56 protein-coding genes, 4 tRNA genes and 1 pseudogene (1 of these 61 cut by a window edge) are annotated in these 55,675 nt (G+C 68.6%); 42 read left to right on the forward strand and 19 right to left on the reverse strand.

All coding sequences use genetic code 11. The features are described 5' to 3' along the window. The 4 genes from J7E96_RS28740 to J7E96_RS28755 form a co-directional block, all read right to left on the reverse strand. Window positions 1-477 (reverse strand): 2-oxoacid:acceptor oxidoreductase family protein (locus J7E96_RS28740; RefSeq protein WP_215135408.1); only part of this gene is annotated, 477 nt, incomplete at its 3' end. Window positions 478-692: 215 nt separating this feature from the next. Further along, window positions 693-1,352, reverse strand: a complete 660-nt coding sequence (locus J7E96_RS28745; RefSeq protein ID WP_215135618.1) for a response regulator transcription factor — start codon at window positions 1,350-1,352, stop codon at window positions 693-695. Window positions 1,353-1,514: 162 nt separating this feature from the next. Continuing rightward, complete coding sequence (locus J7E96_RS28750) at window positions 1,515-2,867, reverse strand: sensor histidine kinase (protein WP_215135411.1); 1,353 nt, start codon at window positions 2,865-2,867, stop codon at window positions 1,515-1,517. Between the two features lie 105 nt (window positions 2,868-2,972). Beyond that, the gene (locus tag J7E96_RS28755) at window positions 2,973-4,253 is read right to left on the reverse strand and encodes a sensor histidine kinase (RefSeq protein WP_215135414.1); all 1,281 of its coding nucleotides are present in this window, start codon (window positions 4,251-4,253) and stop codon (window positions 2,973-2,975) included. Between the two features lie 179 nt (window positions 4,254-4,432). Here J7E96_RS28755 and J7E96_RS28760 point away from each other — a divergent pair, with 179 nt between their 5' ends. From J7E96_RS28760 to J7E96_RS28815, 12 genes are all read left to right on the forward strand, one after another. Continuing rightward, entirely contained in the window at window positions 4,433-4,825 is a 393-nt protein-coding gene (locus J7E96_RS28760; RefSeq protein WP_215135416.1) for an NADH-quinone oxidoreductase subunit A, read from the forward strand. Then, window positions 4,816-5,430, forward strand: coding sequence for an NADH-quinone oxidoreductase subunit B (locus J7E96_RS28765; RefSeq protein WP_215135418.1), 615 nt, complete (start codon window positions 4,816-4,818; stop codon window positions 5,428-5,430). The genes J7E96_RS28760 and J7E96_RS28765 overlap by 10 nt, the downstream gene beginning before the upstream one ends. Further along, complete coding sequence (locus tag J7E96_RS28770; protein WP_215135421.1) at window positions 5,427-6,524, forward strand: NADH-quinone oxidoreductase subunit C; 1,098 nt, start codon at window positions 5,427-5,429, stop codon at window positions 6,522-6,524. The genes J7E96_RS28765 and J7E96_RS28770 overlap by 4 nt, the downstream gene beginning before the upstream one ends. Next, window positions 6,521-7,489 (forward strand): complex I subunit 1 family protein, encoded by a 969-nt coding sequence (locus J7E96_RS28775; RefSeq protein ID WP_215135424.1) that lies wholly within the window; start codon window positions 6,521-6,523, stop codon window positions 7,487-7,489. The genes J7E96_RS28770 and J7E96_RS28775 overlap by 4 nt, the downstream gene beginning before the upstream one ends. Beyond that, the gene (locus J7E96_RS28780) at window positions 7,489-8,073 is read left to right on the forward strand and encodes an NADH-quinone oxidoreductase subunit I (protein ID WP_215135426.1); all 585 of its coding nucleotides are present in this window, start codon (window positions 7,489-7,491) and stop codon (window positions 8,071-8,073) included. Before J7E96_RS28775 ends, J7E96_RS28780 begins: the two co-directional genes overlap by 1 nt. Then, a complete protein-coding gene (locus J7E96_RS28785) occupies window positions 8,070-8,630 on the forward strand; it encodes an NADH-quinone oxidoreductase subunit J (protein ID WP_215135429.1) in 561 nt (186 codons plus the stop codon). The genes J7E96_RS28780 and J7E96_RS28785 overlap by 4 nt, the downstream gene beginning before the upstream one ends. Beyond that, a complete protein-coding gene (gene nuoK / locus J7E96_RS28790) occupies window positions 8,630-9,016 on the forward strand; it encodes an NADH-quinone oxidoreductase subunit NuoK (RefSeq protein WP_215135431.1) in 387 nt (128 codons plus the stop codon). The genes J7E96_RS28785 and nuoK overlap by 1 nt, the downstream gene beginning before the upstream one ends. Next, window positions 9,013-11,007 (forward strand): NADH-quinone oxidoreductase subunit L, encoded by a 1,995-nt coding sequence (locus J7E96_RS28795; RefSeq protein ID WP_215135433.1) that lies wholly within the window; start codon window positions 9,013-9,015, stop codon window positions 11,005-11,007. Before nuoK ends, J7E96_RS28795 begins: the two co-directional genes overlap by 4 nt. A gap of 27 nt (window positions 11,008-11,034) precedes the next feature. After that, window positions 11,035-12,594, forward strand: coding sequence for a NuoM family protein (locus tag J7E96_RS28800; protein ID WP_215135620.1), 1,560 nt, complete (start codon window positions 11,035-11,037; stop codon window positions 12,592-12,594). Then, window positions 12,591-14,099 carry an NADH-quinone oxidoreductase subunit N gene (locus tag J7E96_RS28805; protein ID WP_215135436.1) on the forward strand — a complete coding sequence of 503 codons (1,509 nt, stop codon included), beginning with the start codon at window positions 12,591-12,593 and terminating at the stop codon, window positions 14,097-14,099. Before J7E96_RS28800 ends, J7E96_RS28805 begins: the two co-directional genes overlap by 4 nt. 150 nt (window positions 14,100-14,249) lie before the next feature. Beyond that, window positions 14,250-15,113 (forward strand): zinc metalloprotease HtpX, encoded by an 864-nt coding sequence (gene htpX / locus J7E96_RS28810; protein ID WP_215135438.1) that lies wholly within the window; start codon window positions 14,250-14,252, stop codon window positions 15,111-15,113. Next, window positions 15,110-15,502 carry a YccF domain-containing protein gene (locus J7E96_RS28815; RefSeq protein WP_215135441.1) on the forward strand — a complete coding sequence of 131 codons (393 nt, stop codon included), beginning with the start codon at window positions 15,110-15,112 and terminating at the stop codon, window positions 15,500-15,502. Before htpX ends, J7E96_RS28815 begins: the two co-directional genes overlap by 4 nt. 136 nt (window positions 15,503-15,638) lie before the next feature. Here the strand turns inward: J7E96_RS28815 and J7E96_RS28820 are convergent, their stop codons facing one another. Next, on the reverse strand, window positions 15,639-16,889 hold the full coding sequence (locus J7E96_RS28820; RefSeq protein WP_215135443.1) for an APC family permease: 1,251 nt from the start codon (window positions 16,887-16,889) through the stop codon (window positions 15,639-15,641). 58 nt (window positions 16,890-16,947) lie between these two features. On the opposite strand from J7E96_RS28820, the gene J7E96_RS28825 reads away from it, so the two are divergent. After that, a complete protein-coding gene (locus tag J7E96_RS28825; protein ID WP_215135445.1) occupies window positions 16,948-17,217 on the forward strand; it encodes a GlsB/YeaQ/YmgE family stress response membrane protein in 270 nt (89 codons plus the stop codon). A gap of 45 nt (window positions 17,218-17,262) precedes the next feature. Here J7E96_RS28825 and J7E96_RS28830 read toward each other — a convergent pair whose 3' ends face one another. From J7E96_RS28830 to J7E96_RS28840, 3 genes are all read right to left on the reverse strand, one after another. Then, window positions 17,263-17,919, reverse strand: a complete 657-nt coding sequence (locus tag J7E96_RS28830) for an alpha-ketoglutarate-dependent dioxygenase AlkB (RefSeq protein WP_215135447.1) — start codon at window positions 17,917-17,919, stop codon at window positions 17,263-17,265. Next, entirely contained in the window at window positions 17,916-18,440 is a 525-nt protein-coding gene (locus J7E96_RS28835; RefSeq protein ID WP_215135449.1) for a methylated-DNA--[protein]-cysteine S-methyltransferase, read from the reverse strand. The genes J7E96_RS28830 and J7E96_RS28835 overlap by 4 nt, the downstream gene beginning before the upstream one ends. Window positions 18,441-18,595: 155 nt before the next feature. Further along, the gene (locus J7E96_RS28840; protein WP_214974403.1) at window positions 18,596-19,084 is read right to left on the reverse strand and encodes a YajQ family cyclic di-GMP-binding protein; all 489 of its coding nucleotides are present in this window, start codon (window positions 19,082-19,084) and stop codon (window positions 18,596-18,598) included. A 222-nt stretch (window positions 19,085-19,306) separates the two neighbouring features. On the opposite strand from J7E96_RS28840, the gene J7E96_RS28845 reads away from it, so the two are divergent. Further along, a tRNA-Tyr gene (locus J7E96_RS28845) sits at window positions 19,307-19,388 on the forward strand. Between the two features lie 71 nt (window positions 19,389-19,459). On the opposite strand, the gene J7E96_RS28850 is transcribed toward J7E96_RS28845, so the two are convergent. Both J7E96_RS28850 and J7E96_RS28855 read right to left on the reverse strand, forming a co-directional pair. Beyond that, window positions 19,460-20,116, reverse strand: coding sequence for an SDR family oxidoreductase (locus tag J7E96_RS28850; RefSeq protein WP_215135452.1), 657 nt, complete (start codon window positions 20,114-20,116; stop codon window positions 19,460-19,462). Window positions 20,117-20,203: 87 nt separating this feature from the next. Continuing rightward, window positions 20,204-21,460 carry an amidohydrolase family protein gene (locus tag J7E96_RS28855; RefSeq protein ID WP_215135455.1) on the reverse strand — a complete coding sequence of 419 codons (1,257 nt, stop codon included), beginning with the start codon at window positions 21,458-21,460 and terminating at the stop codon, window positions 20,204-20,206. Window positions 21,461-21,672: 212 nt separating this feature from the next. Here J7E96_RS28855 and J7E96_RS28860 point away from each other — a divergent pair. The 6 genes from J7E96_RS28860 (at window position 21,673) to J7E96_RS28885 (ending at window position 24,234) form a co-directional block, all read left to right on the forward strand. Then, window positions 21,673-21,745 (forward strand) — tRNA-Thr (locus J7E96_RS28860). 47 nt (window positions 21,746-21,792) lie between these two features. Then, window positions 21,793-21,865 (forward strand) — tRNA-Met (locus J7E96_RS28865). A gap of 88 nt (window positions 21,866-21,953) precedes the next feature. Continuing rightward, window positions 21,954-22,118, forward strand: coding sequence for a 50S ribosomal protein L33 (rpmG, locus tag J7E96_RS28870; protein ID WP_003956487.1), 165 nt, complete (start codon window positions 21,954-21,956; stop codon window positions 22,116-22,118). Between the two features lie 87 nt (window positions 22,119-22,205). Further along, window positions 22,206-22,658 carry a MaoC family dehydratase N-terminal domain-containing protein gene (locus J7E96_RS28875; protein WP_215135457.1) on the forward strand — a complete coding sequence of 151 codons (453 nt, stop codon included), beginning with the start codon at window positions 22,206-22,208 and terminating at the stop codon, window positions 22,656-22,658. Next, entirely contained in the window at window positions 22,658-23,086 is a 429-nt protein-coding gene (locus J7E96_RS28880; RefSeq protein ID WP_215135460.1) for a MaoC family dehydratase, read from the forward strand. The genes J7E96_RS28875 and J7E96_RS28880 overlap by 1 nt, the downstream gene beginning before the upstream one ends. A 92-nt stretch (window positions 23,087-23,178) precedes the next feature. Continuing rightward, window positions 23,179-24,234 carry a UDP-N-acetylmuramate dehydrogenase gene (locus tag J7E96_RS28885; protein WP_215135461.1) on the forward strand — a complete coding sequence of 352 codons (1,056 nt, stop codon included), beginning with the start codon at window positions 23,179-23,181 and terminating at the stop codon, window positions 24,232-24,234. Window positions 24,235-24,260: 26 nt separating this feature from the next. On the opposite strand, the gene J7E96_RS28890 is transcribed toward J7E96_RS28885, so the two are convergent. Beyond that, on the reverse strand, window positions 24,261-24,899 hold the full coding sequence (locus tag J7E96_RS28890; protein ID WP_215135462.1) for an NAD(P)-dependent oxidoreductase: 639 nt from the start codon (window positions 24,897-24,899) through the stop codon (window positions 24,261-24,263). Between the two features lie 97 nt (window positions 24,900-24,996). Here J7E96_RS28890 and J7E96_RS28895 point away from each other — a divergent pair, with 97 nt between their 5' ends. After that, window positions 24,997-25,590: a TetR/AcrR family transcriptional regulator gene (locus J7E96_RS28895; protein ID WP_215135464.1), complete on the forward strand. Its 594-nt coding sequence runs from the start codon at window positions 24,997-24,999 to the stop codon at window positions 25,588-25,590. Here the strand turns inward: J7E96_RS28895 and J7E96_RS28900 are convergent. After that, window positions 25,587-26,606 (reverse strand): adenosine deaminase, encoded by a 1,020-nt coding sequence (locus J7E96_RS28900; RefSeq protein WP_215135466.1) that lies wholly within the window; start codon window positions 26,604-26,606, stop codon window positions 25,587-25,589. The two genes, J7E96_RS28895 and J7E96_RS28900, sit on opposite strands and share 4 nt — an antisense overlap. 123 nt (window positions 26,607-26,729) lie before the next feature. After that, window positions 26,730-27,956 carry a pyridoxal phosphate-dependent aminotransferase gene (locus J7E96_RS28905; RefSeq protein WP_215135467.1) on the reverse strand — a complete coding sequence of 409 codons (1,227 nt, stop codon included), beginning with the start codon at window positions 27,954-27,956 and terminating at the stop codon, window positions 26,730-26,732. Window positions 27,957-28,161: 205 nt separating this feature from the next. Here J7E96_RS28905 and J7E96_RS28910 point away from each other — a divergent pair. The 13 genes from J7E96_RS28910 (at window position 28,162) to tuf (ending at window position 45,150) form a co-directional block, all read left to right on the forward strand. Further along, a tRNA-Trp gene (locus J7E96_RS28910) sits at window positions 28,162-28,234 on the forward strand. Between the two features lie 106 nt (window positions 28,235-28,340). Beyond that, a complete protein-coding gene (gene secE / locus J7E96_RS28915) occupies window positions 28,341-28,628 on the forward strand; it encodes a preprotein translocase subunit SecE (protein ID WP_215135468.1) in 288 nt (95 codons plus the stop codon). A gap of 73 nt (window positions 28,629-28,701) precedes the next feature. Further along, on the forward strand, window positions 28,702-29,595 hold the full coding sequence (gene nusG, locus J7E96_RS28920; protein ID WP_215135471.1) for a transcription termination/antitermination protein NusG: 894 nt from the start codon (window positions 28,702-28,704) through the stop codon (window positions 29,593-29,595). 162 nt (window positions 29,596-29,757) lie between these two features. Continuing rightward, complete coding sequence (gene rplK, locus J7E96_RS28925; RefSeq protein ID WP_028812391.1) at window positions 29,758-30,192, forward strand: 50S ribosomal protein L11; 435 nt, start codon at window positions 29,758-29,760, stop codon at window positions 30,190-30,192. 103 nt (window positions 30,193-30,295) lie between these two features. After that, window positions 30,296-31,018, forward strand: a complete 723-nt coding sequence (rplA, locus tag J7E96_RS28930; RefSeq protein WP_215135474.1) for a 50S ribosomal protein L1 — start codon at window positions 30,296-30,298, stop codon at window positions 31,016-31,018. A gap of 346 nt (window positions 31,019-31,364) precedes the next feature. Further along, complete coding sequence (gene rplJ / locus J7E96_RS28935) at window positions 31,365-31,895, forward strand: 50S ribosomal protein L10 (RefSeq protein ID WP_215135477.1); 531 nt, start codon at window positions 31,365-31,367, stop codon at window positions 31,893-31,895. A gap of 111 nt (window positions 31,896-32,006) precedes the next feature. Then, on the forward strand, window positions 32,007-32,393 hold the full coding sequence (gene rplL / locus J7E96_RS28940) for a 50S ribosomal protein L7/L12 (protein ID WP_215135480.1): 387 nt from the start codon (window positions 32,007-32,009) through the stop codon (window positions 32,391-32,393). A 514-nt stretch (window positions 32,394-32,907) separates the two neighbouring features. Further along, window positions 32,908-36,390: a DNA-directed RNA polymerase subunit beta gene (rpoB, locus tag J7E96_RS28945; protein ID WP_215135482.1), complete on the forward strand. Its 3,483-nt coding sequence runs from the start codon at window positions 32,908-32,910 to the stop codon at window positions 36,388-36,390. 98 nt (window positions 36,391-36,488) lie between these two features. After that, a complete protein-coding gene (locus tag J7E96_RS28950) occupies window positions 36,489-40,388 on the forward strand; it encodes a DNA-directed RNA polymerase subunit beta' (RefSeq protein ID WP_215135484.1) in 3,900 nt (1,299 codons plus the stop codon). 407 nt (window positions 40,389-40,795) lie between these two features. Then, window positions 40,796-41,167, forward strand: coding sequence for a 30S ribosomal protein S12 (gene rpsL / locus J7E96_RS28955; RefSeq protein WP_003948652.1), 372 nt, complete (start codon window positions 40,796-40,798; stop codon window positions 41,165-41,167). 2 nt (window positions 41,168-41,169) lie between these two features. Continuing rightward, a complete protein-coding gene (gene rpsG / locus J7E96_RS28960) occupies window positions 41,170-41,640 on the forward strand; it encodes a 30S ribosomal protein S7 (protein ID WP_028812383.1) in 471 nt (156 codons plus the stop codon). Between the two features lie 38 nt (window positions 41,641-41,678). After that, a complete protein-coding gene (gene fusA / locus J7E96_RS28965) occupies window positions 41,679-43,808 on the forward strand; it encodes an elongation factor G (RefSeq protein WP_215135486.1) in 2,130 nt (709 codons plus the stop codon). Window positions 43,809-43,956: 148 nt separating this feature from the next. Continuing rightward, complete coding sequence (gene tuf, locus J7E96_RS28970) at window positions 43,957-45,150, forward strand: elongation factor Tu (protein WP_215135488.1); 1,194 nt, start codon at window positions 43,957-43,959, stop codon at window positions 45,148-45,150. A gap of 125 nt (window positions 45,151-45,275) precedes the next feature. Here tuf and J7E96_RS28975 read toward each other — a convergent pair whose 3' ends face one another. Then, complete coding sequence (locus J7E96_RS28975) at window positions 45,276-47,363, reverse strand: PIG-L family deacetylase (protein WP_215135490.1); 2,088 nt, start codon at window positions 47,361-47,363, stop codon at window positions 45,276-45,278. A 235-nt stretch (window positions 47,364-47,598) separates the two neighbouring features. Between J7E96_RS28975 and J7E96_RS28980 the strand changes: the two genes are divergently transcribed. Continuing rightward, window positions 47,599-48,129 (forward strand): excalibur calcium-binding protein, encoded by a 531-nt coding sequence (locus J7E96_RS28980; RefSeq protein WP_215135492.1) that lies wholly within the window; start codon window positions 47,599-47,601, stop codon window positions 48,127-48,129. A 9-nt stretch (window positions 48,130-48,138) separates the two neighbouring features. Here J7E96_RS28980 and J7E96_RS28985 read toward each other — a convergent pair whose 3' ends face one another. From J7E96_RS28985 to J7E96_RS28995, 3 genes are all read right to left on the reverse strand, one after another. Then, window positions 48,139-48,726, reverse strand: a complete 588-nt coding sequence (locus tag J7E96_RS28985) for a Uma2 family endonuclease (protein WP_215135494.1) — start codon at window positions 48,724-48,726, stop codon at window positions 48,139-48,141. A 55-nt stretch (window positions 48,727-48,781) separates the two neighbouring features. Next, window positions 48,782-49,741, reverse strand: a complete 960-nt coding sequence (locus tag J7E96_RS28990) for a helix-turn-helix domain-containing protein (protein ID WP_215135621.1) — start codon at window positions 49,739-49,741, stop codon at window positions 48,782-48,784. A 267-nt stretch (window positions 49,742-50,008) separates the two neighbouring features. Next, complete coding sequence (locus J7E96_RS28995) at window positions 50,009-50,419, reverse strand: ATP-binding protein (protein ID WP_215135496.1); 411 nt, start codon at window positions 50,417-50,419, stop codon at window positions 50,009-50,011. Between the two features lie 115 nt (window positions 50,420-50,534). On the opposite strand from J7E96_RS28995, the gene J7E96_RS29000 reads away from it, so the two are divergent. Continuing rightward, window positions 50,535-51,407 carry a helix-turn-helix transcriptional regulator gene (locus tag J7E96_RS29000; protein ID WP_215135498.1) on the forward strand — a complete coding sequence of 291 codons (873 nt, stop codon included), beginning with the start codon at window positions 50,535-50,537 and terminating at the stop codon, window positions 51,405-51,407. Next, entirely contained in the window at window positions 51,404-51,664 is a 261-nt protein-coding gene (locus tag J7E96_RS29005) for a DUF397 domain-containing protein (RefSeq protein ID WP_215135501.1), read from the forward strand. The genes J7E96_RS29000 and J7E96_RS29005 overlap by 4 nt, the downstream gene beginning before the upstream one ends. A 64-nt stretch (window positions 51,665-51,728) precedes the next feature. On the opposite strand, the gene J7E96_RS29010 is transcribed toward J7E96_RS29005, so the two are convergent. Then, window positions 51,729-51,962: a hypothetical protein gene (locus J7E96_RS29010; protein WP_215135503.1), complete on the reverse strand. Its 234-nt coding sequence runs from the start codon at window positions 51,960-51,962 to the stop codon at window positions 51,729-51,731. Beyond that, window positions 51,962-52,881 (reverse strand): annotated as a pseudogene (locus J7E96_RS29015) (hypothetical protein). The gene J7E96_RS29010 and the pseudogene J7E96_RS29015 overlap by 1 nt, the downstream one beginning before the upstream one ends. 517 nt (window positions 52,882-53,398) lie before the next feature. On the opposite strand from J7E96_RS29015, the gene rpsJ reads away from it, so the two are divergent. The 5 genes in view from rpsJ to rplB are tightly spaced (at most 40 nt apart) and all read left to right on the forward strand, a layout consistent with a single transcriptional unit that may run on beyond the window. Beyond that, on the forward strand, window positions 53,399-53,707 hold the full coding sequence (rpsJ, locus tag J7E96_RS29020) for a 30S ribosomal protein S10 (protein ID WP_003948644.1): 309 nt from the start codon (window positions 53,399-53,401) through the stop codon (window positions 53,705-53,707). An 11-nt stretch (window positions 53,708-53,718) separates the two neighbouring features. Then, entirely contained in the window at window positions 53,719-54,363 is a 645-nt protein-coding gene (rplC, locus tag J7E96_RS29025; protein ID WP_215135505.1) for a 50S ribosomal protein L3, read from the forward strand. Between the two features lie 7 nt (window positions 54,364-54,370). Then, window positions 54,371-55,027 carry a 50S ribosomal protein L4 gene (gene rplD / locus J7E96_RS29030; RefSeq protein ID WP_215135507.1) on the forward strand — a complete coding sequence of 219 codons (657 nt, stop codon included), beginning with the start codon at window positions 54,371-54,373 and terminating at the stop codon, window positions 55,025-55,027. After that, window positions 55,027-55,350, forward strand: a complete 324-nt coding sequence (gene rplW / locus J7E96_RS29035) for a 50S ribosomal protein L23 (protein ID WP_215135509.1) — start codon at window positions 55,027-55,029, stop codon at window positions 55,348-55,350. Before rplD ends, rplW begins: the two co-directional genes overlap by 1 nt. Window positions 55,351-55,390: 40 nt before the next feature. After that, window positions 55,391-55,675, forward strand: partial view of a 50S ribosomal protein L2 gene (gene rplB / locus J7E96_RS29040; RefSeq protein ID WP_069927446.1) — the 5' end (the start) only. 552 nt of this gene lie beyond the right edge of the window; 285 of the gene's 837 nt are visible here — the first part of the coding sequence; it begins with the start codon at window positions 55,391-55,393; the stop codon falls past the right edge of the window.

Consider the following 55,675-nt stretch of genomic DNA (forward strand, 5'->3'; position numbering starts at 1 on the left):
CGGGCGCTTGGTGAACTCATCGGTGTTGACGATGATCTCGGCGCCGCGCGGCACGTCCGCGATGTTCGCCTTCAGCGCCGCCGGGTTCATGGCCACCAGGACATTGGGCGCGTCACCGGGCGTGAGGATGTCGTGGTCGGCGAAATGCAGCTGGAAGCTGGATACGCCCGGAAGGGTGCCGGCGGGCGCCCGGATCTCGGCGGGGAAGTTCGGCAGCGTCGACAGATCGTTTCCGAAGGTCGCCGTCTCGGAAGTGAAGCGGTCGCCGGTGAGCTGCATTCCGTCACCGGAGTCGCCCGCGAACCGAATGATCACCCGGTCCAGGCGGCGGACCTCTTTTTCGGACCGCTCCTTCGCGGACACGTCGCGGGTCTGCGTGGTTGTGGTGCGCTGCTCCCCGACGACAGTGTCATTCGCTCCGTCGGCACCATCGGATCCGTTGGCCTTCTCGGCCGGGCTACTGACCTGGCTGGTCACTGAACTGGACCTCCCTCGAGGCGGCTGCTCGGGGCCGGCCGGCCAGCCGGTGGCCCCAGGGCCCACCCTACGTCGGTAAGGGTGCCCTTCCCTGGGTCTATCACATACTGGACCCCGTTTTGAGACGCACTATTGCCCTGTTTAGCCATGATTCATTCGCCCCCCGGCGCTCTGCTCGATGACGCTCCGTGCTCATCCTCTGGTCCTAGGCCCGGCTAGGTCTTCAGGTACGTCAACACCGCCAGCACCCTCCGGTGATCCCCGTCGCTGGGCGCGAGTCCGAGCTTAAGGAAGATGTTGCTGACGTGCTTCTCCACCGCGCCGTCGCTCACCACCAACTGCCTGGCGATCGCCGAATTCGTCCGGCCCTCGGCCATGAGGCCCAAGACCTCCCGCTCGCGCGGGGTCAACCCGGCCAGGACGTCCTGCTTCCGGCTGCGGCCCAGCAGCTGTGCCACGACCTCGGGGTCCAGCGCGGTCCCGCCCCGGGCCACCCGGACGACGGCGTCCACGAACTCACGTACTTCGGCCACCCGGTCCTTGAGCAGGTAACCGACGCCCCGGCTCGACCCGGCCAGCAATTCAGTGGCGTACTGCTCCTCGACGTACTGCGACAGCACCAGGACACCGATACCCGGGTAGTCCTTGCGCAGCCGCACCGCCGCCCGCACGCCCTCGTCGGTGTGCGTGGGCGGCATCCGTACGTCGGCGACCACCACATCCGGCAGCTCGCCCCGCGACGCCAGATCCTCCACTGTCTTGATCAGCGCTTCCGCGTCCCCGACACCCGCGACGACATCGTGTCCGAGATCGGTCAGAAGCCGGGTCAGGCCCTCCCGAAGCAGCACTGAATCCTCGGCGATGACGACCCGCACCCTGTCTTTCACGGCGTCTTCCACTGCCCCGTAGCCCCCAGCAATCGAATCCCTCTCCGTTCCATCGAACGCAGAACCCCAGCATCCCAGTATCGGGACCAACAGGCGCCCAGGTGGGGGGAATAGGGGGGCCGGGCGGAAATCGAGTCGTGGTGGCGCGGGTCAGCCGCGCCAGGGCAGCTCCGCCGTGACCGTGGTCGGCCCGCCCGCCGGCGAGTCGACGACCAGGATTCCGTCGACCGCGCCCAGCCGCTCCGCGAGCCCGGCCAGTCCCGAGCCGGCCGCCGTGTCCGCCCCGCCCTGCCCGTCGTCGCTCACCTGGAGCATCAGCCGGTCGGCCGTCTGCCACACCTCGACCGTCGCCCGGGACGCCCGCGCGTGCTTGCTGACGTTCTGGAGGAGTTCCGAGACGGTGAAGTACGCGATGCCCTCGATGGCCGGGGCCGGCCGCGCCGGAAGGTCCACTTCGACCCGCACCGGCACCGTGCACCGGGAGGCCACCGCCGAGAGCGCCGCGTCCAGGCCGCGGTCGGTCAGGACGGCCGGGTGGATGCCACGGGCCAGGTCCCGCAGCTCCTGAAGCGCGATCTTCACCTCGCTGTGCGCCTCGCCCACCATGCGCGCCGCCGCCTCCGGGTCGTGCGTCAGCTTCTCCTTGGCCAGCCCCAGATCCATCGCGAGGGCGACGAGCCTGGCCTGCGCCCCGTCGTGCAGATCGCGTTCGATACGCCGCAGGTCGGCGGCCGCGGTGTCGACGACCACGCCCCGGTCCGACTCCAGCTCGGATACGCGCGTGGCGAGCCGGGACGGGCCGAGCAGCCCGGCCACCATCACCCGGTCCACGGTCGCCAGGCCGCGTATGAGCCACGGGGTGGCGAGGGTGATGAGCAGGCCGAACGCGCTGGTCGCGGCCAGTTCGACGGGCTGGTCGAGGTGGATGTGGCGGGTTCTGTCGCCGTACAGCTGAATGCCGTCCACGCCGACGAATGCCGGGAACACCCAATGCCACAGCGGATACGTGAGCATGGCCCAGCCGAACGACCACGGGACCAGCGACACCGTGAAGGCGAATATCGCCCACGGCATGTGCAGCACGGCGTACAGCAGATGGCGCCAGGACGACCCGCTCTTGAGCATCGCGCCCGTCCAGACCATCGGCCCGCCCCCGCCGCCCGGTTTGGCCCGCACGGGCGCCGGGTCCGCCACGTCCAGCTTGAGCAGGGCTCGGGCGCGGGATCGCTCCAGCGCTCCGAAACCGCGGCAGCCGGCCAGGCACGCCGCCAGTACCGGTACGCCCAGGAAGGTGATCAGCAGGCCCATGCCCAGTGACGTCATGCCGACCGCGAAGGTGAAGAGCAGCACGCTGACCGGGAGGCTGAGCATCAGGTAGCCGAGCTCGCGCCAGGTCCGGGCCTCGAACGGCGCGCGCAGCGCCGGGGGAAGGAAGTGCCTCTTCGGGGGGTGGCCCGCGGGCTGCCACCGGTCCCGGGTCTGGGGTGCGTACTCCGTGGCCATCGCTGCCGTCCGTTTCTGCTCTGGTTCTGCTCTGGTGGTTTCTGGTGAGCGGCGCTCAAGTGACTCAAGGATGCTGGGACGGGGAGACAGGAACCATGAGGCCGGTCACCGGATCTGACCGGGGGTTTCCCCCACCCCGGCCCCGTGCTTGGCCGCACCCTTGGCCGCCGCCGGAGCCCCGTCTCCGTCCCGGTCCCGCCACGGCAGCTCGGCCGTCACCGTCGTCGGCCCGCCCGCGGGCGAGTCGAGGACGAAGAGCCCGTCCACCGCGCCGAGCCGGTCGGCCAGACCCGCCATGCCCGTGCCGCCGTCCAGACGCGCACCGCCGCGCCCGTCGTCCCGCACCTGAATCAGCAGCCGTTCCCCGCTCCGCCACACATCCACGGAGACGGACCGCGCCCCGCTGTGCTTGCTGACGTTCTGCAGCAGCTCGGAGACCGTGAAGTACGCGATGCCCTCGATCGCCTCCGCCGGACGCGCCGCCAGATCGACGGTGACCCGCACCGGAGCCGTACAGCGCGACGCGATCGACGACAGCGCCGCGTCCAGACCGCGGTCGGTCAGCACGGCGGGGTGGATGCCGCGCGCCAGATCGCGCAGCTCCCGCAACGCAAGCTTCACCTCGCCGTGTGCCTCGTCGACCATCGCCGCCGCGGCGACGGGGTCCTTGAAGTCGCCGGTCAGCTTCTCCTTCGCCATGCCGAGCCCCATCGCGAGCGCCACGAGCCTGGCCTGGGCCCCGTCGTGCAGATCGCGTTCGATACGCCGCAGGTCGGCGGCCGCGGTGTCGACGACGACCCCCCGGTCCGACTCCAGTTCGGCGATCCGCCGCTCCAGTTCGTCGGAGGGACAGAGCAGGCCGCGGACCATCACCCGGTCGGCATTGGCCATCGCGCGCGCCAGAAACGGCAGCACCGGCCAGAGCACGAAGAGCCCGGTCAGCGTGACCGCGAAGGTCAGTACGCCCCAGGGCAGCCGGACGAACGCGTACAGCGCGGTCCGCCACCCCACCGGATCCTTCAGCCTCGCCCACAGCCGCGCCAGGAAACCGCCCGGCCGTCGGCCCGCGGCCGCCGGGCTCGGCTCATCGACGTACACGCCGAGCAGGGTCCGCGCCCGCGCCCGTTCGAGCGCGCCGAACCGGCGTGCCGCCAGCAGGCCCGCCGCCAGCAGCGGCAGGCCGATCACCGTGACCGACAGCCCGAACCCGAGGAGGAGAACCACCACAGTGAACACAAAGCCGAAGAGAGCCATCGGCAGATTCAGCAGGAGGTGCGCGATCTCCTTCCAGGTGCCGGAGCCGTACGGGAAGCGCACGGGCTCCGGTCGGCCGGACCGGTCTGACCGGTCGTAATCTGGGAGATGGTCGCTGGCGCCGGCAGTCATGGTGCTCAGCCTGCCGGGCGCCGACCACGGGTGCCATGGGGTCACTGGGTGTGCGGAAGTGGGGATAACCCCACCACTGCGTGAGACGGCTGCTTACCCGGCTTTTACCAGGGCCTAGACTCCCGTGCGTACAGATCGTCGAACGAGGCTGACGCAGCCAGGGAGCGAGAGGGGCGGACGTGCCGGAACCGACGGTTCTCGCGGACGGGTACTTCCAGAGTTACTCGGTCGTCGGACTGCTCGCAGTCGTCGGCGCCCTCTTCGTCGCCGTGGCCTTCGGGGCCGGGCGGCTGCTGCGGCCCGTCGTGCCGACGCCGGAGAAGCTGCTGACGTACGAATGCGGCGTGGACCCGGTCGGCGAGGGCTGGGCGCACACGCAGGTCCGCTACTACGTCTACGCCTTCCTGTACGTGATCTTCGCCGTCGACTCGATCTTCCTCTTCCCGTGGGCGACGGTCTTCGCCGCGCCGGGGTACGGCGCGACGACGCTGGTCGAGATGTTCATCTTCCTCGGCTTCCTGGCCGTGGGACTGCTGTACGCATGGAAGAAGGGCGTCCTCGAATGGACGTGACCCGCGTGACCCCTGTCGATCTCCCCGAGCCGACGATGCTGCCCGAGCCCAAGCGGCTGGGAGCTCTCGCCCGCCTCGCACCCGAGCCGATGAAGGTGGTCCTGAACTGGGGCCGCCGCTACAGCCTGTGGGTCTTCAACTTCGGTCTCGCCTGCTGCGCGATCGAGTTCATCGCCGCGTCAATGGCGCGCCACGACTTCATCCGGCTCGGCGTGATCCCCTTCGCACCGGGGCCGCGCCAGGCCGACCTGATGGTCGTCTCGGGCACGGTCACGGACAAGATGGCCCCGGCCGTGAAGCGTCTGTACGAGCAGATGCCCGAGCCGAAGTACGTCATCTCCTTCGGCGCCTGCTCGAACTGCGGCGGCCCGTACTGGGACTCGTACTCGGTGACGAAGGGCGTGGACCAGATCATCCCGGTCGACGTGTACGTACCGGGCTGCCCGCCCCGGCCCGAGGCTCTTCTCCAGGGCATCCTCAAGCTCCAGGAGAAGATCTCCCGCGAGTCCCTGAGCGAGCGCTACGGCCACGGGCGGCCCTCAACGGCCGCCCTGCGGAGCGGCCTTGTCACGCCGCCGCCGGCCCCGGGGGAGGGCAAGAAGTGAGCGATTCGCCCAACACGACGGCGTACGACAGCCTGCCGGACGGCGTCACCGAGATCTTCGGCGAGGAAGCGACCGCCGAGCGCAGCTACGAACTGCTCACCGTCGACGTCCCGGTCGGCTCCTGGATCGCGGCCCTCGAAATCGCGCGCGACAAGCTGGGCTGCACGTACTTCGACTGGCTGAGCGCGGTCGACGAGCCGGGCACGGGCTTCCGCGTCTGCGCCCACGTGGTCGCCCTCGAAGGCCGTACGGTCCGACGCCTCCTCCTTCGTACGACCGTGCCGCACTCGGCGCCCGCCGTACCCTCCGCCGTCGAGGTCTACGCGGGCGCGGAGTGGCACGAGCGGGAGACGCACGAGATGTTCGGCGTCGACTTCACCGGACACCCGCACCTGGTGCCGCTCCTCCTGCCGGACGGCTTCGAGGGCCACCCGCTGCGCAAGGACTTCGTCCTGGCGGCCCGGGTCGCCAAGGCGTGGCCCGGCGCGAAGGAGCCGGGGGAGTCGGACCACGGCGGCCCGAAGCGCCGGCAGATGCTGCCGCCGGGCGTCCCCGACCCGAACGAGTGGGGCCCCCAGAAGGGCCAGCTCCCGCCGGCCCCGGCCCGCCCCGCCCGCACCCCGCGCGCGGCCGGCGCGGCAGCCGACCGCCCGCCGCGCCGCGCGCGAAGCGTCGCAGAGGGATCGGCGACCCAGGCGGCAGAGGCCGCGACGCCGACGCCGACGCCGGAAGGCACGGCCCCCAGGCCACCGCGCCGAGCGCGCAGCGTTGCCGAGGGCTCGGCGAGCCAGGCGGCGGAAGCACCGGCGACTCAGCCGTCCCCGGAGCCGGAAGCCGCAGCGCCGCCGGCCGAGGGCGCCGTACCGGCAGCCACGACCCCACCCGCACCCCCGCGCAGCACCGACGCGCCCTGGCACCACGCGCGCCCCGCGTTCCAGGACGCCGAGGAGCGCGCGGAGTCGGACCCGGCGGCGACCAAAACCGGCGCGTCCGCAGACACAGAGGCCGACGCGGCGGCAGCCGCAGACGCAGCGGCCGACGCCGACAAGGGCACGAGCGGTACCACCCCGGACCAAGGGAGCGACGACGCGTGAACGACGTACTCGATGTCGCCTTCCGACTGGTCGTCGTCTTCGCCGTGTTCATGGTCCTCCCCCTCGTCGTGGGGCAGACCGAGCACAAGGTGATGGCGCACATGCAGGGCCGCCTCGGCCCCATGTACGCGGGTGGTTTCCACGGCTGGGCCCAGCTCGTCGCCGACGGCGTGAAGTTCGCGCAGAAGGAAGACATCGTCCCGGCCAACGCCGACCGCCGAATCTTCCAGCTCGCCCCCGCCGTCGCACTCCTCCCGTACCTCCTGGTGCTCGTCGCGATCCCGATCGGCCCGAGCGAGGGCGCGGTCGGCCAGGTCATCGACGCGGGCATCTTCTTCGTGCTCGCCGTCATGGGCGTCGGCGTGCTCGGCTCGCTCATGGCGGGCTGGGCGTCGGCCAACAAGTTCTCCCTCCTCGGCGGCCTGCGCACCGCCGCCCAGCTCCTCGCGTACGAACTGCCGATGCTGCTCGCCGCCGCCTCCGTGGCGATGGCGGCCGGCACCGTCTCGCTCCCCGGCATCCTGAACGCCTTCGAGTGGTGGTGGCTGCCGTGGCAGATCGTCGGCGCGATCGTGTTCTTCGTCGCCGGCCTCGCCGAACTCCAGCGGCCGCCCTTCGACATGCCGGTCGCCGACTCCGAGATCATCTTCGGCGCGTACACCGAGTACACGGGCCTGCGCTTCGCGCTCTTCCTGCTCGCCGAGTACGCCGGAATCGTCGTCCTGTGCGGTCTGACCACCGTCCTCTTCCTCGGCGGCTGGCACGGCCCCTGGGGCGCGGACGGCCTCGGCTGGGTCTGGACGCTGCTCAAGACCGCGATCCTCGCGTTCGGCATCATCTGGCTGCGGGTGACCTACCCGCGGCTGCGCGAGGACCAGCTCCAGAAGCTCGCCTGGACCGTACTCATCCCGCTCGCTCTCGCGCAGATCGCGCTCACCGGCATCGTGAAGGTGGCGATCCAGTAATGGCTCCGATCCCAGGCTCAGGCCTCGCCAAGGGCTTGGCCGTCACGCTCCGCACGATGACGAAGAAGAACGTCACCGCGCAGTACCCGGACGTCCAGCCCGAACTCCCACCCCGCTCGCGCGGCGTGATCGGCCTGTTCGAGGAGAACTGCACGGTCTGCATGCTCTGCGCCCGCGAGTGCCCCGACTGGTGCATCTACATCGACTCGCACAAGGAGACGGTCCCGGCCGCCGCCCCCGGCGGCCGTGAGCGCAGCCGCAACGTCCTCGACCGCTTCGCGATCGACTTCTCGCTCTGCATGTACTGCGGTATCTGCATCGAGGTCTGTCCTTTCGACGCGCTCTTCTGGTCCCCGGAGTTCGAGTACGCCGAGACCGAGATCCACGAACTCACCCACGAGCGGGACAAGCTCCGCGAGTGGATGTGGACGGTCCCCGAGCCGCCCGCGCTCGACCCTGGCGCCGAGGAACCCAAGGAGATCGCGGCAGCCCGCAAGGCCGCCGAAAAACTCGCCGCAGCCCAGGAACAGGCAGCACAGGAACAGTCAGCGCAGCAGGAAGAGGGGCAGGGGCCCGCCGAATGAGCCACCTCGCCGCAGCCGCCGAGCAGGGATTCCTCTCCCCGACCGGCGTCGAGATCGCCTTCCTCCTCGTCGGCATCGCCACCCTCGGCGCGGCCGTCATCACCGTCACAACCAAGCAGCTGGTGCACGCCGCCCTCTGGCTGGTCGTGGCCCTCGGCGGCCTCGCCGTCGAGTACCTCCTGCTGACGGCCGAATTCATCGCCTGGGTGCAGGTCCTGATCTACGTCGGTTCCGTCGTCGTCCTCCTCCTCTTCGGGCTGATGCTCACCAAGGCGCCCATCGGGCGATCCCCGGACGCCGACTCCGGCAACCGCTGGGCCGCCCTCCTGGTGGCCCTCGCCGCGGCCGCCGCACTCGTCTGGGTGGTCGTGGACGCGTTCCGCACCCAGTGGATCGACCTGGACGGACCGTCCCAGGGCTCCACCAGAGTCAGCGGCCAGATCCTCTTCCAGCACTGGGTGCTGCCCTTCGAGGCGCTCTCGGTTCTCCTGCTCGCCGCACTCGTCGGCGCGATCGTCCTCTCCCGCAAGAGCGACAGCGACAAGGAGCAGCGCTGATGCACCTCGCCTATCCCGCCGTGCTCGCCGCCCTCCTTTTCTGCACCGGTCTGTACGGAGTGCTCGCGCGCCGCAACGCGATCCTGGTCCTGATGTCCGTCGAGCTCATGCTCAACGCCGTCAACCTCAACCTGGTCGCCTTCGACGTCTGGCTCCGCGACGCCCTGCACGCCGGCCAGGCACTCACCCTGTTCACCATCGCCATCGCCGCGGCGGAGATCGGCATCGGCCTGTCGATCGTCCTGATGGTCTACCGCAACCGCGGCACCTCGGACATCGACAAGCTGCGCGACACCGCCGAAGGCCAGGCCGCCGACGACGAAGCTTCCGCCATGGCACACAAGGCCGCGCAAGAGGCCGCACAGAAGGCTGAGGCCGCCGCGTGACGACCACGACCCTCGCCGTCCTCGTCCCCCTCCTTCCCTTCCTCGGCGCCGCGGCCGGCCTGCTGTCCGGCCGCACCGCCCCCGGATTCGTCCGGCCCCTTGCCGTACTGCCGACCGTGGCCGCCGCCGTGCTGGCCGCGATCGTCGCCGTACGCCAGGGCGGTGGCGGGCCGATCGACGCGTCGACGCAACTCACCCCCACGGGCTCGGTCCCCATCGACCTCGCCCTGCACCTCGACGGCTTCGCGGCCCTCGTCGCCGTCCTGGTCGGGGTCGTCGCGACCTGCGTGCAGCTCTACTCGACGGGCTACCTGCGCGACGACCCGCGCTACCCGTCCTACGCCGCCCTGATCTCCCTCTTCACCTCCGCGATGCTGCTCGTCGTCTACTCCGGCGACCTGATGGTGCTGCTGGTCGGCTGGGAAATCATGGGCATCTGCTCGTACTTCCTCGTCGGCCACTACTGGGAGACGCCCGAAGCCCGCGCCGCCTCCCTCAAGGCCTTCCTGGTCACCAAGCTCGGCGACGTCCCCTTCCTGTTCGGCCTGTTCGCCCTCGCCGCCGACGCCGGTACGTTCCGGATCACCGGCATCCTCGGCGCCGTCGCCGGCGACGGACTGGACCACCCCACCCTCATCGCCCTGCTGCTCCTCGCCGGTGTGGCGGGCAAGTCGGCGCAGTTCCCCCTGCACACGTGGCTGCCTGACGCGATGGCGGGCCCCACACCCGTCTCCGCGCTGATCCACGCCGCGACGATGGTCGCCGCCGGTGTGTACTTCGTGGCCCGCCTCCTCCCCGTCTTCGCCGCCTCCGCCGCCGCCCTGACCGTCCTCGCCGTCATGGCGGCGGTCACGATGGTCGGCTCGGCGCTCGCCGCCCTGGCCCAGGACGACATCAAGCGTGTCCTCGCCTACTCGACGATCGGCCAGCTCGGCTACATGACCGGCGCCCTGGCCGTCGGCGACCGAGGCGCCGCCGTCTTCCACCTCCTCTCCCACGGCGCCTTCAAGGCGCTCCTGTTCCTCGGCGCCGGCGTGATCATCCACGCCGCCGGCACCAACTCCCTCGCCGCCATGTCCCGCATGGGCGGCCTGGCCAAGCGCATCCCCGACGCCTACTGGACGATGACGATCGCCCTGTTCGCGCTCGCCGCGATCCCGCCCTTCGCCGGCTTCTTCTCCAAGGAAGCCGTCCTCGTCGCCGCCGAACACGCATCGCTCGGCGACACCACGGGTGTCCCCTCCGGCGCCGGCTGGACCGTGCTCGTCGCGGCCCTGCTCACCGCCCTCCTCACCGCGGCGTACGCCACCCGCCTGTGGCTGCTCGCCTTCCGCGGCCGCGGCCCCGCCGCCCCCGATCACGGTAAGCAGCCCCTCGCCATGAACGGCGTCCTGTGGGTCCTCGCCGTCCCCTCACTCGGCTTCGGCCTCACCGTCGGCTACCTCGCCGACTGGTTCGACGGCCACGCCCTCACCCCGACCGTCACCACCGCCGTCCTCGGCACCGGTGTGGCCCTCGTCGGCGGACTGGTCACCTACGGCGCCTGGCGGCACACCACCGCCATGGCGGCCCGCCCCCCGATCGGCGCCGTGGCCGCCCACCCCGGCGACGGCCCGGCCCTCTCCGAGGCGGAAGCCATCGCGACCCACACCCCCGCCTACGGCGACATCGCGTCAGCCCCGGACCCCGCCGACCCCGGCCGGCTCCTGCTGGGCCCGCTGCACGGCCACGCGGCCGCCGGCTTCCACCTCGACGCCGTCTACAACACCCTCTTCGTACGCCCCGCCGTGGCAGCCGCCGAACTGGTCCGCTTCCTGGACCGCGAGGTCGTCGACACCTACGTACGAGGTGCGGGGGCCGTCCCGCGCCTGCTCGGCGCAGGCGTACGCCGAGCCCAGACCGGCAACGTGCAGACCTACCTCAGCGCACTGCTCGCCGGTTCCGTCGTCCTGGCGATCGCCGCCGTCATCGTCGCCGCCGTCGGAGCGTGAGCCGTGATCGATATCAGCCCGTCCGTGATGCAGTTCCTCCTGGCGTTCATCGTCGTCGGCCCGCTCCTCGGCGCCGCCGCGGCCCTTCTCCCGGCCCCGCCCGGTCTGAAGGGCAAGAGCCCGGGCCAGGCCGTACTCCGCCACGGCGTGACCGTGACCGGCGCGATCCTGATCGCCGCCATCGCCCTCACCCTCGGCTTCGACCACAGCCACCCCTCGAAGATGCAGGCCACGACCGACATCAGCTGGATCCCGGCGCTCGACGTCAGAATCCACCTCGGCATCGACGGCATCTCGCTCCCCCTCCTCGTCATGACCGCGCTGCTGACCTTCCTCTGCGCGCTCTACAGCTACTTCAAGCTGCCGTCAGGCCCCTCCCCGAAGGCCTTCGTCGCCCTCCTCCTGGTCCTCGAGTCCGGCATGCTCGCGACCTTCGCCGTCCTCGATCTCCTGCTGTTCTTCCTGGCGTTCGAGATGGTCCTCATCCCGATGTACTTCCTGATCGCCCGCTGGGGCGGCGACCAACGTCAGGCCGCAGCCTGGAAGTTCATCCTCTTCACACTTCTCGGCTCCGTCGTCATGCTGCTCGGTCTCCTCCTCATCGGACTGAAGTCGGGCACATTCGACATGGTGGCACTCGCCACTGACAACGGCCGTGGACTGACCACATCCGTGCAGGTCATCGCCGTTCTCGCGATCGGCCTCGGACTCGCCGTCAAGACCCCGATGTGGCCCCTGCACAGCTGGCTCCCAGACGCCCACACCGCCGCCCCGACCGTCGGCTCGGTCCTCCTCGCCGGCGTCCTGCTCAAGATGGGCACGTACGGCTTCGTCCGCATCGCACTGCCCATCACCCCCGACGGCATGCGCACCTTCGCGCCCTACCTAGCCGCCTTCGCGGTCGTCGGCATCATCTACGGATCCCTGGCCTGCCTCGCCCTCACCCGCAAGGGCGCCAAGGGCGACCTCAAGCGCCTGATCGCGTACTCCTCCGTCGGCCACATGGGCTTCGTACTCCTCGGCATCGCGTCGATGACCCCCACCGGCGTCAACGGCGCCCTCTTCGCCAACATCGGCCACGGCCTGATCACCGGCCTGCTCTTCTTCCTGGTCGGCGCCCTCAAGGACCGCTACGGCACCGCCGACCTCGACACCCTCGCCGGCGCCACCGGAGCGGCCCTCTACGGCCGCGCCCCCCGCCTCGGCGGCCTCCTCGCCTTCGCCGCGATCGCCTCCCTCGGCCTCCCCGGCCTCGCCGGATTCTGGGGCGAGATGCTGACGATGTTCGGCGCCTTCGACCCCGCCGAGGGCCTCAACCGCCCCGCCTTCCTCACCTTCATGGCGATCGCCGGCGTCGGCACGCTCCTCACCGCCGCGTACCTGCTCGTCGTCGTACGCCGCGTCTGCATGGGCGTGCCCCAGCAGCAAGCAGCCGAGCCGGCAACGATCGCCGACGTCCAGGGCTACGAGTACGCCGCCTGGACCCCGCTCGTCGCCCTCACCGTCCTTGCCGGACTCTGGCCCGCGGTCCTCCTCGGCCTCACCGACCCGGCCGTGCAGAAGCTCCTCGCAGGAGGCAAGTCGTGACCGTGGCCGCCGAAACCGCCAGCCTCGTCCAGTCCGTCGACTGGTGGGCGATCGCCCCGCCCACGATCACCGCGATCATGGGCATGATCGTCCTGGTCGCCGACCTCTTCGTACCCGAGAGCAAGAAGCAGCTCCTCGGCCGGCTCTCGATCGCCGGTCTGGCAGCCGCGCTCCTCACCCTCCTCCCGCTCCGCGAGGGCGACCGCTCCACCTTCTGCCTGACCTCCGACACCGACGTCTGCAGCTACACGGCCGACCACTTCACCCTGGTCATCCAGCTCCTGGTGCTCGGCGGCGCGCTGCTCACCGCGCTGCTCTCGATCACGGAGACGGCGAAGAACAAGCTGCCGGCGGGCGAGTTCTGGTTCCTCCTGATGTCCTCCGCGGCCGGAGCGGCCCTGCTGCCCGCCTCCCGGGACCTCGCCACCCTCGTCGTCGCCCTCGAAGTGGCGTCACTGCCCGCCTTCGCCCTCGTCGGCATGAAGCGCGGCGACCGCCTCTCCTCCGAGGCGGCCCTGAAGTTCTTCCTCTCCTCCGTCACAGCAACCGCCGTGATGCTGCTGGGCGTCAGCTTCATCTACGCGACGACCGGCACCCTGCACCTCACCGAGATCGCCGTACGCCTCGACGACGTACCGGCGCAGCTCGACACCCTCGCCAAGGCCGGCGTAGCCCTGACCCTCGTCGGCTTCGCCTTCAAAACAGCGGCGGTCCCGTTCCACTTCTGGGTTCCCGACACGTACGTCGGAGCGCCCCTCCCCGTAGCCGCGTACCTCTCCGTCATCGGAAAGGCGGTCGGCTTCACGGGCCTCATCCTGGTCACCGTCGTCGCCTTCCCCTCGTACGCCGACGTATGGGGGCCGGCCATCGCCGTGCTCGCAGCGCTCACCATGACCGTGGGCAATGTGGCCGCCCTGCGCCAGTCGCCCACGCGCGCGTACAGCGCGGTTCGCCTCCTCGCCTGGTCCTCCGTCGGCCAGGCCGGCTACATCCTGGTCCCGATCGCGGCAGCGGCGTACTCCAGCGACGACCAGATCGGCTCCACGGTCGCGTACGCCTTGATGTACGCCGTGGTGAACCTCGGCGCCTTCGCAGTCGCGGCCCTCGTCGCCCGTACGCACCCGCTCAACCGCGTCACCGACTACCGCGGCCTCTACGCGACCCGCCCCCTTGAAGCCCTCGCGCTCGGCTTCTTCCTCCTCTGCCTCGCGGGCCTGCCGCCCGGCATCATCGGCCTCTTCGCCAAGGTGACGGTCTTCTCAGCGGCAGTCGACGCGGGACTCGGCTGGCTCGCGGTCGTCATGGCGGCGAACGTGGTGATCGCGCTCTACTACTACCTCCAGTGGACGGCGGTCCTCTTCCGCGCCCCCGAGGGCGAACCCTCCAAGCACGCGGTCCCCATGCCCGTCACGGTCGCCATCGTCCTCACCGCGGTCATCGGCATCGTCCTGTCCGGCGTACCGCAGGTGGTACTGCGCTTCGCCACAGGGAACCTCTTCCAGTAAGCAGGCCGCCCGTATGGCCCAACGGGCGGCCCGGTGCACAAGGGAACTAGCCCCCCTCGCTTGGCGTTGACCAGTAAGGGAGGGTCCACTGGATGTGGAAGGCCCTTCCGAGCAAGGGGTTCCCCTGCCGCACCATTTGGAGGGCGCACCGTGCACCGCCGGCACAACGGGCTGAGGACCGCCGTACTCCTCGGGGGACTGTCAGCCCTCATCATCGTCATCGGCAGCTTTTTCGGCCGTACGGGCCTGATTGTCGCGGTTCTCGTCGCACTCGGCACCAACGCCTACGCGTACTGGAACAGCGACAAGCTCGCCCTGCGAGCCATGCGCGCCCGCCCCGTGAGCGAGTTCCATGCGCCACAGCTGTACCGCATGGTCCGCGAGCTCTCCACCCAGGCCCGCCAGCCGATGCCCCGCCTGTACATCTCGCCCACCCAGGCACCCAACGCCTTCGCGACCGGCCGCAACCCCCGCAACGCGGCCGTCTGCTGCACGGAAGGCATCCTCCGCCTCCTCAACGAGCGAGAACTCCGCGGCGTCATCGGCCACGAACTGAGCCACGTCTACAACCGCGACATCCTGATCTCATCGGTCGCCGGCGCCCTGGCCTCCGTGATCATGTTCCTGGTCAACTTCGCCTGGCTGATCCCCATCGGCCGCTCCGACGACGACGAGGGCCCGGGCCTCTTCGGCATGCTGCTGATCATGATCCTCGGCCCCCTGGCCGCCTCCGTCATCCAATTGGCGGTAAGCCGTTCCCGCGAGTACCAGGCGGACGCCTCCGGCGCCCAGCTGACAGGCGACCCGCTGGCCCTGGCGAGCGCCCTGCGCAAGCTCGACGCCGGCACGAAGCAACTGCCACTACCTGCCGAGCCGCGCATCGAGACCGCAAGCCACATGATGATTGCGAACCCGTTCCGCCCGGGACAGGGAGCCGCGAGGCTCTTCTCGACCCACCCGCCCATGGCGGAACGCATCGCCCGACTCGAACAGATGGCAGGTCACCGCCCGTGAAGACAATCCTGAACGTCATATGGCTGGTCCTGAGCGGCTTCTGGCTCTTCCTCGGCTACCTGCTCGCAGGCGCACTCCTCTGCATCACCATCATCGGCATCCCCTTCGGCCTGGCGGCCTTCCGGATCGGCGTGTACGCCCTCTGGCCCTTCGGCTACACCACGACAGAGCGCCACGACGCGGGAGCACCCTCCCTCGTGGGCAACGTCCTGTGGCTGATCCTCGCGGGCTGGTGGCTGGCGCTGAGCCACATCGTCACGGGCGTCGCACTGTGCATCACGATCATCGGCATCCCGTTCGGCATCGCCAACTTCAAGATGGTCCCGCTCTCACTGCTCCCCCTGGGCCGAGAAATCGTCCCAACAGACCAACTGTTCGCAACGCGCTGACTCGGCCCCCGGCCTCGCCGTCCACGCTGCCGGGAGGGGACGCACCGGGGCGCTCCCCGCAGGGTGTCGAACGCAGCCGGCCCGAAGAACCGTGAGTACCCGAATTGTTCGGCACCCGAGGAGACGCCACGGGGCGTCACCGACCCCAACGCCCCGCCCAACGCCCCGCCCGCCGCCGCACCCCGTACGCCGCCGCCCCCACCGCCAGCACCGCCGCCCCCGCCACCACCGACGACACCGGCAGCGCGAACGCCAGCCCCACGCACCCCACAAGCCCGCCCGCCGCCATGACCCGCCCGCGCCCCGGCCCGAGCGTCCACGCCGAAGCATTGGCGATCGCGTAGTACGCCAGCACCCCGAACGACGAGAACCCGATAGCCCCCCGCACATCCGCCACCGCGGCAACCACCCCAACCACCAGCCCCACCGCCAACTCAGCCCGGTGCGGCACCTGAAACCGCGGGTGTACGGCGGCCAACGCCCCCGGCAGATGCCCGTCCCGGGCCATCGCCAGCGTCGTACGCGACACCCCGAGGATCAGCGCCAGCAACGCCCCGAGCGCCGCCACAGCCGCCCCGATCCGCACCACGGGCGCCAGCTCAGCAACACCGGCCGCCCGCACCGCGTCCGCCAACGGCGCAGCCGAAGAGGCCAGTTCCCCGGCCCCCAGCACCGACAGCACCGCGACCGCCACCCACGCGTACACCACCAGCGCGATCCCCAGCGCCACGGGAATCGCGCGCGGAATCGTACGGCCCGGATCGCGCACCTCTTCCCCGAGCGTCGCGATCCGCGCGTACCCGGCGAACGCGAAGAACAACAGCCCACCGGCCTGAAGCACTCCTCCCACCCCAGACCCGCCAGACCCCGATCCGAGCGAAGGCCCGTCCACCCCCACACAAACAGCAACGACCCCCACCAGAACCGCCAGCACCACCACCACGATCGCCCGCGTGAGCCAGGCCGACTTCTGAACGCCCCCGTAATTGACCGCGGTCAGCACCACCACCGCGCCGACCGCCACCCCGTGCGCCTGTTCCGGCCACACATACGCCCCGACGGTCAGCGCCATGGCGGCGCACGAGGCGGTCTTCCCCACCACGAAACCCCAGCCGGCCAGATACCCCCAGAAGGGCCCCAGCCGCTCCCGCCCGTACACATACGTCCCGCCCGAGGCCGGATAGAGGGCCGCGAGCCGCGCGGACGCCATCGCGTTGCAGTACGCCACCACGGCGGCCAGCGCCAGCCCCGCCAGCAGCAGCGGCCCGGAGCCGGCCGCGTCCGCCGCCGGTGCGAGCGCCACGAAGATCCCCGCGCCGACCATCGCCCCGAGCCCGATCACAACGGCGTCGAAGACCCCGAGCGTCCGCCGCAGTTCCTGTGTCATGGGCCGCACCCTACTGACGTGCGCAACCACCCGGCGTTCCGGTACGTCTTCAAGACACATGAGCATCATCAGCTGGATCATTCTCGGGCTGCTCGCCGGAGCCGCAGCCAAAATCCTGCTCCCCGGACGCGACCCGGGCGGCCTGATCGGCACAACCCTGATCGGCATCGCGGGCGCGTTCATCGGCGGCTGGGCCTCGGCCCGCTACCTGGACCGCCCGATCGTCAACGAGTTCTACGACGGTGCCACCTGGGCCGCGGCCATCGGCGGCGCGCTGGTCCTCCTGGTCGTCTACCGGATCCTTTTCGGCCACTCACGCTCGCGCTGACAGCGCCAGGACAAGCCGCGCGACCACTGCCGCCCGCTCCCGCGGCTAGCGCAGCCCCGTCTCCCGCAACGTGATGTTGAGCCGCCCGCCCGTCATCCCGCTCGCCGGATCACCCGTCCCCGGCAGCACCTTCGGCACACCGTGGTACGCGAAGCGCGACGGCCCGCCGAACACGAACAAATCGCCCGAGACCAGCTCAACATCCGTGTACGGCCGCCCTCGCCCCTCCGTATTGCCGAACCGGAAGACGCACGAATCACCGATGCTCAGCGACACGACAGGAGCCCCGGACCGCTCGTCCTTGTCCTGGTGCATCCCCATCTTCGCGTCGCCGTCATAGAAATTGACGAGCGCCGTGTCCGGCGCGTACCCCCGCGCCGCCTCCTCGTCCCCGTACGCATCGACCAGCGCCCGCCGCCCCAGCTCGACCAGCCACTCAGGAAACTCCGCGACCCGCGCGCCATTCACGTCATCGGCCGTGCGCGTGTACCGGTACGGCTGCCAGTGCCACCCCACGCACACCGTCCGCACCGACATGACGCCCCCGTTCGGCAGCCGCGTATGCCGGATCGGCACCGGCCCCCGCGCCCACTCCCGGCAAGCCGCGACCAGCTCCCGCTGCTCTGCCACCGACAGCCAGCCCGGCACATGCACGGCCCCCGGCGCGATCTGCGCCCGCTCGCGGGGGAACAGCCCGGTCACGGCCGCGCCCCGGCTCCCTCAAGCTCCAGCTCCAGCAGCCGCCGCTTGCGTTCGAGCCCACCCGCGTACCCGGTCAGCGAGCCGTCCGCCCCGATCACCCGGTGGCACGGCCGCACGACGAGCAGCGGATTACGCCCGATCGCCGTCCCCAGCGCCCGCACCGCCGCCCGCGATACCCCGATCCGCTCGGCGAGCTTCCCGTACGAAGTAGTGGTGCCGTACGGAATGCTCTCCAGCGCTTCCCAGACCCGCAGCTGAAAATCCGTACCCACACCCACGGCGTACTCGACGTCGAAGCGCGTCAACTCCCCGCCGAAGTAAGCCCGTACCTGCCGCGCGATCTCCTCGAAGGCACCGGGATCACGCCGCCAGGCGTCGGATACGTCCTCGACGGCGACCCCGCCCTTCTGCCCCGGTACGGACAGCGACGCCAGCGCCGTGCCGCCGCTGGCCGTAGCGGACTCTTCGCCGACCAGCAGCAGTTCGCCCAGGGGGCTGTCCATGGTCGCGTAGAGCGTCATGGCTGGTTCCTTCCCTCGCATTACGTCGCCCGTTACGACGAGTCTGCGACGCGGGGCCCGCCGCGGCTGGCGGTATTCGGACATCGGGACGGGGGTGGAGCCGACCGCGCCGCCTCCACCCCCGTCCCGATGCGAACCACCGGCTCAGCGGCCGGTCACCGGTAGTTCACGAACTGCAGCGCGAAGTCGAAGTCCTTGCCCTTCAGCAGCGCCTGCACGGCCTGGAGGTCGTCACGGCTCTTCGAGCTGACCCGCAGCTCGTCGCCCTGGACCTGCGCCTTGACGCCCTTGGGGCCCTCGTCGCGGATGATCTTCGCCACCTTCTTGGCGTTGTCCTGGGAGATGCCCTCCTCGATGGACGCGAAGATCTTGTACTCCTTGCCGGACAGCTGCGGCTCGCCGGCGTCCAGCACCTTGAGTGAAATCCCGCGCTTGATCAGCTTGGTCTCGAAGACGTCGAGGATCGCCTTGACCCGCTCCTCGGAGTTGGCCTGCATCAGGATCTTCTCGCCCGACCAATCGATCGAGGCGCCGACGTTCTTGAAGTCGTAGCGCTGCGAGATCTCCTTCGCGGCCTGGTTGAGGGCGTTGTCGACCTCCTGCCGCTCGACCTTCGAGACGATGTCGAAACTGGAGTCGGCCATGTCCTGTGGCTCCTTTGATCGGGGGCGGGGATACCGGTATCGGGTGCCTCACCGGGCAGGGTGCGCGGCCGGGCGTCCCGGGCCGCTCCCGTAAAGCCTAGCCACCCGCACCTGCCCCGAGTGCTGATCAATCCAGTGGCGGAGCACCCCTGGGTATCAGGTATCGTTTACGTCGTTGCCACGGAACACCGCGCAAGCGGCCGTACCAAAGCGACATCCCATGGCGGTGTGCCCGAGTGGCCAATGGGAGCGGACTGTAAATCCGCCGGCTTAGCCTTCCCAGGTTCGAATCCTGGCGCCGCCACAGGTAGGGAGACCCCTTCCGGACTGCAGAAACGCAGCCCGGAAGGGGTTTTCTCGTTCGTACGGTCGTTCTCAGTTGCCGGCGACGTCCTTCACCGCGACCGAGACCGGCACCGAGCCGCTGATCAGCTCCAGCGTCAGACCCGCGGTCGACGGAGTGTCCAGCAGCTCGGCCAGCACAGCCGCCACGTCGTCACGCGGCACGGGACCACGCCCCGTCGAGGCCCCGAGCGAAACCAGTCCCGTCCCCGCGTCGTTCGTCAGGCTGCCCGGCCGCAGGATCGTCCAGTCGAGACCGGTCCGGGAGCGTACGTCCGCGTCCGCCGCACCCTTGGCGCGCAGGTACGCGTCGAACACTTCGTCACCCGCCCGGTCCGCGTCGGCGCCCATCGACGACACGACGAGATAGCGGCGTACGCCCGCCCGCTCCGCCGCGTCCGCGAACAGCACGGCAGCGCCCCGGTCCACCGTGTCCTTGCGCTCCGTACCGCTGCCGGGCCCCGCGCCCGCCGCGAAGACGGCGGCGTCGGCGCCCTTCAGTACCTCGGCGACCTGCTCGACGGAGGCCGACTCCAGGTCCAGTACGACCGGTTCGGCGCCCACCGCCCGCAGATCCTCACTCTGCCGGGGATCGCGGATGATGCCCGCGGCTTCGTACCCGCGCGCGGCGAGCAACCGCTCCAGCCGCAGCGCGATCTGACCATGTCCACCTGCGATGACAATGCGCATGTTTCCGACCGTACGCGCCCCGGCGCGCGCGTGCTCAGGACCGGACGTTATCGGCTCCCCTCGCACCGGAAAACCATTCGATCCGGCTCAACCCCGCCCCTGCCGCGGCAGGTCGAGCGCGACGGCGGCCGCCGAGTCGCAGTACTCGCGGACCGCGCTGGTACGCGCCACCACCCGCCCGCGGTGGATGACGACGCGGCTGTACGCGAGGGACAGCACGCCCGCGATCCGGTCCCCCCGTACGGCGACCAGCTCGGCCGGGAAGCCCGCCTCCACCCGCACCTCGGGCAGCCCCATCGCCTCCCGCGCCGCCGAACTCACGGCGCCGTAAGCGTCAGCGGCCCGCATCCCGCCCTGCGAAGCCAGCAGATAGGCCGCCTCCAGCGGGTCCCCGCGCCCCACCGGATTGGCCACGTCCCGCAGCGCCCCACTGCCCGCCGCGACCCGTACCCCGGCCGCCCGCAGCAGCCGTACGGGAGCCGGCCCCGTGCCCCGCCGCTCCACCCCCGAGCAGTCGCCCTGCGGCAGGCAGACCACGGTGATGCCGGCGGCGGCCAACTGCCCGGCGGCGCGCGTCGCGGCGTCCAGGGGCAGCCGCGAGAGCCCGGCGCACGGCCCGATGGTGACCCCGGGCCGCAGTCCGCCCGCCATCGCCGCGAGCCGTGCCAGCCGGGCCGGATCGTCACCCTCCGTATGGAGGTCCACGGGGCAGCCGTGCTCGGCGGCGATCTCCAGGACCGCTTCCGTGAACCCGGCCGGGTCGGGATCGAGGTCCGGGCAGCCACCCACCACACCGGCGCCCATCTTCACGGCGTCCCGCAGCATGGACAGGCCGTCGGCGCCCGCCAGCCCGGTGAGCAGCCGGGGCACGGCCACGGTGGTCAGGTCGGCCAGCCCGCGCAGCGAGCGCCGCGCCTGGAGCACCGCCTCCATGGACCTGAGCCCCTGCACGTCCCCGATCCGTACGTGCGAGCGCACGGCGGTCGCACCGTGCCCCAGCTGCAGCAGCACCGCCTCGGTGGTGCGGCGCTGGACGTCCTCGGTGCTGTACGAGACGGGGCCGCCGACGTCGGCGGTGAGAGCAGTATCACTGTGGGCGTGCGGCTCGGCGGCTGCGGGGAGCAGGAGATGGCCGCCGAGGTCCACGCGAGCGCCCACCGCGGGCAGGCTGCCGACGGTCCCGACGGCCTCGATACGGCCGCCGCTGAGCCGTACGTCCACCGTGCGGCCGTCGGTCAGACGCGCGGCGCACAGCAGGAGCGTGGTGCTGTCGGTGCTGGGCAAGCCGCTGTTCCCAGGGTTGCCGCCGGACGAACGGGGCGGCTGCGGCTGGCTGTCGGACATCGGGCTCCTGGTTGGGGCTCGGGCGTGCAAGATCAAGATCACGCAGCGTGAGTCGAGCCTAGGGGGCCGCAAACCAGCCTTCGAGGAGGAGCGAAATAGTCGTACCGGTGTGGGCACGAGTGGCGTACGAGACCGGTGTGGTGGGCAGGCGAAGGAGTACGAGAAACGGATTTGGGCGATCGGCGGGCGAGCGTGTAATGTCTTCATCGCTCGCCCCAATAGCTCAGTCGGTAGAGCGTCTCCATGGTAAGGAGAAGGTCTACGGTTCGATTCCGTATTGGGGCTCTGGTGATCGGTGATCCCCGCCTTCGGGCGGGGGGATCCGGCATCAAAGCGGTGTAGCTCAGTCGGTAGAGCAAGCGGCTCATAATCGCTGTGTCACCGGTTCAAGTCCGGTCACCGCTACACACGGTAGCCGATTGTGGGGTCGGTCCTTCGATCGGCTACTCTTTTATGCGTTCATCCGTCAACCGTCCGTCCAAGGAGCACTCACGTGGCTGCCACCGACGTCCGCCCGAAGATCACGCTGGCCTGCGTGGAGTGCAAGGAGCGGAACTACATCACCAAGAAGAACCGGCGTAACAACCCGGACCGTCTTGAGATGAAGAAGCACTGCCCGCGCTGCAACTCGCACACCGCGCACCGCGAAACCCGCTAAACACAGGCTCGTATGCGAGGCCGTCCCCATTTCGGGGGCGGCCTCGCGTCGTTTGATCCAGTCCAATTCATCAGGAGGTACGAGTCCATGGCGCTCGACCAGTCCTTCGTGGGGCGGGCCTATCCGCCCACCGCACCGTACGAGGTCGGCCGGGAGAAGATCCGCGAGTTCGCCGAGGCAGTGGGCGACACCAATCCCGCGTACACCGATCCGGAAGCCGCCAAGGCACTCGGTCACTCCGATGTGATCGCACCGCCGACCTTCGTCTTCGCCATTACCTTCAAGGCGGCGGGGCAGGTCGTCCAGGACCCGCGGCTGGGTCTGGACTACAGCCGCGTGGTGCACGGCGACCAGAAGTTCGCGTACAAGCGCCCTGTGCGTGCGGGGGACCGGCTGTCGGTCACCTCGACCATAGAGGCGGTCAAGTCGATGGCCGGCAACGACATCCTGGACATCCGCGGTGACGTCCACGACGAGTCCGGCGAGCATGTGGTGACGGCGTGGACGAAGCTCGTCGCGCGTGCGGCCCAGGAGGCGTGATGGCGGCGAAGATCTCTTACGCGGACGTCGAGGTCGGCACCGAGCTGCCGGCGCAGTCCTTCCCCGTGACGCGCGACACGCTCGTGCGGTACGCGGGCGCCTCCGGCGACTTCAACCCGATCCACTGGAACGAGAAGTTCGCCACCGAGGTCGGGCTGCCGGACGTGATCGCGCACGGCATGTTCACCATGGCCGAGGCGATCCGCGTGGTCACCGACTGGGTGGGCGACCCGGCCGCCGTGGTCGAGTACGGCGTGCGCTTCACGAAGCCGGTCATAGTCCCGAACGACGACAAGGGCGCTCTGATCGAGGTCAGCGCCAAGGTCGCCGCACTGCTTGAGGACAACCGGGTCCGGGTGGACCTGACGGCGATGAGCGCCGGTCAGAAGGTGCTGGGCATGTCCCGCGCCGTGGTCCAGCTGGCCTGACGCACTCGTTTGACGTAAGGGGCACCTCGCAATGGCGGGGTGCCCCTTACTGTCGGCACTGGCTGTCGGAGGTGCCCCGTACGCTTGTCCCCGTGCAGGAACTCCACGACGCGCCCCTCGCCCCCCTGACCACCTTCCGGCTCGGCGGCCCCGCCACCCGCCTCGTCACGGCCACCACGGACGACGAGGTGATCGCCACCGTCCGCGAGGCCGACGCGGCCGGCACCCCGCTGCTCGTCATCGGCGGCGGAAGCAACCTGGTCATCGGCGACAAGGGCTTCGACGGCACCGCCCTGCGCATCGCGACCACCGGCTTCCACCTGGACGGTACGTCGCTGGAGCTGGCCGCCGGCGAGGTCTGGACGGACGCCGTCGCCCGCACCGTCGAAGCGGGCCTCGCGGGCGTCGAGTGCCTCGCGGGCATCCCCGGCTCGGCCGGCGCGACCCCGATCCAGAACGTCGGGGCGTACGGCCAGGAGGTGGCCGGCGTCATCACCGAGGTGGTGGCCTACGACCGCCGCTCGGGGGAGACGGTCACCATCCCCGCCGCCGAGTGCGACTTCTCGTACCGCCACAGCCGTTTCAAACAGGACCCGGAGCGTTTCGTCGTCCTGCGCGTCCGCTTCGCGCTGGAGGACGCGGGAGGTATGTCGGCGCCGATCAAGTACCCCGAGACCGCGCGCACGCTGGGTGTCGAGGCCGGCGACCGGGTGCCGGCCGCCGTCGCCCGCGAGACCGTGCTGAAGCTGCGCGCGGGCAAGGGCATGGTCCTGGACCCGGACGACCACGACACGTGGTCGGCGGGTTCCTTCTTCACCAACCCGATCCTGACGGGCGAGGAGTACGCCGCCTTTGTCGCCCGCGTGGGGGAGAGGCTGGGCTCGGATGTGGCGCCGCCGGCGTTCCCGGTGGGTGACGGCAGGACCAAGACGTCCGCGGCCTGGCTGATCGACAAGGCGGGCTTCACGAAGGGGTACGGGGCGGGGCCGGCCCGGATCTCCACGAAGCACACGCTGGCTCTCACCAACCGGGGTGAGGCCACGACCGAGGACCTGCTGGCGCTCGCGCGCGAGGTGGTCGCCGGGGTTCACGAGGCGTTCGGAGTAACGCTGGTGAACGAACCGGTGACAGTGGGCGTCAGCCTGTAGCCGCGCGCTGCCTGCGGCGCCCCGTCCTAGTACGCGACGCCCACCCCCCGCTTGACCGTCGCCGCGTCGTCCACCATCGCCAGCATCGCGTGCGCCACATCGGCTCGCGCGATCGTCCTGCCGCTGCGCGGGCTGCCGCCGACCACCTTCCGGTACGTACCCGTCAGCGGCCCATCCGTCAGCCTCGGCGGCCGTACCGACGTCCAGTCCGTCGCCGACCGCGCCAGCTCCTCCTCCATGACCCGAAGATCCGCGTAAATGTCCTTCAGGGCCGCGTTGATCACGGCCAGCGTGACCCGGTCCACAACCGGCTGCCCCTCCGGCACCGGCCCGAGCGGCGCCGCGCTGACCGCCAGCAGCCGTCGCGTGCCCTCCGCCTCCATCGCCCGCAGCACCGGGCGCGTGAGGGTCGCCGCTATGCCCGCGTCTTTACGGGCGCGCGCACCGAGACCGGAGAACACCGCGTCCCGCCCCGCGACCGCCGGCCGCAAGGCCACCGCGTCGCCGTCACCGAGCCGCGCCGTGAAGACCTCCAGGCCCCGCCCCGTCACCTTGAACCGCGCCGGGTCGCGCACCACCGCCGTCACCTCGTGTCCCGCGGCCAGCGCCTGCTTGACGATCTCCTGTCCGATGCCGCCGGTCGCGCCGAAAACAGTGATCTTCATTGCGTACCCCTCCCCAGGTGGGTGAGTATTTACTCACTACATGTCTGACCAGAGTGGGTGAGTGTTCACTCACCCGTCAAGTCTTCTTGGAGCGCAGATGCAAAAGCCGGCCCGCGAGCGGATCCTCGACGCCTCCCACGAGCTGATGCGCACCATCGGCCTGGCCCGGACCACCACAAAGGAGATCGCCCGCGCCGCCGACTGCTCGGAGGCAGCGCTCTACAAGCACTTCGCCAGCAAGGAAGAACTCTTTGTGGGCGTGCTGAAGGAACGCCTGCCCGAGCTCGGCCCGCTCCTCCACCGCCTCCTCGCCGACCCGGGGGAGCGGTCCGTCGAGGAGAACCTCACCGCGATCGCCCGCCAGGCCGCCCACTTCTACGCGGAGAGCTTCCCGATCGCCGCCTCGCTGTACGCCGAGACCAAGCTCAAGCGCCGTCACGACGACGTGTTGCAGGAGATGGGCACGGGCCCCCACATGCCCATCGAGGGCCTGGACACGTACCTGCGCGCCGAACGCGAAGCCGGCCGCATCAGCCCCGACGCCGACACCTTCGCGGCCGCCTCGCTGCTCCTCGGCGCCTGCGCGCAGCGCGCCTTCGCCTATGACGCGACCATCGGCAAGACGCCCCCGCAGTCCGTCGACGAGTTCGCCGCCGCCCTCGCCCGCACCCTGCTGAGGGGAATCGGCTAGCCGGCCAGCCAGTGGTCGATTCCCGCCAGCAGCTTCGCCTGTACGTCGTCGGGCGCGGCCGACCCGCGCACCGACTGCCGCGCCAGCTCCGCCAGCTCGGCATCCGTGAACCCGTGGTGGCGCCGTGCCAGCTCGTACTGCGCCGCCAGCCGTGACCCGAACAGCAGCGGGTCGTCCGCGCCCAGCGCCATCGGCACCCCGGCGTCGTACAGCGTCCGCAGCGGCACGTCCTCGGGCTTCTCGTACACGCCGAGCGCCACATTCGAGGCCGGACACACCTCGCAGGTCACGCCCTTTTCGGCCAGCTTCCGCAGCAGCCGCGGGTCCTCCGCCGCCCGTACGCCGTGCCCGATCCGCGTCGCGCGCAGATCGTCCAGGCAGTCCCGTACGGACGCGGGCCCGGTCAGCTCCCCGCCGTGCGGCGCCGCGAGCAGCCCTCCCTCCCGCGCGATAGCGAAGGCACGGTCGAAATCCCGTGCCATGCCCCTGCGCTCGTCGTTGGAGAGCCCGAAACCGACGATCCCGCGGTCCGCATACCGCACGGCGAGCCGCGCCAGCGTCCGCGCCTCCAGCGGGTGTTTCATCCGGTTCGCCGCGACCAGCACCCGCATCCCCAGCCCGGTCTCCCGCGACGCGCTGTCCACCGCGTCCAGGATGACCTCCAGGGCGGGGATGAGCCCGCCCAGCATCGGGGCGTACGACGTCGGATCGACCTGGATCTCCAGCCATCCGGACCCGTCCCGTACGTCTTCCTCCGCCGCCTCGCGCACCAGCCGCTGGATGTCCTCCGGCTCGCGCAGACACGCCCGGGCGGCGTCGTACAGCCGCTGGAAACGGAACCAGCCGCGCTCGTCCGTCGCCCGCAGCTTCGGCGGCTCGCCACTCGTCAGGGCTTCCGGCAGGTGTACGCCGTACTTGTCGGCCAGATCGAGAAGCGTGCCTGGCCGCATCGACCCGGTGAAATGCAGATGCAGATGGGCCTTCGGCAGCAGTCGGACATCGCGCGCACTCAACATCCCAAGATCCTGCCGCACGCGACCGCCGCCCGGAAGCGTCTTTGCCCTAACGAGTAAGTCCCCGAACGCAGAAACGGGCCCCCGGCAGCAGCCGGGGGCCCGAGGTACTTGATCAGCAGATGGTCAGACGTGCGCCTCGGCCAGCAGCTTCTGCATCCGCGACACGCCCTCGGCCAGGTCCTCGTCACCCAGCGCGTACGAGAGCCGCAGGTAGCCCGGCGTACCGAACGCCTCGCCGGGAACGACCGCCACCTCGACCTCGTCCAGGATCAGCGCGGCCAGCTCGACCGAGGTCTGCGGGCGCTTGCCGCGGATCTCCTTGCCCAGCAGCCCCTTCACCGAGGGGTACGCGTAGAACGCGCCCTCCGGCTCCGGGCAGACGACGCCGTCGATCTCGTTGAGCATCCGCACGATCGTCTTGCGGCGGCGGTCGAACGCGGAGCGCATCTCGGCGACCGCGTCCAGGTTCCCGGAGACGGCGGCCAGCGCCGCGACCTGCGCCACGTTGGAGACGTTCGAGGTGGCGTGCGACTGCAGGTTCGCCGCGGCCTTGATGACGTCCTTCGGGCCGATCATCCACCCGACCCGCCAGCCGGTCATCGCGTACGTCTTGGCGACACCGTTGACGACGATGCACTTGTCCCGCAGCTCCGGCAGGACGGCCGGGAGGGAGACGGCGGACGCGTCGCCGTAGACCAGGTGCTCGTAGATCTCGTCCGTCAGCACCCACAGGCCGTGCTCGACGGCCCAGCGGCCGATGGCCTCGGTCTCGGCCTCGGTGTAGACCGCGCCGGTCGGGTTGGACGGGGAGACGAAGAGGACGACCTTGGTCTTGTCCGTACGGGCGGCTTCCAGCTGCTCGACGGAGACCCGGTAGCCGGTGGACTCGTCGGCCACGACGTCGACCGGGACACCGCCGGCGAGACGGATCGACTCGGGGTACGTCGTCCAGTACGGCGCCGGCACGATGACCTCGTCGCCCGGGTCCAGGATCGCGGCGAACGCCTCGTAGATGGCCTGCTTGCCTCCGTTGGTGACCAGGACCTGCGAGGCGTCCACCTCGTAACCGGAGTCACGCAGGGTCTTCGTGGCGATCGCGGCCCGGAGCTCGGGGAGCCCGCCGGCCGGCGTGTAGCGGTGGTACTTCGGGTTGCGGCAGGCCTCGATCGCGGCCTCGACGATGTAGCCGGGCGTAGGGAAGTCGGGCTCGCCCGCGCCGAAGCCGATGACCGGCCGGCCGGCGGCCTTCAGGGCCTTGGCCTTGGCGTCCACGGCAAGGGTTGCGGACTCGGAAATCGCGCCGATTCGGGCTGAGACCCGGCGCTCGGTGGGAGGAGTTGCAGAGCTCATGCGGGCCATCGTCCCAGACCGCAAACCCGCTCAGCACACGGATCCCGCAGGGCGGACACCGTGCGGCCCGGAAGTGGTCGGGCCGTATCTGTTCGACGCCGGGCTTGTGAGCACGTACACTCACTCGTCGTTGGCCCCTCAGCGGCAGCTCCTTCGTGCGCACTCCGTGCACTCGGGTGGATGCGGTAGGTTGGGGGAACCACAAAGGGTCGTAGCTCAATTGGTAGAGCACTGGTCTCCAAAACCAGCGGTTGGGGGTTCAAGTCCCTCCGGCCCTGCTACACACATCTTCGCCAGGATGTGTGCGCATGTACGTACTTCTATGCACTGCCGTGCGGCTCCACCGGGCGCGGCACGGCCACGACCCGGAATCAGGTGAGTAGCGTGACGGACGCCGTGGGCTCCATCGACATGCCTGATGCCCAGGACGAGACGCCGGACTCCGCCAAGAAGTCTCGCAAAGGCGGCAAGCGCGGCAAGAAGGGCCCCCTGGGCCGTCTCGCGCTCTTCTACCGCCAGATCGTCGCAGAGCTGCGCAAGGTCGTCTGGCCGACGCGCAGCCAGCTGACGACGTACACCACCGTGGTGATTGTCTTCGTCGTCATCATGATCGGCATTGTGACCGTGATCGACATGGGCTTCGCCCGAGCCGTCAAGTACGTTTTCGGCTGATCCCGCGTAGGGCGCCTCACCCGGCGCCCCTTTCGCCGTTCCACCCATATGTATCCAGGAAGAAGCAGCCACCGTGTCTGACCCGAACCTGAACGACGCCATCGAGTCGCAGGAGTCCGCTGAGGACCAGCTCGACATCGTCGAGGCGGCCGACGAGGACCAGGCGGAAGCTGCTGACGTCGCTGCGAGCGAGCCGGCGGAAGAGTCCGCCGTGCACGTTGAGTCCGACGAATCCGAGGAGTCCGCCGAGGCCGACGCCGACGCCGAGTCCGGTGGAGACGTCGAGTCCGGTGGAGACGTCGAGTCCGCCGAGGACGCGGCCGAAGAGGCCGTCGAGGCCGAGGCTCCGGTCGACCCGATCACCGCGCTCCGCGAGGAGCTCCGCACTCTGCCGGGCGAGTGGTACGTCATCCACACCTACGCCGGGTACGAGAAGCGCGTGAAGGCGAACCTGGAGCAGCGTGCCGTTTCGCTGAACGTCGAGGAATTCATCTACCAGGCTGAAGTCCCCGAGGAAGAGATCGTTCAGATCAAGAACGGCGAGCGCAAGAACGTCCGCCAGAACAAGCTTCCCGGTTACGTCCTGGTCCGCATGGACCTCACCAACGAGTCCTGGGGCGTTGTCCGCAACACCCCCGGCGTCACCGGCTTCGTCGGCAACGCCTACGACCCGTACCCGCTGACCCTGGACGAGATCGTCAAGATGCTCGCCCCGGAGGCCGAGGAGAAGGCCGCCCGCGAGGCCGCCGAGGCCGAGGGCAAGCCGGCGCCCAGCCGCAAGATGGAGGTCCAGGTTCTGGACTTCGAGGTGGGCGACTCGGTCACCGTCACCGACGGCCCCTTCGCGACCCTCCAGGCGACGATCAACGAGATCAACGCCGACTCGAAGAAGGTCAAGGGCCTCGTCGAGATCTTCGGTCGCGAGACCCCGGTCGAGCTCAGCTTCGACCAGATCCAGAAGAACTGATCTTCCTCTGGACCCACGCTTCCGACCAGGTCAGACCGGCTCTCGCAGCCGGTCTGACCTGCTCGGTTTTTAGCCGCAGCACGATACCCGTTATCGTTGTGCGGTATGCCTCCGTCCGGTGATCGGATGGCAGGAAACTCTCACTAGGACCCGGAGAGAGCAATGCCTCCCAAGAAGAAGAAGGTCACGGGGCTCATCAAGCTCCAGATCAACGCCGGCGCGGCCAACCCGGCTCCGCCGGTCGGCCCCGCGCTCGGCCAGCACGGCGTCAACATCATGGAGTTCTGCAAGGCCTACAACGCCGCGACCGAGTCGCAGCGTGGCATGGTCGTGCCGGTGGAGATCACGGTCTACGAGGACCGCTCCTTCACCTTCGTGACGAAGACCCCGCCGGCCGCGAAGCTGATCCTCAAGGCCGCTGGTGTGGACAAGGGATCGGGCGAGCCCCACAAGACCAAGGTCGCGAAGCTCACCGCCGCTCAGGTGCGTGAGATCTCGACGGTCAAGCTCCCCGACCTGAACGCCAACGACCTCGAGGCCGCGGACAAGATCATCGCCGGTACCGCCCGTTCCATGGGCATCACCGTCGAGGGCTGAAAGTCCCCGTAGCACCTCAGTGGTAGGGCCAAGCGCTGGTCCGCACCACGACTCCATCTCCCACGCGGCTCAAGCCGCCTGGTGTAACTGCTCAGGAGCAGAAGTGAAGCGCAGCAAGAACTTCCGCAGCGCGGACGCGAAGATCGACCGGGAGCGTCTGTACGCCCCGCTCGAGGCCGTCCGTATCGCCAAGGACACCTCCACCACGAAGTTCGACGGCACCGTCGAGGTCGCCATGCGTCTGGGTGTCGACCCGCGCAAGGCCGACCAGATGGTCCGCGGCACCGTGAACCTGCCGCACGGCACCGGCAAGACCGCCCGGGTCCTGGTCTTCGCGACCGGTGACCGTGCTGCGGCCGCGGAGGCCGCCGGCGCCGACATCGTCGGCTCCGACGAGCTCATCGACGAGGTCGCGAAGGGCCGTCTGGACTTCGACGCCGTCGTCGCCACCCCGGACCTCATGGGCAAGGTCGGCCGCCTCGGCCGCGTGCTCGGTCCGCGTGGTCTGATGCCGAACCCGAAGACCGGAACGGTCACCCCGGACGTGGCGAAGGCTGTCACGGACATCAAGGGCGGCAAGATCGAGTTCCGCGTCGACAAGCACTCGAACCTGCACTTCATCATCGGCAAGGTTTCCTTCGACGAGACGAAGCTGGTCGAGAACTACGCCGCGGCGCTGGAGGAGATCCTCCGTCTCAAGCCGTCCGCCGCCAAGGGCCGCTACATCAGGAAGGCCGCCCTGGCCACGACGATGGGCCCCAGCATCCCGCTGGACCAGAACCGCACCCGTAACCTCCTCGTCGAGGAGGACCCGGCCGCTGTCTGACGGCCGGGCCGGGCCTGACGGCCCGGGTCACTGAGTGGCTCTGATCGGGCCCCGCACCTCCCCTCGGGGCGGCGCGGGGCCCGATTTGCTTGTGGGTGACCCGTTCGCGTAGTCTCCTCCAGAAGCCAAAGACCGCTGGTCGTTGCCGTGTCTTCGCAAGAAGGTGCGGTGGCCGAAGGATCCGCTAGGTGCGGACGACCCGCGTAGGTGTCGTGGAAAGTTCCCGGACGCGCTCTTCAAAGAGCACAGTCGGTTGAGCTCAGCCCCGTGCGCCTGCGCCGGGGCGTTTCGTTTTGCCCAGCCCCTTCTGAGCGGTCCTCATCACCCGGAAGGAGGCCGACGCTCTATGGCAAGGCCCGACAAGGCTGCCGCGGTAGCCGAGCTCGCGGACCAGTTCCGTAGCTCGAACGCCGCCGTGCTGACCGAGTACCGGGGTCTCACCGTGGCGCAGCTCAAGACGCTGCGTCGTTCGCTCGGTGAGAACGCCCAGTACGCCGTGGTGAAGAACACGCTGACCAAGATTGCGGCCAACGAGGCCGGGATCGACACGCTGGACGACCTGTTCGCAGGTCCGACGGCGGTTGCCTTCATCACCGGTGACCCGGTGGAGTCGGCGAAGGGTCTTCGTGACTTCGCCAAGGAGAACCCCAACCTGATCATCAAGGGCGGTGTCCTTGACGGTAAGGCGCTGTCCGCCGATGAGATCAAGAAGCTCGCGGACCTCGAGTCCCGCGAGGTTCTGCTCGCCAAGCTGGCGGGCGCCATGAAGGGCAAGCAGTCCCAGACTGCCTCGCTGTTCAAGGCGCTTCCGTCGAAGTTCGTCCGCACCGCGGAGGCGCTTCGTGCCAAGCAGGCCGAGCAGGGCGGTGCCGAGTAATTCGGCTCGCTTTTTGACCGACGCCCGTGTGGGCGCAGGTCGCAGCGGGCCGGAAGTACGCCCGCCTCACATGTACATCGGCACCAGCCGAATTAGTGGAAGGACGCCATCATGGCGAAGCTCGCCCAGGCCGACCTGCTCGCGCAGTTCGAAGAGATGACCCTCATTGAGCTCTCTGAGTTCGTGAAGGCCTTCGAGGAGAAGTTCGACGTCACCGCCGCTGCCGCGGTTGCCGCCGCCCCCGCCGGCGGTGCCGCCGGTGGCGCCGCCGAGGCCGTCGAGGAGCAGGACGAGTTCGACGTCATCCTCACCGGTGCCGGCGACAAGAAGATCCAGGTCATCAAGGTCGTGCGTGAGCTGACCTCGCTGGGTCTGAAGGAGGCCAAGGACCTCGTCGACGGCGCTCCGAAGCCGGTCCTCGAGAAGGTCGCCAAGGAGGCCGCTGAGAAGGCCGCCGAGTCCCTCAAGGCCGCCGGCGCGGCTGTCGAGGTCAAGTGACCTCGTTGAGTCTCTGACTCAGCTGCTCACGTTCTGAGGGCGATCACCCATTCGGGTGGTCGCCTTCAGGCGTTCCCGGGACGCCTTCCTTGCTCTTGGCGCCATGGCGAGTATCGTGATCTTCGCCGTACGCCCCGCGGGAGCTCCCGCGGGAGCCCTGGGGCCTTGACGAACCGCACGAGGCGCGCAATTCTCAGGACGCGTCGTCATACCGATCCGGATCCGAGGCATGGATCGGCGGCGTAGAGGGCAGTACTGATATGCGCATACAACGCATGGCTTTCCGCAGGAGTTGAGTACAGCGAGGGTGTCAAACAACCCGCACTGGACATCAGTGGGCCAAGTGGCTACACTGACCCTTTGCGCTGCCTGTTAGCTGCCTCCTGCCCGTCACCAGGGGCATCCCCTCGCTCGAGCATCGACGGCTGACTTCCCCGACCAGGGATTTCTGCCGCTGTGCCAGCTTGGGACCGGTACGCGCGTAGTGAGTCCGAGCCCTCGGAAGGACCCCCTCTTGGCCGCCTCGCGCAACGCCTCGACCTCTAATACGAACAACGGCGCCAGCACCGCCCCGCTGCGCATCTCCTTTGCAAAGATCAAGGAGCCCCTCGAGGTTCCTAACCTCCTCGCGCTGCAGACCGAGAGCTTTGACTGGCTGCTCGGTAATGCCGCTTGGAAGGGTCGCGTCGAGGCCGCTCTCGAGAGCGGACAGGACGTCCCCACCAAGTCTGGTCTGGAAGAGATCTTCGAGGAGATCTCGCCGATCGAGGACTTCTCCGGGTCGATGTCGCTGACATTCCGCGACCACCGGTTCGAGCCGCCGAAGAACTCGATCGACGAGTGCAAGGAGCGGGACTTCACGTTCGCGGCTCCGCTCTTCGTCACCGCAGAGTTCACCAACAACGAGACCGGCGAGATCAAGTCCCAGACGGTCTTTATGGGCGATTTCCCGCTCATGACCAACAAGGGCACCTTCGTCATCAACGGCACCGAGCGTGTCGTGGTGTCGCAGCTGGTCCGCTCGCCGGGTGTCTACTTCGACTCCTCCATCGACAAGACGTCCGACAAGGACATCTTCTCGGCCAAGATCATCCCGTCCCGGGGTGCCTGGCTGGAGATGGAGATCGACAAGCGCGACATGGTCGGTGTCCGCATCGACCGCAAGCGCAAGCAGTCCGTGACCGTCCTCCTCAAGGCTCTCGGTTGGACCACCGAGCAGATCCTCGAAGAGTTCGGCGAGTACGAGTCCATGCGCGCCACCCTGGAGAAGGACCACACCCAGGGCCAGGACGACGCGCTGCTCGACATCTACCGCAAGCTCCGCCCGGGCGAGCCGCCCACGCGTGAGGCCGCTCAGACGCTGCTCGAGAACCTCTACTTCAACCCGAAGCGCTACGACCTCGCGAAGGTCGGCCGCTACAAGGTGAACAAGAAGCTCGGCGCCGATGAGCCGCTGAACGCCGGTGTCCTTACCAGTAAGGACATCATCGCCACCATCAAGTACCTGGTCCGGCTGCACGCCGGCGAGGTCGAGACGGTCGGCGAGTCGGGCCGGAGCATCGTCGTCGAGACCGACGACATCGACCACTTCGGCAACCGTCGTCTGCGTAACGTCGGCGAGCTCATCCAGAACCAGGTCCGCACGGGTCTGGCTCGTATGGAGCGCGTCGTACGTGAGCGGATGACGACTCAGGACGTCGAGGCGATCACGCCGCAGACCCTGATCAACATCCGGCCGGTCGTCGCCTCCATCAAGGAGTTCTTCGGCACCAGCCAGCTGTCGCAGTTCATGGACCAGAACAACCCGCTGTCGGGTCTCACCCACAAGCGCCGTCTGTCGGCGCTTGGCCCGGGTGGTCTCTCCCGTGAGCGGGCCGGCTTCGAGGTCCGTGACGTGCACCCGTCTCACTACGGCCGTATGTGCCCGATTGAGACTCCCGAAGGCCCGAACATCGGTCTGATCGGTTCGCTCGCCTCGTACGGCCGCGTCAACGCGTTCGGCTTCGTCGAGACGCCGTACCGCAAGGTCGTCGAGGGTGTCGTCACCGACGACGTCGACTACCTGACCGCCGATGAAGAGGACCGCTTCGTCATCGCGCAGGCCAACGCGACGCTGGGTGAGGACATGCGCTTCACCGAGTCGCGCGTGCTCGTCCGCCGTCGTGGCGGCGAGATCGACTACATCCCCGGCGACGACGTCGACTACATGGACGTCTCGCCGCGCCAGATGGTGTCGGTCGCCACCGCGATGATCCCGTTCCTCGAGCACGACGACGCGAACCGCGCGCTCATGGGCGCGAACATGATGCGTCAGGCCGTGCCGCTGATCACGTCCGAGGCGCCGCTCGTCGGCACCGGCATGGAATACCGCTGTGCGGTCGACGCCGGTGACGTCATCAAGGCGGAGAAGGACGGTGTGGTCCAGGAGGTTTCCGCGGACTACGTCACCGTCGCCAACGACGACGGTACGTACACCACGTACCGGATCGCGAAGTTCTCCCGCTCCAACCAGGGCACCTCGGTCAACCAGAAGGTTGTCGTGGACGAGGGCGCCCGGGTCGTCGAGGGCCAGGTCCTCGCCGACGGTCCTGCCACCCAGCAGGGTGAGATGGCGCTCGGCAAGAACCTGCTCGTGGCGTTCATGCCGTGGGAGGGTCACAACTACGAAGACGCGATCATCCTCAGCCAGCGCCTGGTGCAGGACGACGTCCTCTCCTCGATTCACATCGAGGAGCACGAGGTCGACGCCCGTGACACCAAGCTCGGCCCGGAGGAGATCACCCGGGACATCCCGAACGTCTCCGAAGAGGTCCTCGCGGACCTCGACGAGCGCGGCATCATCCGTATCGGTGCCGAGGTCGTCGCCGGTGACATCCTCGTCGGCAAGGTCACGCCCAAGGGTGAGACCGAGCTGACGCCGGAAGAGCGCCTGCTGCGCGCGATCTTCGGTGAGAAGGCGCGCGAAGTGCGCGACACCTCGCTGAAGGTGCCGCACGGTGAGGTCGGCAAGATCATCGGTGTCCGCGTCTTCGACCGCGAAGAGGGCGACGAGCTGCCGCCGGGTGTGAACCAGCTGGTTCGCGTCTACGTCGCGCAGAAGCGCAAGATCACCGATGGTGACAAGCTCGCCGGCCGTCACGGCAACAAGGGCGTCATCTCGAAGATCCTGCCGATCGAGGACATGCCGTTCATGGAGGACGGCACCCCGGTCGACATCATCCTCAACCCGCTGGGTGTCCCGTCCCGAATGAACCCGGGACAGGTCCTCGAAATCCACCTGGGCTGGCTCGCCAGTCAGGGCTGGAAGGTCGAGGGCGGCGAGGACTGGATGGAGCGTCTGAAGGTGATCGGGGCCGACGAGGTCGCCCCCGGTACCAACGTCGCGACGCCGGTCTTCGACGGTGCGCGCGAGGACGAGATCTCGGGTCTCTTCGAGTCCACGATCCCCAACCGCGACGGCAACAGGATGGTGCAGCCCTCGGGCAAGGCCAACCTGTTCGACGGCCGCTCGGGTGAGCCTTTCCCGGAGCCGGTCTCGGTCGGCTACATGTACATCCTCAAGCTCCACCACCTGGTCGACGACAAGCTCCACGCTCGTTCGACCGGTCCGTACTCGATGATCACCCAGCAGCCGCTGGGTGGTAAGGCCCAGTTCGGTGGCCAGCGATTCGGTGAGATGGAGGTGTGGGCGCTTGAGGCTTATGGCGCCGCTTACGCCCTCCAGGAACTGCTGACCATCAAGTCCGACGACGTCACCGGCCGCGTGAAGGTCTACGAGGCCATCGTCAAGGGCGAGAACATTCCTGAGCCCGGCATCCCCGAGTCCTTCAAGGTGCTCATCAAGGAGATGCAGTCCCTGTGCCTCAACGTGGAGGTGCTGTCCTCGGACGGCATGTCCATCGAGATGCGCGACACCGACGAGGACGTCTTCCGCGCTGCGGAAGAGCTCGGTATCGACCTGTCCCGGCGCGAGCCGAGCAGCGTCGAAGAGGTCTGACGGGTTGTCCGGCCGCTGCTTCACCGCAGCGGCCGGCTCTCCCCGGACCCGTTCAGACCATGATTGACTCTCGACCCCGAAAGAGGGATTGACGACAAGTGCTCGACGTCAACTTCTTCGACGAGCTGCGGATCGGCCTCGCCACCGCGGACGACATCCGGACCTGGTCGCACGGCGAAGTGAAGAAGCCGGAGACCATCAACTACCGCACGCTCAAGCCCGAGAAGGACGGACTCTTCTGCGAGAAGATCTTCGGCCCGACCCGGGACTGGGAGTGCTACTGCGGTAAGTACAAGCGTGTCCGCTTCAAGGGCATCATCTGCGAGCGCTGCGGCGTCGAGGTCACTCGCGCCAAGGTGCGTCGTGAGCGGATGGGCCACATTGAGCTTGCCGCCCCTGTCACGCACATCTGGTACTTCAAGGGCGTTCCTTCGCGCCTTGGCTACCTGCTCGACCTCGCGCCGAAGGACCTCGAAAAGGTCATCTACTTCGCCGCGTACATGATCACGTTCGTGGACGAGGAGCGCCGCACGCGTGACCTGCCGTCGCTGGAGGCGCACGTCTCCGTAGAGCGTCAGCAGGTCGAGAACCGTCGCGACTCCGACCTCGAAGCCCGCGCCAAGAAGCTCGAGACCGACCTGGCCGAGCTTGAGGCCGAGGGCGCCAAGGCCGACGTACGCCGCAAGGTGCGCGAAGGTGCCGAGCGTGAGATGAAGCAGCTGCGTGACCGTGCGCAGCGCGAGATCGACCGTCTCGACGAGGTGTGGAGCCGCTTCAAGAACCTCAAGGTCCAGGACCTCGAGGGCGACGAGCTGCTCTACCGCGAGCTGCGCGACCGCTTCGGTACGTACTTCGACGGCTCGATGGGTGCTGCTGCTCTGCAGAAGCGCCTGGAGTCCTTCGATCTCAACGAAGAGGCCGAGCGCCTTCGCGAGATCATCCGTACCGGCAAGGGCCAGAAGAAGACCCGTGCGCTGAAGCGGCTGAAGGTCGTGTCTGCCTTCCTGCAGACCTCCAACAGCCCCAAGGGCATGGTGCTCGACTGCGTCCCGGTCATCCCGCCGGACCTTCGCCCGATGGTGCAGCTGGACGGTGGCCGCTTCGCGACCTCCGACCTGAACGACCTGTACCGCCGTGTGATCAACCGCAACAACCGTCTGAAGCGTCTGCTTGACCTCGGTGCTCCCGAGATCATCGTGAACAACGAGAAGCGCATGCTTCAGGAGGCCGTTGACGCGCTGTTCGACAACGGTCGTCGTGGCCGTCCGGTCACCGGTCCCGGTAACCGCCCGCTGAAGTCCCTGAGCGACATGCTCAAGGGCAAGCAGGGTCGTTTCCGTCAGAACCTTCTCGGTAAGCGTGTGGACTACTCCGCGCGTTCCGTGATCGTCGTCGGCCCGCAGCTGAAGCTGCACCAGTGTGGTCTGCCTAAGGCCATGGCACTGGAGCTCTTCAAGCCGTTCGTGATGAAGCGCCTGGTTGACCTCAACCACGCGCAGAACATCAAGTCGGCGAAGCGCATGGTCGAGCGCGGCCGGACCGTCGTTTACGACGTGCTGGAAGAGGTCATCGCCGAGCACCCGGTTCTGCTGAACCGTGCGCCGACGCTGCACCGCCTCGGCATCCAGGCCTTCGAGCCGCAGCTGGTCGAGGGCAAGGCCATCCAGATCCACCCGCTCGTCTGCACCGCGTTCAACGCGGACTTCGACGGTGACCAGATGGCCGTGCACCTGCCGCTTTCGGCAGAGGCGCAGGCCGAGGCCCGCATCCTGATGCTGTCCTCGAACAACATCCTGAAGCCGGCCGACGGTCGTCCCGTCACCATGCCGACCCAGGACATGGTGCTGGGCCTGTTCTTCCTCACGACCGACGAGGAAGAGCGCAAGGTCATCGGTGAGGGCCGCAGCTTCGGCTCGACCGCCGAGGCGACCATGGCGTTCGACAACCGCGAGCTCTCGCTCCAGGCGAAGGTCGACATCCGCTTCCCGGTGGGCACCATCCCGCCGCGTGGCTGGGTGCCGCCGGTCGCCGAGGAGGGTGAGCAGGAGTTCCAGCAGGGCGACAGCTTCCGCCTCCGTACGACGCTGGGCCGCGCGCTCTTCAACGAGCTGCTGCCCGAGGACTACCCGTTCGTCGACTACTCGGTGGGCAAGAAGCAGCTCTCCGAGATCGTCAACGACCTGGCGGAGCGCTACCCCAAGGTCATCGTGGCGGCGACGCTCGACAACCTGAAGGCGGCCGGCTTCCACTGGGCGACCCGTTCGGGCGTCACCGTGGCCATCTCCGACGTCGTCGTGCCCGAGGCCAAGAAGGCCATCGTCAAGGGCTACGAGGCGCTGGACGAGAAGGTCCAGAAGCAGTACGAGCGCGGTCTCATCACCAAGGAAGAGCGCACTCAGGAGCTCATCGCGATCTGGACCAAGGCGACCAATGAGGTTGCCGAGGCGATGAACGCGAACTTCCCGAAGACGAACCCCATCTTCATGATGGTTGACTCGGGTGCCCGAGGAAACATGATGCAGATGCGTCAGATCGCCGGTATGCGCGGTCTGGTGTCGAACGCCAAGAACGAGACGATTCCCCGCCCCATTAAGGCGTCGTTCCGTGAGGGTCTGTCCGTGCTGGAGTACTTCATCTCCACCCACGGTGCCCGTAAGGGTCTGGCCGACACCGCCCTGCGTACCGCCGACTCGGGTTACCTCACCCGTCGTCTGGTGGACGTCTCGCAGGACGTGATCATCCGCGAGGAGGACTGTGGCACCGACCGCGGCCTCAAGCTGAAGATCGCGGCCAAGGGCGCCGACGGTGTCCTGCGCAAGACGGACGATGTCGAGACCAGCGTGTACGCACGCATGCTCGCCGAGGACGTCGTCATCGACGGCAAGGTCATCGCGCCGGCCAATGTCGACCTCGGTGATGTGCTCATCGACCAGCTGCTCATGCACGGCGTCGAGGAGGTCAAGACCCGCTCGGTCCTGACCTGTGAGTCCGCGGTCGGCACCTGTGCCTTCTGCTACGGACGCTCGCTCGCCACCGGCAAGCTGGTCGACATCGGTGAGGCGGTCGGCATCATCGCCGCCCAGTCCATCGGTGAGCCCGGTACCCAGCTGACGATGCGTACCTTCCACACCGGTGGTGTGGCCGGTGACGACATCACCCAGGGTCTGCCCCGTGTCGTCGAGCTCTTCGAGGCTCGTACGCCCAAGGGTGTCGCCCCGATCTCGGAGGCGCTCGGTCGCGTCCGTATCGAGGAGACCGAGAAGACCAAGAAGCTCGTCGTCACCCCGGACGACGGCAGCGACGAGACGGCGTTCCCGATCTCGAAGCGTGCCCGTCTGCTCGTGGCCGACGGCGACCACGTCGAGGTGGGCCAGAAGCTCACCGTGGGTGCCACCAACCCGCACGACGTGCTTCGCATCCTTGGTCAGCGCGCGGTCCAGGTCCACCTGGTCGGCGAAGTCCAGAAGGTCTACAACAGCCAGGGTGTGTCGATCCACGACAAGCACATCGAGATCATCATCCGGCAGATGCTGCGCCGCGTGACGATCATCGAGTCGGGCGACGCCGAGCTGCTTCCGGGCGAGCTCGTCGAGCGCGGCCGCTTCGAGGGCGAGAACCGTCGTGTGGTCACGGAAGGCGGCCACCCGGCCTCCGGCCGTCCGCAGCTGATGGGTATCACCAAGGCCTCGCTGGCGACCGAGTCGTGGCTGTCGGCGGCGTCCTTCCAGGAGACGACCAGGGTTCTGACGGACGCGGCGATCAACGCCAAGTCCGACTCCCTGATCGGCCTCAAGGAGAACGTCATCATCGGTAAGCTCATCCCGGCCGGTACGGGTCTGTCCCGCTACCGCAACATCCGGGTGGAGCCCACCGAGGAGGCCAAGGCCGCGATGTACTCGGCCGTCGGCTACGACGACATCGACTACTCGCCGTTCGGCACCGGCTCCGGCCAGGCCGTCCCGCTGGAGGACTACGACTACGGTCCGTACAACCAGTAAGAGTGCGTGTCAGCACGTCCGCAGGGCGGTCACCCCTCACCGGGGTGGCCGCCCTGCGGCGTTGGCCGGCTGTGCCCCCTCCGAGGCCGCCTGTGTGCCTTTCCCCGTGCCGCCCAATGGCCGGCCGGCCTGCGGAGACAGCTCGGGAAGTCCGGTGTGTTGGGGTGGACGGCATTTGTTTTGACCGGAGTCAATGAGGTAGGTACAGTCAGACCTTGTGCCTGGGGTGTGTCCTGGCTCCACCGCGTGCTTATGTCCGCTAAGGGAGCCGGGGGAGAAAAACACGCCGCAACCTGTGAATTCTCCACTTCGGTGGAGGCCTCCAGTGTTCGACACACCCGACCGCGTGGGTCGGAGGTGTTCCAGGTTAGTTTCACAGTGATCGGCACACAGAAACCGGAGAAGTAGTGCCTACGATCCAGCAGCTGGTCCGCAAGGGCCGACAGGACAAGGTCGAGAAGAACAAGACGCCCGCACTTGAGGGTTCCCCTCAGCGTCGCGGCGTCTGCACGCGAGTGTTCACGACCACCCCGAAGAAGCCGAACTCGGCCCTGCGTAAGGTCGCGCGTGTGCGTCTGACCAGCGGGATCGAAGTCACTGCTTACATCCCGGGTGAGGGACACAACCTGCAGGAGCACTCCATCGTGCTCGTGCGTGGTGGCCGTGTGAAGGACCTGCCGGGTGTTCGCTACAAGATCATCCGTGGTTCGCTCGACACCCAGGGTGTCAAGAACCGCAAGCAGGCCCGCAGCCGCTACGGCGCCAAGAAGGAGAAGTAAGAATGCCTCGTAAGGGCCCCGCCCCGAAGCGCCCGGTCATCATTGACCCGGTCTACAGCTCTCCTCTTGTCACGTCGCTGATCAACAAGATTCTGCTTGACGGCAAGCGTTCCACCGCCGAGCGCATTGTGTACGGCGCCATGGAAGGCCTCCGCGAGAAGACCGGCAACGACCCGGTCATCACGCTGAAGCGCGCGCTTGAGAACGTCAAGCCCTCGCTCGAGGTCAAGTCCCGCCGCGTCGGTGGCGCGACGTACCAGGTGCCGATCGAGGTCAAGCCCGGTCGTGCGGCCACCCTCGCGCTGCGCTGGGTCGTGGGTTACTCCCGCGCCCGCCGCGAGAAGACCATGACCGAGCGCCTCATGAACGAGCTGCTCGACGCCTCCAACGGTCTTGGCGCTGCCGTCAAGAAGCGCGAGGACACCCACAAGATGGCCGAGTCGAACAAGGCCTTCGCGCACTACCGCTGGTAGTCGCTACCCACATCGAGACCGAGAGAAGATTGAGCCTTATGGCCACCACTTCGCTTGACCTGGCCAAGGTCCGCAATATTGGGATCATGGCCCACATCGACGCGGGCAAGACGACCACCACCGAGCGGATCCTCTTCTACACCGGCGTGTCTTACAAGATCGGTGAAGTCCACGATGGCGCAGCCACCATGGACTGGATGGAGCAGGAGCAGGAGCGCGGCATCACGATCACGTCTGCCGCGACGACCTGCCACTGGCCGCTCAATGAGGTTGATCACACGATCAACATCATTGACACCCCCGGTCACGTGGACTTCACCGTCGAGGTGGAGCGTTCGCTCCGCGTCCTCGACGGTGCCGTCACCGTGTTCGACGGTGTGGCGGGCGTCGAGCCCCAGTCCGAGACTGTCTGGCGTCAGGCGGACCGCTACGGCGTGCCGCGTATCTGCTTCGTCAACAAGCTCGACCGTACGGGTGCCGAGTTCCACCGCTGCGTCGACATGATCGTCGACCGCCTCGGTGCGGTCCCGCTCGTCATGCAGCTGCCGATCGGTGCCGAGGCCGACTTCCAGGGTGTTGTCGACCTCGTGACGATGAAGGCCTTCGTCTGGTCCGCCGAGGCGGCCAAGGGCGAGGCGTACGACATCGTCGACATCCCGGCGACGCACGTCGAGGCTGCCGACGAGTGGCGCGGCAAGCTCCTCGAGTCTGTTTCCGAGCACGACGACGAGATGATGGAGATGTACCTCGACGGCCAGGAGCCGACCGAGGAGCAGCTGTACGCCGCCATCCGTCGTATCACTCTGGCCTCCAAGGGCAGTGCCGACTCCGTCACCGTCTCCCCGGTGTTCTGCGGTACCGCGTTCAAGAACAAGGGCGTCCAGCCCCTGCTCGACGCCGTTGTCCGCTACCTGCCGTCTCCCCTGGACGTCGAGGCCATTGAGGGCCACGACGTCAAGGACCCGGAGAAGGTCGTCAAGCGTCAGCCGTCGGACGAGGAGCCGTTCTCCGGCCTTGCCTTCAAGATCGCGAGCGACCCGCACCTGGGCAAGCTCACCTTCGTCCGGATCTACTCCGGTCGCCTCGAGGCCGGCACCGCGGTGCTGAACTCGGTCAAGGGCAAGAAGGAGCGCATCGGCAAGATCTACCGCATGCACGCGAACAAGCGTGAGGAGATCCCCTCGGTGGGTGCCGGTGACATCGTCGCCGTCATGGGTCTGAAGCAGACCACCACCGGTGAGACTCTGTGCGACGACAAGAACCCGGTGATCCTGGAGTCCATGGACTTCCCGGCGCCGGTCATTCAGGTCGCGATCGAGCCCAAGTCCAAGGGTGACCAGGAGCGGCTGGGTGTTGCCATCCAGCGGCTCGCGGAGGAGGACCCCTCCTTCCAGGTGCACTCGGACGAGGAGACCGGCCAGACCATCATCGGTGGTATGGGCGAGCTTCACCTCGAGGTTCTTGTCGACCGCATGAAGCGCGAGTTCCGCGTCGAGGCGAACGTCGGCAAGCCCCAGGTCGCTTACCGCGAGACGATCCGCAAGGCCGTCGAGCGTATCGACTACACGCACAAGAAGCAGACTGGTGGTACCGGCCAGTTCGCGAAGGTGCAGATCGCCCTTGAGCCCATCGAGGGTGGCGACGCCTCGTACGAGTTCGTCAACAAGGTCACCGGTGGCCGCATCCCCAGGGAGTACATCCCCTCGGTGGACGCGGGCGCGCAGGAAGCCATGCAGTTCGGCATCCTGGCCGGCTACGAGATGGTCGGCGTTCGCGTCACCCTTCTCGACGGTGGTTACCACGAGGTCGACTCCTCGGAGCTCGCCTTCAAGATCGCCGGTTCGCAGGCGTTCAAGGAGGGTGCCCGCAAGGCCTCTCCCGTGCTCCTCGAGCCGATGATGGCTGTCGAGGTCACCACGCCCGAGGACTACATGGGCGATGTGATCGGCGACCTGAACTCCCGCCGTGGCCAGATTCAGGCCATGGAGGAGCGCAGCGGCGCTCGCGTCGTGAAGGGCCTCGTGCCCCTCTCGGAGATGTTCGGCTACGTCGGAGACCTCCGCAGCAAGACCTCGGGTCGCGCAAGCTACTCGATGCAGTTCGACTCCTACGCCGAGGTTCCGCGGAACGTCGCCGAGGAGATCATCGCGAAGGCCAAGGGCGAGTAGCTCCCCCGAGTTGACGCTTTAGGCTTGACCCAACCGCCGGGGCTCTCCCCGCGACCCGTGTGTGAGAATCCCGGCGGTTGGCACCCCAGCAAAGATCACCTGGCGCCGATGAAGCAAGGCGTACAGAACCACTCCGCAGGAGGACCCAGTGGCGAAGGCAAAGTTCGAGCGGACTAAGCCGCACGTCAACATCGGCACCATCGGTCACATCGACCACGGTAAGACGACCCTCACGGCCGCCATTACCAAGGTGCTGCACGACGCGTTCCCCGACCTGAACGAGGCCTCGGCCTTCGACCAGATCGACAAGGCTCCCGAGGAGCGCCAGCGCGGTATCACGATCTCGATCGCGCACGTCGAGTACCAGACGGAGTCGCGTCACTACGCGCACGTCGACTGCCCCGGTCACGCGGACTACATCAAGAACATGATCACGGGTGCGGCGCAGATGGACGGCGCCATCCTCGTGGTCGCGGCCACCGACGGCCCGATGCCGCAGACCAAGGAGCACGTGCTCCTGGCCCGCCAGGTAGGCGTGCCGTACATCGTCGTCGCCCTGAACAAGGCCGACATGGTGGACGACGAGGAGATCCTGGAGCTCGTCGAGCTCGAGGTTCGTGAGCTCCTCTCCGAGTACGAGTTCCCGGGCGACGACCTCCCGGTCGTCAAGGTCTCGGCGCTCAAGGCGCTCGAGGGCGACCCCGAGTGGGGCCAGACCGTCCTCGACCTGATGAAGGCCGTCGACGAGTCGATCCCGCAGCCCGAGCGCGACGTCGACAAGCCGTTCCTGATGCCGATCGAGGACGTCTTCACGATCACCGGTCGTGGCACGGTCGTCACCGGTCGTATCGAGCGTGGCATCCTCAAGGTCAACGAGACTGTTGACATTGTGGGCATCAAGGAAGAGAAGACCACCACCACGGTCACGGGCATCGAGATGTTCCGCAAGCTGCTGGATGAGGGTCAGGCCGGCGAGAACGTTGGCCTCCTCCTCCGTGGCATCAAGCGCGAGGACGTCGAGCGCGGCCAGGTCATCATCAAGCCCGGTTCGGTTACGCCGCACACCGAGTTTGAGGCCCAGGCCTACATCCTGTCGAAGGACGAGGGTGGCCGTCACACCCCCTTCTTCAACAACTACCGCCCGCAGTTCTACTTCCGTACGACGGACGTAACGGGCGTTGTGACCCTTCCCGAGGGCACCGAGATGGTCATGCCTGGTGACAACACCATCATGACGGTCAACCTGATTCAGCCGGTTGCCATGGAAGAGGGCCTCAAGTTCGCCATCCGTGAGGGTGGCCGGACCGTCGGCGCCGGCCAGGTCACCAAGATCAACAAGTAATTTGTTGGTTTGACCTGGTTGCTCCTGCATGAGCACCAAAGAAGGGCCCCTGCTCCGTCGTTCGCGGCGGTGCGGGGGCCCTTCTGTCGTGCGGTGGCGGATAGTGCCGCGTTGCGGCAGTCCTCCTAGGGGCGCCAGAGCCACGGGGTCGCGTCCGGGCCCAGGCCGACCACTACCGGGCCCTTCGGGCCGAGGTGGAGGGTCGGGCCCTCAAGGGAGGCCGGCGTGTCCTCGCGGCGGATCAGGCGGCCCTCTGCCAGCAGCTGCGCCCGGCCCTTGCGGTCGCGGCCCAGGAGAACCGGTCCCGTGGGGGCGGATGCGGCGGCCACCGCGCCGTAACCCTTGAAGCGAAGCCGCACGGGGCTGCTGCCCCCGACTCGGGCCGTCGTGAGGCCGGACGTGGCGGGGCGGCGGTAGATCAGGTCTATGCCGCCGTCGGGGGCGGTGAGGGTGGTGAGGGAGCCACCCGGGGTGGGCAGGCCGGTGACGGGGCGCGGGCCTACGCGCCTGCCGGGCGCGTCCTGTGTCCAGTGGTGCACGGTGTCGTGCCCCGCCGCGAAAACGTGGACACGGCCGCCGCCGTCCACCGCCGTGGCCAGGCCGTCCTGGATCTCGCCGCCGCCGAGGTCGCGCCAGGCGTTCCAGCGGCCGGCAGTGCTCCGGACGCGCGTACTGATGCCCTTGTCCGCGTTCCGTACGAAGAGGTGGACCCGGCCGTCGGGGGCCGCCACCGCCACGGGGGAGCCGATGCGGCGGCCCCGGTCGTGGTCCGTCTCCGGATTGCCGAGACCCGTCCAGGCGCCGAACTCGCTGCCGGCCTTGCGCTGTTCGAGCAGTACGATCTCGCGGGTATTCGCCGCGCCATGGCCGGCCAGCGCGGAGAACCGCAGGCCGAACAGGAGCTGGCGGCCCTCCCGCAGGGTCGCCGCGCCCAGCACGGGCGCCAGTGGCCCGCCGCCGAGGTCGTCCGGCGCGCCCCACGCGCCGCTGCCGGGCGCCGTCTCGCGCCAGCGTGCGACCCGCAGGCCCAGCACGCCGTACGCCGCCAGACGCCCGTCGGGGCCGGCGGCGACGACCGGGCGGGCGCCGGGGTAGCGGTAGTGGGTGGAGCGGACCCAGCCCTTGCGGTTGGTGAGCGGGCGGTCGCCGCCGACGTTGTAGTCGCCGCAGCCCGCCGCGTTCCCGCACTCCCAGTCGGGAGCGCCGCCGTACGGGACGAGGTGGGACGCCTTCTCCCTGAGCACCGGCTCGGGGAGGTTCTTCGGCCAGTGGCGGTTGTAGTAGCCGCGGAAGGACGTGGCGACGAAGCCGGGCACGTCACCGCCACCCTCCGTCGCCTCGGCGACCCGCCGGATCATCGCGGCCCACGCGAAGGAGGCGACGGCGGTGTGGTCGGCGTGGTCGGAGTACCCGGGCTGCTCACTGTCGCGGCGCCGCGTGGCTTCGTCGCTGTGCTGGATGTCGGGGTCCGGGTCGAGGGTGTGCACGACCGTGGGGCGGTACCGCTCCATCAGCCCCGCGAGTACGTCGATGAGCCCGTCGTAGCTGTACGAACCGGCCTTCTCCAGCGGCGAGTCGTCGGCCACGACGGTACGAAGGGAGAGCCCGCGCGCCTCCCAGAGGCTGGGTAAACCCATGCGCCCCCATGAGGTGTGCATGGCCAGGTTGAGAAAGATCAGCTCGACGCGGCGGTCGCCGTTGACGAGGGTGTTCAGCTCGGCTTTGTGGTCCCCGCGCAGGGTGGTCACGGACTTCTGCCACGTGGTGAACCGGGGGAGGCCCAGGAGGACGGCGTACGCCTGACGCAGTCCCTGATGGCGGGCGGAGGAGTACGCCGTCCGGTCGGCGGGCTGCGGACCCGCGCCGGGTATCCGGTTCACGCCGTTGGCCTCACCGGCGGTGACGTACACGCAGACCAGCGGGACGCCGGAGTCCAGCGTCTGCCGGGTGTCCGGGTTCATGAAGTACAGGTCGTCGTCCGGGTGGGCGAGTATCTGCATCAGCAGTGCGTGCCGGGGGCTGGATATCTGCTTGCCGGGGACCGGGTCGGCGGCGGGGCCCTTGCGGCGCGGGGCGGGGACGGAGCACGAGGTGAGGGCGAGGCCGGCGGTGAGGGCGGCGGCGGACGCGACCAGAGCGCGCCTGGTGGGGCCCGGTGTGGTGGCGTCCTGGGGGCAGGCAGCAGCAGGCCCCCGTCCGGTCGTGCTGGTCACGCGCCGCGCTCCGTCCGCTTCCCCCGCAGCGGGCGTTGCTCGCGCCGCGCTTACATCCGTCGATCGCTTAAGGCGCCGATCCCACCCCCCGGGGGACCGGCCGCGCTGGACTAGACGGCTGTTCGGGCATCGGGGTTGCCTCGGCCGGGCAACCCGGTTCGTCGGCGCGTCAGCCGGTGACGCTGTCTGCCACAGTCGAGTGGCAGGGAAAGATCACCTTGCTTACGTTCGAGAAATGAATCTTCGTACTGCCGCAGCAGCCGTGGTACTGGTTGCCGCCGCCTCCGTACCGCTGTCCGGCGTTTCCTACGCGCAGCCCGACCTCGACTGCAGCGACTTCGCCTTCCAGGAGGAGGCGCAGGCGGAGTTCAACCGGGACCCCAGTGACCCGCACGGGCTGGACGAGGACCAGGGGGAGGACGACGGCGTGGCGTGCGAGGCGCTGCCCAGCAGGGGCGAAGTCGGTACAGCCACAGCCACGCCACCGGCGCCGGCCACAGCCACCGTCACAGCCACAATCCCGGCCCCCGTGCCGACCACGGCCACCGCCACAGCCCCAGCGACGGCTACAGCCACGCCCACTCCCTCACCCGTTCAGCCCACTGCGTCCCCCACTCTCGGGGTCAGGGGCGGCACGGGCAGTACGGCCGCAGGCGGCAGCAGTACCGCCGAGACCTTGTACGGCCTCGGGCTGGCGGCCGGTGCCGCCGCTCTGGCCGTTGGCTTCGTGGTCGCCAAGCGACGTCGCCGCGCCAGGCGGCTGTGAGCGGTGCGGCTACGGGTAGCGCGGCAGCTGCTCCGTCGAGATCGTCCACTCGCCGATCGTGACGTCCTCGCCGTAGACGAAGTCCTTCCGGGTCGCGTACCGGGGACCGTCCGGTGTCGGGTGGATGTCGGACAGCACAGCTCCGGCACCCGTACGAGGATCAAAGATCGCGTACACCGGGATTCCGAGCAGCGGATAGTCGCGCATCTTGCCGACCCAGTCGTTGTCCGGGTTGGACCCGGACACGACCTCGATCGCGGCGATGAGCGTGCGGGGGTCGAAGGACCCCTCGCCCTCCATGTCCGCCTCGGCGATCACCATCACGTCGGGATGACGCATGATGCCCTCTGCCGCCTCTTCCACATCCGGCGTCCCCGTGTGGGCTACGAGCTCTTCCGGCAGGACCTTCTCAAGACGCCTCCGCACGCGCAGCGTGGTGAGCTCATGCGGCTTTGCGGGCGACATCATGTCGTGGACGATCCCTTCCTTGGTGATCTCGAATTTGCCGGGAAGGGTGTCGTCCATGGCCTGAACGAACTCCCGCATCACCTGGTACTGGCGGGAGTCTCGCCGTGCGTCGTCCGGGGCGATGGTCATGGCGCTCGCTCCTCGTGGTCGGTGTCCCCGGGCAAGAAGGGTCGTCACCTTCATGCTAGGCGGCCCCCGGAACGACCGGGCGGCAGTCGCGGCAGCGGCCGGGTTCCGGGGCGCGGAAGGGGCGGTCGCAGCCCTCGCAGTCCTGGAACGGATCCGGTCGTACGACGACGGGCTCGGCCGGGAGCGGCCCCGGCATCAGGGCGCTCAGCCGGTGCGCGACCAGGCCCGCCGGGCTGGTGAGCGGCTCCGGGAGGTTGCCGCGCAGCGCCTGCCGCACCGCCTCGGGCGCGGTGCTGCGCTCCAGCCAGGCGGCGACGCCGGGAGCCAGCCGGTGCACGTCCCGCTCGGCGAGCGTCAGGCGCGGGTCGTCCCGGCGCAGCCCGGCGAGGAGGTCACGGGCGGCCTGGTCGCGGACGGGGTCCTGGGCAAGCGGCTGGGGCAGGGGCGGCGGTACCCGTCGCGGCACGGGCGCGGGGGCGGGGGCCGGGTCGGCGTCGGGTTCCGGAGCCGGTTCCTGCTCCGGTGGTGGTACGTCGGCGAGCTCCGGCCAGTGGTACGCCGTGACCTCCTGCTCCGCCGGTACGCCGACGGGGGCGGGCCGGGGCGCCTTCGGGCGCCGGGGCCGGGGCGGAGCAGCGGCGGCGGGCCGCGCCCCCGGCTGGTTGCAGGACACCGTACGGGTGACGATGCGGCCATTGGCCAACCGCTCCCGCGAGCGCTTCAGGTAGCCGCAGACCTCCAGCTCCCGCAGGGCGGAGGCGATACGGGCCTCGCTCTCCGGGAACCGGGCCGCGAGGAACTTGATGCCGATACGGGCCCCGGCGGGCAGCGACTGGATGTGTACGGCGAGCCCGATCGCGACCAGGGTCAGTTCGCGGTGCTGGCTGAGGTGGTTGCCGACGACGGTGTAGCGGCTGGTGTGCCGTGAGTTGGCGTGAACGACGCCGGAACGGGCGGCAGCCCGACGATCGCCGGACGAGGCGCGCGAGCGCGCGCTAAGGTGCTGGGGAGCCATCGGGAAGGTTCCGTCTTCCTCGGTGGTCAGGCCCTCGTTCGGGATGCCAGTCCCGGCCGGGGGCCGTCGCATGTGTGCGGTTGTCGGGGCGAGCATATGCCCGGCAACCGCCCGCAAATCCACTCCAGTTGGCGAATGCCACCCGTGTGGGTGACGGGGAGGCTGGAGGGGTTGGGAGGGGTATTTGCTCTCCCAGGGATTGAAAGTTTTAGGCATCGCGCCACACCGCGACGCGGCCCACCGGGGCGCGGTACACCGCGACCCGGTTCAGAGGGTGATCTCGGCCCACACCGTCTTGCACGGCACCGGCCCGGGCGTGACGCCCCAGCGGTCCGCAAGCGTGTCGACGAGCAGCAGCCCGCGCCCCGACTCTCCGTCGCCGGGGGCCTGAGCTGTTGGCAGCCGATCACCGCGTGCGTCGGTCACCTCGATACGGAGCGTGTCCGTGTCTGTGACGACGAGCATGAGTCGGAAGTCCCGCCCCGGTACGCGGCCGTGCGTCGTGGCGTTCGAGGCCAACTCGGCGATGACATGTGCGGCGTCCTCCAAGGGAAGCCCCCAGGAGCGCAGTTGTTCGGTTGCGAGCAGCCGGGCCAGCCGGGCGCCACGGCGGGTGGCGGAGAGCTGGACGGCGAACTGGCGGACGCTGGTGCGGGGCTGGGTGATTTCTGGATTCACATCACTCAGCGTGGCGGGACGCGTCTACGCTGAACAGCGACGGCGCCTGTACGGACAGTGACTGTCCGGCCGGTACGGCGTCCGGTACGGGTGGTACGTCGGAGGTGGGTGTCGTATGAGCGGCGGCGGTGGCACGGACTACACGACGGACGGGGCGGACGGCCCCGGCTGGGACCTCGGCCTGGAGGACGACTCCGGCGCGGTGCTCAAGGCGGTGAGCCGCCAGCTCAAGCTGTGGCGCGAGGCGGCGGGCCTGAAGCAGGCCGAGTTCGGCGCGGCGATCGGGTACGGCGAGGAAATGGTCTCGGCGGTGGAACGCGGCCGGCGCATCCCCAAGCCGGAGTATCTGGACCGCGCGGACGAGACCCTGGGCGCGGGCGGAAAGATCTCCGCGATGAAGAAGGACGTGGAGGAGGCGCGATACCCGAAGAAGGTCCGGGACTTGGCCAAGCTGGAGGCGGACGCGGTCGAGCTGGGCGCGTACGGCAATCACAACATGCACGGGCTGTTGCAGACGGAGGAGTACGCGAGGGCGCTGTTCGACATGCGACGGCCCGCGTACTCGCGGGACGAGGCCGACCGGCAGGTCTCGGCGCGTATGTCCCGCCAGGAGATCTTTGGGTGGCAGCCTGCCCCCACGCTGACGTTTGTCCAAGAAGAGGTGACGCTACGCCGTCCCATCGGGGGCAGAATGGTGCTGCGCCGGCAACTTGAACGCCTGCTGGAGGTCGGACAGTTGAGGCACGTAGAGGTTCAGGTCATGCCGACGGACCGTGATGACCATGCAGGCATGGCCGGCGAATTGCGTGTGCTGAAACTGAACGACGGCACCTCCGTCGGATACTCGGAGGCGCAGCTCACCAGCCGGCTGATCTCCAATCCCAAGGAGGTCCAGATCCTTGAGATGCGGTATGGGATCATCCGGGCGCAGGCTCTCACGCCACGGGAGTCACTGGCCTTCATCGAAAAAGTGCTGGGAGAGACATGACCCGCAAGCCCTCTGCTGGAGACGGTCTCGTGCTGGAGTGGTTCAAGAGCAGCTACAGCAGCAACGATGGTCCGGATTGCGTCGAGGTCGCGTGGACCAAGAGCAGCTACAGCGCCAGCGATAGCAACGACTGCGTCGAGATCGCGGCAGGCTGCGGCACCGTCCACGTCCGCGACTCCAAGAACGTGCCCGGCCCCCAGCTTGGGTTCGCGCCCGGCGCATGGGCCGAGTTTGTCACGTACGCGTCCACCAGCTGACCCTCACAACCGAGCCCCTGCCCCGTTCGATACGGGACAGGGGCTCGCGCGTGCTTGGAGGTGGTCAGGCTGCCGTGAAAAGCTCCCCGGCCGTAGTGGCGGTGATTGCACGGGTCAGCCAGGTGCTGAGCGTGTCGAGGTCAGTGCAGGTGGTGATGCGTTCACGGGCATCGCTGGGGATCTCGATGCCGCGCTGCGTGAGCAGCAGCAGGATGCTCTCCGAGCGGGCCTCCGCGCGGCCCTCGGCCCGTAGGCGCTGGGCGGTTTCCGAGCGGAAGAACCAGAGCGGCACAGCCATCAGGTCGCCTCGGGTTCGGTGAAGAGCTCCTCGGCCGAAGTGGCGGTGATGGCGCGGTCGAACCAGGCGCTGAGCGTGTCCGGATCGGTGCAGGCGGTGATGCGGTCGCGGGCGTCGTCGGGCACTGCGATGCCACGCTTGCTGAGCAGCCTCAGAATGTCCTCGGCTCGGCCCTCAGCCAGGCCCTCGACCCGCCCCTCAGCCAGGCCTTCGACGCGGCCTTCGCCGCGTAGGCGCTCGGCGGTCTGCGAGCGGAAGAAGGAGAGGTCGACGGCCATTAGGTCCCTCCAGATGTCAGCTGCCGGGGCAGTGCCCAGGCCTTGTTCGGTGAGTTCGATGAAGATGCTCGCGGTGTCTTCGTCCACGGTCTTCAAGGCGGCGGCCAGCGCTTTCAGTATGGCATCGGCGTCCGGGTCTTTCCCGTGTGTAATCGCGGAGAACGCCGCCAGAGGGATGTCCTGGGCGGCCGTGGCGGGGTCGGTGATCGCGGGCACGTTGTGGGGCCCAGTACCAGGGGGCGCATTGTCAGGGCCGGCCACTGCGGTGGGCCGATGTCCACCGGTTCCGCCGCCCAGGTGGCGGTGTTCTTGTCCTGGCACACGACGAGCAGGAGCGGTGGGATGCCGTACTTCGCGTAGAGGTGCGCCAGGTAGTACGTCCAGCTCGCGAGCTTGCCCGGGTCCTTCTTGCCCTGGGCCTCGACGGCCAGCAGGAAGCCGGTGGCCGGGTCGGCCGTGTCGAAGTGCAGCAGGGTGTCCACGCGGCGTTCCAGCGGTCTGGTCTCGGTGAGGTCCGTGGGGAGCAGGGTGACCGCTACTGGGTCGTCGAAGGGGAGCCCGAGCGCCCGGAAGGTGCGGGAGAAGACTCCCGGATCCTCCTGGAAGATGCGGTGCATCGCCTCGTGTGAAGAACTGACCATGACATATGACGCTAGGGGGGAGTGGGTCCCCGCTGGGCCGTATGGGGGGTCTTCACCCGGACGGGTGGTTGGGCGGGTCGGCGCGCCCGGGCGTAGCCCTGGGTTTGACGTTGCTCACGCACGGGGTAATCTCTTGCGCCCGATTGGCGCGGGCTGGGCCCCGTATGGCAGACTGTCGGGGTTGCTCGGTTGAGTGCCGATGCTGCGCGCCTCCCGTCGGGAGGACCGGAAGCGAGTCCCACAGTACTCGTCGCCTTAACTGCCCCTCAGGGCAGCGCTGGGGCGGACGTACGGGAATCTTTCGGGAAGCGTCAGCGGGGCTGATACCAGGCGCCCGGTGGGTGTTCTGCCCCCGATATGCGGTCGCGGACCGCATCCCCTAGCAGGGAAAACCTTCGGGATTTCTATGTGGCGAGGATGCGACACACCCGACCGCGTGGGTCGGAGCAGAGCGGTGCTTATCCAGACAATCCACGGGTCCCAGAGCGTTTCGAGAGAACAGGACTACTAGGTAGCCATGGCGGGACAGAAGATCCGCATCCGGCTCAAGGCCTACGACCACGAGGTCATCGACTCTTCGGCGAAGAAGATCGTCGAGACGGTGACTCGCACTGGTGCGTCGGTCGCAGGCCCGGTGCCGCTGCCCACAGAGAAGAACGTGTACTGCGTCATCAAGTCGCCGCACAAGTACAAGGATTCTCGCGAGCACTTCGAGATGCGCACGCACAAGCGCCTCATCGACATCCTCGACCCCACCCCCAAGACCGTTGACTCGCTGATGCGCCTGGACCTTCCGGCCGGCGTTGACATCGAGATCAAGCTCTGAGGGGCGCGGAGATGGCTAAGCAGATTAAGGGAATCCTGGGCGAGAAGCTCGGCATGACCCAGGTCTGGGACGAGAACAACCGGGTTGTCCCGGTGACCGTCGTCAAGGCCGGGCCGAATGTCGTGACCCAGGTCCGCACGAATGACCGCGACGGCTACGAGTCGGTCCAGATCGCCTTCGGCGAGATCGACCCTCGCAAGGTGAACAAGCCCCTCAAGGGTCACTTCGCCAAGGCCGACGTGACCCCGCGCCGCCACCTGGTGGAGCTCCGTACCTCCGACGCCAGCGAGTACGCGCTCGGCCAGGAGATCACTGCCGAGGTGTTCGAGTCCGGCGTCAAGGTTGACGTCACGGGCAAGAGCAAGGGCAAGGGCTTCGCCGGTGTCATGAAGCGTCACAACTTCGCCGGTGGCAAGGCTTCCCACGGTGCCCACCGCGTGCACCGTAAGCCTGGTTCCATCGGTGGCTGTGCCACCCCCGGCCGTGTCTTCAAGGGCATGCGCATGGCGGGTCGTATGGGCAACGAGCGGGTCACCACCCAGAACCTGACCGTCCACGCCGTTGACGCCGAGAAGGGTCTGCTGCTCATCAAGGGCGCCGTCCCCGGCCCCAACGGTGGCCTCGTCCTGGTCCGCACCGCGGCGAAGGGGGTTTGAGGAACCGATGAGCACCATTGACATCCTTACGCCGGCAGGCGACAAGGCCGGTACCGTCGAGCTCCCCGCGGAGATCTTCGACGCCAAGGTCAGCATTCCGCTGATCCACCAGGTCGTTGTCGCACAGCTGGCCGCTGCCCGTCAGGGCACGCACAAGACCAAGCGTCGCGGCGAAGTCCGTGGTGGCGGCAGGAAGCCCTACCGCCAGAAGGGCACCGGCCGCGCCCGTCAGGGCTCGACCCGCGCCCCGCAGTTCGCAGGCGGTGGCGTCGTACACGGCCCGCAGCCGCGTGACTACTCGCAGCGCACGCCCAAGAAGATGAAGGCCGCCGCTCTGCGTGGCGCCCTCACCGACCGGGCCCGCAACGCTCGTATCCACGTCGTCTCCGACGTGGTCGAGGGTGCGGTTGTGTCCACGAAGGCCGCGAAGTCCCTGCTGGGCAAGGTCAGCGAGCGCAAGCACGTGCTCCTGGTCGCCGAGCGTTCGGACGAGGCCGCGTGGCTCTCCGCCCGCAACCTGCCCCAGGTGCACCTCCTGGAGCCGGGCCAGCTCAACACGTACGACGTGCTCGTCTCCGACGACGTGGTCTTCACCAAGGCCGCTTTCGAGTCTTTCGTGTCTGGCCCCACCACGGCCGATGAGACCGAAGGGAGCGACGTCTGATGGCTGAGGCGACCGTTACCAGCAAGACCTTCACGGACCCGCGCGACGTCCTCGTCAAGCCGGTTGTATCCGAGAAGAGCTACGCGCTGCTCGACGAGAACAAGTACACGTTCATCGTCGCGCCCGGCTCCAACAAGACCCAGATCAAGCAGGCCGTTCAGGCGGTCTTCGGGGTCAAGGTCACCGGGGTCAACACGATCAACCGGCAGGGTAAGCGCAAGCGCACCAAGACCGGCTTCGGCAAGCGCTCCGACACGAAGCGCGCCATCGTGACCCTCGCCGAGGGCGACCGTATCGACATCTTCGGCGGTCCGACCGCCTAACGGCGGTCTGGATCGTCCGGAATCGGACGAGGACTGAGAAATGGGAATCCGCAAGTACAAGCCGACTACGCCGGGCCGCCGTGGCTCCTCCGTAGCCGACTTTGTCGAGATCACGCGGTCCACGCCGGAGAAGTCGCTGGTCCGCCCCCTGCACAGCAAGGGCGGCCGTAACAACGCCGGTCGGATCACCGTTCGCCACCAGGGTGGCGGACACAAGCGCGCCTACCGCGTGATCGACTTCCGTCGTCACGACAAGGACGGCGTGCCGGCGAAGGTCGCTCACATCGAGTACGACCCGAACCGCACCGCGCGCATCGCGCTGCTG

Source organism: Streptomyces sp. ISL-96, from assembly GCF_018614035.1.
Taxonomy (GTDB): domain Bacteria; phylum Actinomycetota; class Actinomycetes; order Streptomycetales; family Streptomycetaceae; genus Streptomyces.

Excerpts from the sequence above, each read along its gene's own strand:
- J7E96_RS28900 (WP_215135466.1), bottom strand. The coding sequence starts at position 26,606 with ATGTTGAGTGCGCGCGATGTCCGACTGCTGCCGAAGGCCCATCTGCAT.
- rplC (WP_215135505.1), top strand. The coding sequence starts at position 53,719 with ATGGCTAAGCAGATTAAGGGAATCCTGGGCGAGAAGCTCGGCATGACC.
- J7E96_RS28780 (WP_215135426.1), top strand. The coding sequence starts at position 7,489 with ATGGCTCCGATCCCAGGCTCAGGCCTCGCCAAGGGCTTGGCCGTCACG.
- J7E96_RS28835 (WP_215135449.1), bottom strand. The coding sequence starts at position 18,440 with ATGACGCTCTACGCGACCATGGACAGCCCCCTGGGCGAACTGCTGCTG.
- J7E96_RS29005 (WP_215135501.1), top strand. The coding sequence starts at position 51,404 with ATGACCCGCAAGCCCTCTGCTGGAGACGGTCTCGTGCTGGAGTGGTTC.
- J7E96_RS28850 (WP_215135452.1), bottom strand. The coding sequence starts at position 20,116 with ATGCGCATTGTCATCGCAGGTGGACATGGTCAGATCGCGCTGCGGCTG.
- J7E96_RS28875 (WP_215135457.1), top strand. The coding sequence starts at position 22,206 with ATGGCGCTCGACCAGTCCTTCGTGGGGCGGGCCTATCCGCCCACCGCA.
- rpsJ (WP_003948644.1), top strand. The coding sequence starts at position 53,399 with ATGGCGGGACAGAAGATCCGCATCCGGCTCAAGGCCTACGACCACGAG.
- rplK (WP_028812391.1), top strand. The coding sequence starts at position 29,758 with ATGCCTCCCAAGAAGAAGAAGGTCACGGGGCTCATCAAGCTCCAGATC.
- J7E96_RS29000 (WP_215135498.1), top strand. The coding sequence starts at position 50,535 with ATGAGCGGCGGCGGTGGCACGGACTACACGACGGACGGGGCGGACGGC.
- rplL (WP_215135480.1), top strand. The coding sequence starts at position 32,007 with ATGGCGAAGCTCGCCCAGGCCGACCTGCTCGCGCAGTTCGAAGAGATG.
- J7E96_RS28785 (WP_215135429.1), top strand. The coding sequence starts at position 8,070 with ATGAGCCACCTCGCCGCAGCCGCCGAGCAGGGATTCCTCTCCCCGACC.
- rplJ (WP_215135477.1), top strand. The coding sequence starts at position 31,365 with ATGGCAAGGCCCGACAAGGCTGCCGCGGTAGCCGAGCTCGCGGACCAG.
- rpsG (WP_028812383.1), top strand. The coding sequence starts at position 41,170 with ATGCCTCGTAAGGGCCCCGCCCCGAAGCGCCCGGTCATCATTGACCCG.
- J7E96_RS28765 (WP_215135418.1), top strand. The coding sequence starts at position 4,816 with ATGGACGTGACCCGCGTGACCCCTGTCGATCTCCCCGAGCCGACGATG.
- J7E96_RS28825 (WP_215135445.1), top strand. The coding sequence starts at position 16,948 with ATGAGCATCATCAGCTGGATCATTCTCGGGCTGCTCGCCGGAGCCGCA.
- J7E96_RS28990 (WP_215135621.1), bottom strand. The coding sequence starts at position 49,741 with ATGGCTCCCCAGCACCTTAGCGCGCGCTCGCGCGCCTCGTCCGGCGAT.
- J7E96_RS28750 (WP_215135411.1), bottom strand. The coding sequence starts at position 2,867 with ATGGCCACGGAGTACGCACCCCAGACCCGGGACCGGTGGCAGCCCGCG.
- J7E96_RS28840 (WP_214974403.1), bottom strand. The coding sequence starts at position 19,084 with ATGGCCGACTCCAGTTTCGACATCGTCTCGAAGGTCGAGCGGCAGGAG.
- J7E96_RS28905 (WP_215135467.1), bottom strand. The coding sequence starts at position 27,956 with ATGAGCTCTGCAACTCCTCCCACCGAGCGCCGGGTCTCAGCCCGAATC.
- J7E96_RS29010 (WP_215135503.1), bottom strand. The coding sequence starts at position 51,962 with ATGGCTGTGCCGCTCTGGTTCTTCCGCTCGGAAACCGCCCAGCGCCTA.
- J7E96_RS28820 (WP_215135443.1), bottom strand. The coding sequence starts at position 16,889 with ATGACACAGGAACTGCGGCGGACGCTCGGGGTCTTCGACGCCGTTGTG.
- J7E96_RS28855 (WP_215135455.1), bottom strand. The coding sequence starts at position 21,460 with ATGTCCGACAGCCAGCCGCAGCCGCCCCGTTCGTCCGGCGGCAACCCT.
- J7E96_RS28880 (WP_215135460.1), top strand. The coding sequence starts at position 22,658 with ATGGCGGCGAAGATCTCTTACGCGGACGTCGAGGTCGGCACCGAGCTG.
- J7E96_RS28980 (WP_215135492.1), top strand. The coding sequence starts at position 47,599 with ATGAATCTTCGTACTGCCGCAGCAGCCGTGGTACTGGTTGCCGCCGCC.
- J7E96_RS28890 (WP_215135462.1), bottom strand. The coding sequence starts at position 24,899 with ATGAAGATCACTGTTTTCGGCGCGACCGGCGGCATCGGACAGGAGATC.
- rplW (WP_215135509.1), top strand. The coding sequence starts at position 55,027 with ATGGCTGAGGCGACCGTTACCAGCAAGACCTTCACGGACCCGCGCGAC.
- J7E96_RS28895 (WP_215135464.1), top strand. The coding sequence starts at position 24,997 with ATGCAAAAGCCGGCCCGCGAGCGGATCCTCGACGCCTCCCACGAGCTG.
- nuoK (WP_215135431.1), top strand. The coding sequence starts at position 8,630 with ATGCACCTCGCCTATCCCGCCGTGCTCGCCGCCCTCCTTTTCTGCACC.
- fusA (WP_215135486.1), top strand. The coding sequence starts at position 41,679 with ATGGCCACCACTTCGCTTGACCTGGCCAAGGTCCGCAATATTGGGATC.
- J7E96_RS28755 (WP_215135414.1), bottom strand. The coding sequence starts at position 4,253 with ATGACTGCCGGCGCCAGCGACCATCTCCCAGATTACGACCGGTCAGAC.
- J7E96_RS28985 (WP_215135494.1), bottom strand. The coding sequence starts at position 48,726 with ATGACCATCGCCCCGGACGACGCACGGCGAGACTCCCGCCAGTACCAG.
- rplD (WP_215135507.1), top strand. The coding sequence starts at position 54,371 with ATGAGCACCATTGACATCCTTACGCCGGCAGGCGACAAGGCCGGTACC.
- J7E96_RS28800 (WP_215135620.1), top strand. The coding sequence starts at position 11,035 with ATGCAGTTCCTCCTGGCGTTCATCGTCGTCGGCCCGCTCCTCGGCGCC.